This is a genomic window from Paraburkholderia sp. A1RI_3L (assembly GCF_048957895.1).
GTDB classification, from domain to species: Bacteria; Pseudomonadota; Gammaproteobacteria; order Burkholderiales; family Burkholderiaceae; genus Paraburkholderia; species Paraburkholderia kururiensis.
Genome location: NZ_JARCHA010000015.1, coordinates 1 through 56,890, shown reverse-complemented (window position 1 = coordinate 56,890; position 56,890 = coordinate 1). Strand labels below are relative to the sequence as shown.

General features: G+C 65.5%; 50 protein-coding genes (1 of these 50 cut by a window edge). 8 read left to right on the top strand and 42 right to left on the bottom strand.

Annotated elements, in window-relative coordinates; translation table 11 throughout:
- The 10 genes from tssJ to PXJ20_RS28300 form a co-directional block, all read right to left on the bottom strand.
- A protein-coding gene (tssJ, locus tag PXJ20_RS28345; protein WP_421029213.1) for a type VI secretion system lipoprotein TssJ crosses the window boundary here: on the bottom strand, positions 1 to 118 show its 5' portion. Its footprint begins 398 nt before the window's first position; the window shows 118 of its 516 coding nt (coding positions 1-118); its start codon is at positions 116 to 118; the stop codon falls past the left edge of the window.
- On the bottom strand, positions 118 to 1,989 hold the full coding sequence (gene tssF / locus PXJ20_RS28340) for a type VI secretion system baseplate subunit TssF (protein WP_421029212.1): 1,872 nt from the start codon (positions 1,987 to 1,989) through the stop codon (positions 118 to 120). The genes tssJ and tssF overlap by 1 nt, the downstream gene beginning before the upstream one ends.
- The gene (locus PXJ20_RS28335) at positions 1,986 to 5,669 is read right to left on the bottom strand and encodes an ImcF-related family protein (protein WP_421029211.1); all 3,684 of its coding nucleotides are present in this window, start codon (positions 5,667 to 5,669) and stop codon (positions 1,986 to 1,988) included. The genes tssF and PXJ20_RS28335 overlap by 4 nt, the downstream gene beginning before the upstream one ends.
- Positions 5,635 to 6,951 carry a hypothetical protein gene (locus PXJ20_RS28330; protein WP_421029210.1) on the bottom strand — a complete coding sequence of 439 codons (1,317 nt, stop codon included), beginning with the start codon at positions 6,949 to 6,951 and terminating at the stop codon, positions 5,635 to 5,637. Before PXJ20_RS28330 ends, PXJ20_RS28335 begins: the two co-directional genes overlap by 35 nt.
- Positions 6,951 to 7,211, bottom strand: a complete 261-nt coding sequence (locus PXJ20_RS28325; RefSeq protein ID WP_421030908.1) for a PAAR domain-containing protein — start codon at positions 7,209 to 7,211, stop codon at positions 6,951 to 6,953. Before PXJ20_RS28325 ends, PXJ20_RS28330 begins: the two co-directional genes overlap by 1 nt.
- A 119-nt stretch (positions 7,212 to 7,330) precedes the next feature.
- Positions 7,331 to 7,981, bottom strand: coding sequence for a hypothetical protein (locus PXJ20_RS28320; RefSeq protein ID WP_413213756.1), 651 nt, complete (start codon positions 7,979 to 7,981; stop codon positions 7,331 to 7,333).
- Positions 7,982 to 8,069: 88 nt separating this feature from the next.
- Positions 8,070 to 10,388, bottom strand: a complete 2,319-nt coding sequence (locus PXJ20_RS28315) for a hypothetical protein (RefSeq protein ID WP_421029209.1) — start codon at positions 10,386 to 10,388, stop codon at positions 8,070 to 8,072.
- A gap of 6 nt (positions 10,389 to 10,394) precedes the next feature.
- Positions 10,395 to 12,767: a DUF2345 domain-containing protein gene (locus tag PXJ20_RS28310; RefSeq protein ID WP_421029208.1), complete on the bottom strand. Its 2,373-nt coding sequence runs from the start codon at positions 12,765 to 12,767 to the stop codon at positions 10,395 to 10,397.
- A 407-nt stretch (positions 12,768 to 13,174) separates the two neighbouring features.
- A complete protein-coding gene (locus PXJ20_RS28305) occupies positions 13,175 to 14,767 on the bottom strand; it encodes an ABC-F family ATPase (RefSeq protein WP_017775968.1) in 1,593 nt (530 codons plus the stop codon).
- A gap of 431 nt (positions 14,768 to 15,198) precedes the next feature.
- Positions 15,199 to 16,221, bottom strand: coding sequence for an NAD(P)-dependent oxidoreductase (locus tag PXJ20_RS28300; RefSeq protein WP_421029207.1), 1,023 nt, complete (start codon positions 16,219 to 16,221; stop codon positions 15,199 to 15,201).
- A gap of 344 nt (positions 16,222 to 16,565) precedes the next feature.
- Here PXJ20_RS28300 and PXJ20_RS28295 point away from each other — a divergent pair, with 344 nt between their 5' ends.
- The gene (locus PXJ20_RS28295) at positions 16,566 to 16,775 is read left to right on the top strand and encodes a dodecin (RefSeq protein ID WP_017775970.1); all 210 of its coding nucleotides are present in this window, start codon (positions 16,566 to 16,568) and stop codon (positions 16,773 to 16,775) included.
- 272 nt (positions 16,776 to 17,047) lie between these two features.
- On the opposite strand, the gene PXJ20_RS28290 is transcribed toward PXJ20_RS28295, so the two are convergent.
- The 4 genes from PXJ20_RS28290 to PXJ20_RS28275 form a co-directional block, all read right to left on the bottom strand.
- Positions 17,048 to 18,136, bottom strand: a complete 1,089-nt coding sequence (locus PXJ20_RS28290; protein ID WP_017775972.1) for a BMP family ABC transporter substrate-binding protein — start codon at positions 18,134 to 18,136, stop codon at positions 17,048 to 17,050.
- A gap of 84 nt (positions 18,137 to 18,220) precedes the next feature.
- Positions 18,221 to 19,150: an ABC transporter permease gene (locus PXJ20_RS28285; RefSeq protein ID WP_421029206.1), complete on the bottom strand. Its 930-nt coding sequence runs from the start codon at positions 19,148 to 19,150 to the stop codon at positions 18,221 to 18,223.
- Positions 19,151 to 19,243: 93 nt separating this feature from the next.
- Positions 19,244 to 20,353 carry an ABC transporter permease gene (locus PXJ20_RS28280; protein ID WP_026121692.1) on the bottom strand — a complete coding sequence of 370 codons (1,110 nt, stop codon included), beginning with the start codon at positions 20,351 to 20,353 and terminating at the stop codon, positions 19,244 to 19,246.
- 94 nt (positions 20,354 to 20,447) lie between these two features.
- Positions 20,448 to 22,043 carry an ABC transporter ATP-binding protein gene (locus PXJ20_RS28275; RefSeq protein ID WP_421029205.1) on the bottom strand — a complete coding sequence of 532 codons (1,596 nt, stop codon included), beginning with the start codon at positions 22,041 to 22,043 and terminating at the stop codon, positions 20,448 to 20,450.
- 279 nt (positions 22,044 to 22,322) lie between these two features.
- On the opposite strand from PXJ20_RS28275, the gene PXJ20_RS28270 reads away from it, so the two are divergent.
- Positions 22,323 to 23,255: a LysR substrate-binding domain-containing protein gene (locus PXJ20_RS28270; RefSeq protein ID WP_017775976.1), complete on the top strand. Its 933-nt coding sequence runs from the start codon at positions 22,323 to 22,325 to the stop codon at positions 23,253 to 23,255.
- Between the two features lie 126 nt (positions 23,256 to 23,381).
- Here the strand turns inward: PXJ20_RS28270 and PXJ20_RS28265 are convergent, their stop codons facing one another.
- Complete coding sequence (locus tag PXJ20_RS28265) at positions 23,382 to 24,905, bottom strand: 8-oxoguanine deaminase (RefSeq protein WP_421029204.1); 1,524 nt, start codon at positions 24,903 to 24,905, stop codon at positions 23,382 to 23,384.
- A 542-nt stretch (positions 24,906 to 25,447) separates the two neighbouring features.
- Between PXJ20_RS28265 and uraH the strand changes: the two genes are divergently transcribed.
- Together uraH and PXJ20_RS28255 are read left to right on the top strand one after the other, a co-directional pair.
- Positions 25,448 to 25,801 carry a hydroxyisourate hydrolase gene (gene uraH / locus PXJ20_RS28260; RefSeq protein WP_421029203.1) on the top strand — a complete coding sequence of 118 codons (354 nt, stop codon included), beginning with the start codon at positions 25,448 to 25,450 and terminating at the stop codon, positions 25,799 to 25,801.
- Positions 25,802 to 25,954: 153 nt separating this feature from the next.
- The gene (locus tag PXJ20_RS28255; protein WP_421029202.1) at positions 25,955 to 27,148 is read left to right on the top strand and encodes a urate hydroxylase PuuD; all 1,194 of its coding nucleotides are present in this window, start codon (positions 25,955 to 25,957) and stop codon (positions 27,146 to 27,148) included.
- A 467-nt stretch (positions 27,149 to 27,615) separates the two neighbouring features.
- On the opposite strand, the gene PXJ20_RS28250 is transcribed toward PXJ20_RS28255, so the two are convergent.
- From PXJ20_RS28250 to PXJ20_RS28225, 6 genes are all read right to left on the bottom strand, one after another.
- Positions 27,616 to 28,128: an ureidoglycolate lyase gene (locus PXJ20_RS28250; RefSeq protein ID WP_421029201.1), complete on the bottom strand. Its 513-nt coding sequence runs from the start codon at positions 28,126 to 28,128 to the stop codon at positions 27,616 to 27,618.
- 11 nt (positions 28,129 to 28,139) lie between these two features.
- Positions 28,140 to 29,150: an allantoicase gene (gene alc, locus PXJ20_RS28245; protein ID WP_421029200.1), complete on the bottom strand. Its 1,011-nt coding sequence runs from the start codon at positions 29,148 to 29,150 to the stop codon at positions 28,140 to 28,142.
- A gap of 68 nt (positions 29,151 to 29,218) precedes the next feature.
- The gene (uraD, locus tag PXJ20_RS28240) at positions 29,219 to 29,755 is read right to left on the bottom strand and encodes a 2-oxo-4-hydroxy-4-carboxy-5-ureidoimidazoline decarboxylase (protein ID WP_199540107.1); all 537 of its coding nucleotides are present in this window, start codon (positions 29,753 to 29,755) and stop codon (positions 29,219 to 29,221) included.
- Positions 29,752 to 30,702: an allantoinase PuuE gene (puuE, locus tag PXJ20_RS28235; protein WP_277597927.1), complete on the bottom strand. Its 951-nt coding sequence runs from the start codon at positions 30,700 to 30,702 to the stop codon at positions 29,752 to 29,754. Before puuE ends, uraD begins: the two co-directional genes overlap by 4 nt.
- Positions 30,703 to 31,067: 365 nt before the next feature.
- A complete protein-coding gene (locus PXJ20_RS28230) occupies positions 31,068 to 31,853 on the bottom strand; it encodes an aspartate/glutamate racemase family protein (RefSeq protein WP_421029199.1) in 786 nt (261 codons plus the stop codon).
- A gap of 22 nt (positions 31,854 to 31,875) precedes the next feature.
- Positions 31,876 to 33,378 (bottom strand): NCS1 family nucleobase:cation symporter-1, encoded by a 1,503-nt coding sequence (locus PXJ20_RS28225; protein WP_017777668.1) that lies wholly within the window; start codon positions 33,376 to 33,378, stop codon positions 31,876 to 31,878.
- Positions 33,379 to 34,140: 762 nt separating this feature from the next.
- On the opposite strand from PXJ20_RS28225, the gene PXJ20_RS28220 reads away from it, so the two are divergent.
- Positions 34,141 to 34,398 (top strand): DUF3079 domain-containing protein, encoded by a 258-nt coding sequence (locus tag PXJ20_RS28220; RefSeq protein ID WP_421029198.1) that lies wholly within the window; start codon positions 34,141 to 34,143, stop codon positions 34,396 to 34,398.
- A gap of 146 nt (positions 34,399 to 34,544) precedes the next feature.
- On the opposite strand, the gene ldcA is transcribed toward PXJ20_RS28220, so the two are convergent.
- From ldcA to PXJ20_RS28195, 5 genes are all read right to left on the bottom strand, one after another.
- Positions 34,545 to 35,474: a muramoyltetrapeptide carboxypeptidase gene (ldcA, locus tag PXJ20_RS28215; RefSeq protein ID WP_421030907.1), complete on the bottom strand. Its 930-nt coding sequence runs from the start codon at positions 35,472 to 35,474 to the stop codon at positions 34,545 to 34,547.
- Positions 35,475 to 35,513: 39 nt separating this feature from the next.
- The gene (tadA, locus tag PXJ20_RS28210; protein WP_421029197.1) at positions 35,514 to 36,203 is read right to left on the bottom strand and encodes a tRNA adenosine(34) deaminase TadA; all 690 of its coding nucleotides are present in this window, start codon (positions 36,201 to 36,203) and stop codon (positions 35,514 to 35,516) included.
- The gene (locus PXJ20_RS28205) at positions 36,200 to 36,667 is read right to left on the bottom strand and encodes a DnaJ family domain-containing protein (protein WP_421029196.1); all 468 of its coding nucleotides are present in this window, start codon (positions 36,665 to 36,667) and stop codon (positions 36,200 to 36,202) included. Before PXJ20_RS28205 ends, tadA begins: the two co-directional genes overlap by 4 nt.
- A gap of 135 nt (positions 36,668 to 36,802) precedes the next feature.
- Positions 36,803 to 37,456: a 2'-5' RNA ligase family protein gene (locus PXJ20_RS28200; protein ID WP_421029195.1), complete on the bottom strand. Its 654-nt coding sequence runs from the start codon at positions 37,454 to 37,456 to the stop codon at positions 36,803 to 36,805.
- Entirely contained in the window at positions 37,453 to 38,349 is an 897-nt protein-coding gene (locus PXJ20_RS28195; RefSeq protein ID WP_421029194.1) for a helix-turn-helix transcriptional regulator, read from the bottom strand. The genes PXJ20_RS28200 and PXJ20_RS28195 overlap by 4 nt, the downstream gene beginning before the upstream one ends.
- Positions 38,350 to 38,442: 93 nt before the next feature.
- On the opposite strand from PXJ20_RS28195, the gene PXJ20_RS28190 reads away from it, so the two are divergent.
- Positions 38,443 to 39,330 carry an SDR family oxidoreductase gene (locus PXJ20_RS28190; protein WP_421029192.1) on the top strand — a complete coding sequence of 296 codons (888 nt, stop codon included), beginning with the start codon at positions 38,443 to 38,445 and terminating at the stop codon, positions 39,328 to 39,330.
- A gap of 152 nt (positions 39,331 to 39,482) precedes the next feature.
- Here the strand turns inward: PXJ20_RS28190 and PXJ20_RS28185 are convergent, their stop codons facing one another.
- Positions 39,483 to 41,021: an amino acid permease gene (locus PXJ20_RS28185; RefSeq protein ID WP_017777660.1), complete on the bottom strand. Its 1,539-nt coding sequence runs from the start codon at positions 41,019 to 41,021 to the stop codon at positions 39,483 to 39,485.
- Between the two features lie 113 nt (positions 41,022 to 41,134).
- Positions 41,135 to 41,944, bottom strand: coding sequence for an SDR family NAD(P)-dependent oxidoreductase (locus tag PXJ20_RS28180; RefSeq protein ID WP_017777659.1), 810 nt, complete (start codon positions 41,942 to 41,944; stop codon positions 41,135 to 41,137).
- 358 nt (positions 41,945 to 42,302) lie between these two features.
- On the opposite strand from PXJ20_RS28180, the gene PXJ20_RS28175 reads away from it, so the two are divergent.
- Complete coding sequence (locus PXJ20_RS28175; protein WP_421029190.1) at positions 42,303 to 43,289, top strand: helix-turn-helix domain-containing protein; 987 nt, start codon at positions 42,303 to 42,305, stop codon at positions 43,287 to 43,289.
- A 91-nt stretch (positions 43,290 to 43,380) separates the two neighbouring features.
- Here PXJ20_RS28175 and PXJ20_RS28170 read toward each other — a convergent pair whose 3' ends face one another.
- Both PXJ20_RS28170 and PXJ20_RS28165 read right to left on the bottom strand, forming a co-directional pair.
- Positions 43,381 to 43,965 carry a pyridoxamine 5'-phosphate oxidase family protein gene (locus PXJ20_RS28170; RefSeq protein WP_421029189.1) on the bottom strand — a complete coding sequence of 195 codons (585 nt, stop codon included), beginning with the start codon at positions 43,963 to 43,965 and terminating at the stop codon, positions 43,381 to 43,383.
- Between the two features lie 206 nt (positions 43,966 to 44,171).
- Complete coding sequence (locus PXJ20_RS28165) at positions 44,172 to 45,440, bottom strand: YbfB/YjiJ family MFS transporter (RefSeq protein WP_421029188.1); 1,269 nt, start codon at positions 45,438 to 45,440, stop codon at positions 44,172 to 44,174.
- A gap of 122 nt (positions 45,441 to 45,562) precedes the next feature.
- On the opposite strand from PXJ20_RS28165, the gene PXJ20_RS28160 reads away from it, so the two are divergent.
- Positions 45,563 to 46,477, top strand: a complete 915-nt coding sequence (locus tag PXJ20_RS28160; RefSeq protein ID WP_421029187.1) for a LysR substrate-binding domain-containing protein — start codon at positions 45,563 to 45,565, stop codon at positions 46,475 to 46,477.
- 123 nt (positions 46,478 to 46,600) lie between these two features.
- Here PXJ20_RS28160 and PXJ20_RS28155 read toward each other — a convergent pair whose 3' ends face one another.
- The 12 genes from PXJ20_RS28155 to PXJ20_RS28100 form a co-directional block, all read right to left on the bottom strand.
- Entirely contained in the window at positions 46,601 to 46,810 is a 210-nt protein-coding gene (locus PXJ20_RS28155) for a hypothetical protein (protein WP_421029186.1), read from the bottom strand.
- Positions 46,811 to 47,580: 770 nt separating this feature from the next.
- On the bottom strand, positions 47,581 to 48,147 hold the full coding sequence (locus PXJ20_RS28150) for a recombinase family protein (RefSeq protein WP_421030906.1): 567 nt from the start codon (positions 48,145 to 48,147) through the stop codon (positions 47,581 to 47,583).
- Positions 48,148 to 49,382: 1,235 nt separating this feature from the next.
- A complete protein-coding gene (locus tag PXJ20_RS28145) occupies positions 49,383 to 49,850 on the bottom strand; it encodes a hypothetical protein (RefSeq protein ID WP_421029185.1) in 468 nt (155 codons plus the stop codon).
- A 114-nt stretch (positions 49,851 to 49,964) separates the two neighbouring features.
- Entirely contained in the window at positions 49,965 to 50,651 is a 687-nt protein-coding gene (locus tag PXJ20_RS28140; RefSeq protein WP_421057458.1) for a DUF2968 domain-containing protein, read from the bottom strand.
- Positions 50,648 to 51,442 (bottom strand): glycosyl transferase, encoded by a 795-nt coding sequence (locus PXJ20_RS28135; protein ID WP_421029184.1) that lies wholly within the window; start codon positions 51,440 to 51,442, stop codon positions 50,648 to 50,650. The genes PXJ20_RS28140 and PXJ20_RS28135 overlap by 4 nt, the downstream gene beginning before the upstream one ends.
- Before the next feature lie 11 nt (positions 51,443 to 51,453).
- Positions 51,454 to 51,771 carry a hypothetical protein gene (locus tag PXJ20_RS28130; RefSeq protein ID WP_421029183.1) on the bottom strand — a complete coding sequence of 106 codons (318 nt, stop codon included), beginning with the start codon at positions 51,769 to 51,771 and terminating at the stop codon, positions 51,454 to 51,456.
- 40 nt (positions 51,772 to 51,811) lie between these two features.
- On the bottom strand, positions 51,812 to 53,548 hold the full coding sequence (locus PXJ20_RS28125; RefSeq protein ID WP_421029182.1) for a tetratricopeptide repeat protein: 1,737 nt from the start codon (positions 53,546 to 53,548) through the stop codon (positions 51,812 to 51,814).
- Positions 53,532 to 53,936: a hypothetical protein gene (locus PXJ20_RS28120; RefSeq protein ID WP_413214421.1), complete on the bottom strand. Its 405-nt coding sequence runs from the start codon at positions 53,934 to 53,936 to the stop codon at positions 53,532 to 53,534. Before PXJ20_RS28120 ends, PXJ20_RS28125 begins: the two co-directional genes overlap by 17 nt.
- Positions 53,937 to 54,081: 145 nt before the next feature.
- Positions 54,082 to 54,219 (bottom strand): hypothetical protein, encoded by a 138-nt coding sequence (locus PXJ20_RS28115; RefSeq protein ID WP_421029181.1) that lies wholly within the window; start codon positions 54,217 to 54,219, stop codon positions 54,082 to 54,084.
- A gap of 36 nt (positions 54,220 to 54,255) precedes the next feature.
- Entirely contained in the window at positions 54,256 to 54,420 is a 165-nt protein-coding gene (locus PXJ20_RS28110) for a hypothetical protein (protein WP_160167503.1), read from the bottom strand.
- A gap of 15 nt (positions 54,421 to 54,435) precedes the next feature.
- Complete coding sequence (locus PXJ20_RS28105; protein ID WP_421029180.1) at positions 54,436 to 56,619, bottom strand: OmpA family protein; 2,184 nt, start codon at positions 56,617 to 56,619, stop codon at positions 54,436 to 54,438.
- A gap of 52 nt (positions 56,620 to 56,671) precedes the next feature.
- Positions 56,672 to 56,890: hypothetical protein (locus PXJ20_RS28100; RefSeq protein WP_421057457.1), on the bottom strand; the 219-nt coding region annotated here is incomplete at its 5' end.

Sequence of the window (56,890 nt, the reverse complement as noted above, 5' to 3'; positions counted from 1 at the left end):
CGAACACCACGCGTGTGACGCTCACGGCGCCCTCCTTCACCGACTGCCACGTCCCGCATGCGGAAACCGTCAGCGCCAAGATCACGCCGGGTGTGTATCGCCTGATTGAAGTTGTCATCAGAATGCGGCTCCCTTCCAGTCGGTGCCCGGCCAGAGCGTTTCCTCGCCATCGACCGTCAGCACCAGTTGCACGGAATGCTGCAGGCTCGCGTAGCGCCCGAGGAAATGGGCCAGCACGTCGCCGAACAGCACGACATCGCCCGGTCCGTCGAAACCACCCGCATCGAGTTCGACATGGACGCGCACGACCGGCAACACGTCCCTGCGCCGGGTGGTCTGCTCGTGAGAGAAACGCACCGACCGGATCGCATCGATACGCCGCGAGATCGTGTCGTCGGACGCCCAGTCGTAGAGTTCGAGCACCTCGCGCAGCACCGGAGCGCCCTCCACGAGCATCCGGTTGAATTCGTTCGCGCCGTTCGCGGTGTAGTGGCCCAGCACGCGCCAGTCATAGCCCGGGTAGTCGCGCGGCGGGTACTGCGGCAGGCTGGGCGCGGTCAGGTTGCGTACCGATGCGATGCCGGTAAAACCGGTGACGGTCTCCGTGATCGTCACCTGCGCGAGCGCGAGGCGCGGCAGGCGGCCGTTGTTTGCGAGCGCGCGCACCATCACGTGGTGGTCGGGTTGGGGATGGTCCTCATCGCCGTGTGCGTCGCCATACGTCCCCGCCCACAGCTGACCAGCCAGCGTCACCCACAGCTCGCGTCCCACCGCGCCGTGGCGCGTCGCGGTATGGAAGTACCGCTCGGGGTTGTCGTAGCGCAGCATCCAGCCGCGATGCCGGAAGCTCGTGAATGGCGTGTAGGCATGCCGGGCGCTGCCCTCCGGGTCGGCGGCGGTCACCGTGAGCAGGTCGTAGGGCTCGACGTGATCCTCCAGTGCCGGATGCACGCGCACGCGGTGTTCGGTGTCGTGCCAGCCGGCGGGATGCAGCGGCAACGCGTCCACCTCGAACAGGTTGATTACCGGCGTGCAGAAGAGCCGGAAGCTGTCGCGGCCCACCGGCTGGTCGCCGGGCATGCGACCGTCCAGTTCGAACTCGAAGGTCAGGCGCGTTTCGTTCGCCGGCACCATTGCACTGTCGAAGCCGCACAGGTCGACGAAGTGGAATTTCTGCGGGAACACGAAATACTCGAGCAGTGTCTGTTCGCGATCGAGTGCCTCGTTGCGCGCGGCGTCCATGACTGGCCACAGCCGCGTGGGCGGACCGAAGCCTGACGGCTCGAAACGCACACCGTCGAGTGGCTGAAGCTCGCCGTCACGCACGGACGGCAAGCGCAGGCCGACCGACGCAACCTGGCGAGTAAGCGCCACATACAGTGCCGCGGCGGCCGCGCGCTGGCCATGCAGGTACAAGCGGATGCGCGACAGGTCCACATGTTCGCGCTGGTCCCCGAACCAGAGGCCCAGCGTGAGGCGGATGACCGTGCGCCCGTCCGCACGGACCGCCACGGTTGAGTCGTCGACTGAGAGCGGCAGCAGGTCGACCGCCTGCGTCGTGCGGAACGGGCAGCGCACCGCATCGGGGCCGACGGGCGCCGAGCGCACCACGGCTCCGGCAGGAATGCTCGCCGTCATCGAACCGCCGCGCTGCAGGGGCAAACATTCGATGATGGACAGCGACGGAACCGGGCGCGCCATGTGCCCGTAGAGGTTGTCGAGCAGCCCTTCGGTGACTTCCGGCATCCCGTCGTCGAGCTTCATGCGCAGCCGTGCCACGAGCAGCGCGAAGCCTTCACTGACCGCCCGGACCGGTCCACCCTCCTCGCCACGCGCCGGGCCTGGCTGCATGCCCAGGCGCCGCGCGGCGTCGGGCTGGGCGCGTGCGAATTCGCGGCCGGCCTCGCGCAGATAGCGCATCTCGGCATCGAAATAGCGCAGCAGCGGACTCGCTTCTTCCTGCTGGAACAGTTTCCACGGTGCGCTCACGGCTGCAGCTCCGGTGGTAACGGCGGCAGCGATGGCAAACCGCCGATCACGCCCGCGCGGCCCGTCACGAAGATGCGCTCCGGCATCCGGAAGCCGCGCAGCCTGAGCAGTTCCAGCGGCCCGGCTCCCGCCTGTACGCGCAGCAGGTAGCGCAGCGGTGGCGGTGCATCGGGGTTCGTGACAGCACTGGCGATACGGGCGGCACTCGCAGCCGAAGCGGTTTTTGCATCATCGCCGCCTGCCGCGCTGTTCCAGGCCAGTTCGTAGCGCGTATCGTCGAGTGCCCTCACCTGGGCTTTCTCCAGCATGCGCAGGAAGGCCCAATCGCCGGTGCTGTCGAAGGCGATACGCACCCCTGCGTTCAGCGTCTGCCACGTCAGCGACGCCTGGCCGTGCAGGCCGTCTCCCGGCCAGGCAAACGGCGTCCATGCTTCCTGCTGGTTGAAGTAGGCGACGCGGTGGCCGTCGACGGAAAGCTCCGTGCGCGTCACGCCCGGCGTGGACTGCGGCATGAGCGCGAAGCGGTAGCTGGCCTCGCCCTGCGCATAGAGACGTGCCCCCATCGGACCGGTCAGGCGCAGCATGGCGAGAAACTTCGGATCGAACTGCAGCGACTGCGGCGCGAGTTCGTTCGGCACCCACTGGTCGCCCTGCCGCTTCAGCACACCCGACAGCTCGACCTGGATGAAGCGGTTGACGAGCCCCGTATCGGGCCGTACGTAACGGCCAAATTCCGCAAACGAGGCATCCGCCGCCGTCGGCGAGAACGGATAGCGCGAGGCGAACGTCGAGGCGAACGGGGCCGCGACACCCGCGCGCCATGCCTCGTTCAGGCTCGCGGCCGCGGGCTGCAAAACGGCCTCCCATGCCGCGTCGAGCGGCTGCACGAACATCGTCTGCCCGAACCCCGCCCACTGCGCGCCGAGACTCGCGGCGGTCAGCGCCGCGTCGTCGCGCGCCTGCGTGAGATCGGAGAGCTTGCCCTGGAACACGGCCTGTGCGAGCGAACGCGCCATCGCCTGTGCGTCCGGACTCGACTGGATCTGCTGCAGCTTCAGGCGCACGGTCGTGTCGGCGGTCAGCACGCGCGGGAGGCTCACGCCGCTGAACGCGGCGGCATTCGTGCCATTGGCCGCCTGGCTATTCCCCGCGGCTGGCGGCGCCGCGTTTGCCGCGTTTGCCGCGCCCATCAGCGCGAGCAGCGGACCGAACGTGCGGTCCAGCGGATTCACCACGGGCGCCTGCGTCGCGTTGCTGTCGCCGCCGTCGAACAGACCCTGCGCCCTGCGCACGAGCGTATCGGTGAGGGCCTGCGAGGGACGGCCCGCCTCGCCCTGATACTGCACCGACTTCATGACCGCCAGCAGCGGCGAGGTCTGTGCGTCGGTCAGGCGCGTGAGCTGGTCGATCACCGCAGAGAAGCTGTTGGCGGGCAGCCACTGGAAGCTGTTGAGCATGCCTGCCCATGCGGTCGTGTAGTCGGTGAAATAGCGCTCGCGCAGCCGCTTTTTCAGGGCGACCGCGCCCTGTCTTGCTTCCGCTTCGGCCTGCGCCGCCCCGACCGCGCCTTCCACGGTGGTGGCATTGACGCGCGCGATCGGCTGTTCGCCGGTCAGTACCCAGTCGCCTTCGACATGCTGGCCTTTCACGGCGTCGTCGATGGCCTTTTCGACCACGCCTTCCCAGGCCGCGCGCGTGAAGACGCCCGGCACCGTCTGCGTGGTCGTGAAGAGGCCGTGTGCGTCGGCGCCGGCCAGCAGCGTGGCGAGCGACACATCTGCGTACCGGCCGCGCGCATCGCCGAGCACGCGCTGGTAGAGCGCGTCGTCGCTGGCCGCGAGGCCGATCTGGTTCACGAGCGTCGAGCGCATCTGCGTGACGAGCGGCGCCGACGCGTTGAGCCGCCACTCCGGATGCACCCTGAGGTGAGCGGACCAGAAGCCCGTGAGCTGCTGCGAGACGTCGAGCCATTCGCCCGCGCGCATGCCGGCAACGGCGGACCAGACCTCAAGCATCTGCGCCTTGAGGAACGGCGCGTCGGTACGGGCCGGCGTGGCGAGCATGAGATAGGCCTTGAGGCGGTTGTAGGCGCGCTGTTGCGCGTCGTGGCTCTGCTGCTCGTCGGCACGGACCTGCGAGAGCTGGGCGAGCTGCCCTTCGAACGCCTGCGCGACCGGCTGGCGCAGGTTGCGGATGGCGACGGTCTGGTAGGGCTGCCACAGCGCGGCCAGAAGGTCGTCGTTGCGCGAAAGGCCCGCACGCAGGTACCACGGCGTGCCGTGCTGCTGGCGGTATTCGAGTGTCGCGATGCGGTTCTGGAGGGCGAGCTGTGCACGCAGCGCCTGGGGCGTGCCGGGGGTGGCCGCAAGTGCGGCCTCCGCAGCCGTCTGGGCGTCATGCACCAGCGCCCGGTTGCCGAGACAGGACACCATGAGCAGCACCGTCCACACAACGGCGGCGGCCAGCACGCATGTCGCGAGGACGTTGGGCCAGTACAGCCCGGTGCGGCGGCCGTGGTAGGCCGGCATCGAGGCGGCAATCTGTTTCCACACCGGGACCAGCGCCCGGGGCTGGAGCGGCGTGACGAGGCTCACGGGCGCGGGCTGGGCTGCCGGGGGCGTCCCGGTTCCCTGTCCGGTCGGATTCTCGCGATCAACGACCGGTACCGGCACGGGCGACGTGCCTTCAAAAACAGGCGCGAACACGACACCTGCCAGCGGTGCGCGCAGCCAGTTCGATGAGGCCAGTGCCCCGAGGCTCGCGGCGATGTGCCCTGCGTGGTCGCCGACATACTTCGAGACCTCCAGCGTCCACCTCATCCAGAGCGGCGCGCCTGCCTGCGACACGCCGATGTCGGCCGTCCTGCGTTGCACCTGGCCCAGCAACGCAGGCGCGCGGCCAGCCGACGCCTGTGCCTGCCTACGTGAACCGCCGGGCAGAAACGTACCCACTGGCTCGAACTGTTCAGGCGGGTGGCCCTGCGCCTCGACCGGATGCAGGAACGTGACGGGCGCGGCCCAGCGCAGCGCCGTGGCGATGGCCGACAGCCTGCGCGGCAGTTCGGTGTCCGGATCATTAGCGTGCGCGACATGCACGATGCCATCGACCGGCCGGTGCCAGCGCAGCCGCCGGATCTGGTCCAGCCACTTCGCCGGGTCGATGCCGTCCGGTGAGGCGTGCACGAGAACCGTTTCGCCTACCTGCATGACGGCCGCCTGCTTCAGGCCTGGCGCGACCTGTTCGACACGTTCGTCTGTACCGTTCACCAGCAGCCAGCGCAGGCGGCCGCGCCAGAACCAGCCGTGCGAGACGCGCAGTTCCTCGTACAGGCGTTGCAGACGTGCGTCGCGCCTGAGTGGCTTCGCGGCCTTCGTGTAATCGCCGGTCTCTCTCTCGAAAAGCCGTCCCGCGAAACCGTACGTCCCGGTCGCAAACAGTACGAGATGAATCACGACGACGATAGCGAAGATGGCAAGGATGGCAATGATCGCCTTCAGCTTCGGCTCGCCGGCGGCCACACCCACCATGTCGCCACGCACCGAGACGATGCCGATCGCAAGCAGGGCGACAACGAGAGCCGCAACGGGCAGGCCCCAGATCGCGAGGCGGCCCCGTGACGCCGGTTGCTCCATTGACGCTGCCGCCTCAAGCGGTTGCAGGGAAAGCCTGGGGTCTGTCATCGGTAATCCGGTTGTTATCGGTTGTTGCAGGCATGACGCGCAGGACTACGGACTGCAGGCCGTCGACGATCAGTTGCGGGCCATCGGCCGCACCGGCCTCGACAGCGGCGGCAACCGCCAGCCAGCCGTTCGCGTCGCCCATGTCGCCCACCACGCGATCGGGCCGAAGTTGCGCGTCGTCTTTCGCAATCGCGTCCATATGGGCAGCACTGAGCGCCCTGTCGCAGCCTTCGACGGGCCGGGTGATCCATGCGCGCACGAGCAAGTTGCAAGCTGCCTTGCCCCAGACGGCAGCATTGGAGAAGCCGTATTCAGCCTCGCCTTCAATTGCCCGGACAGGACGATGCAGCAGCGCCACAACCGTCACGGCCTCCGGCAGTCTGAAGTAGCCCGGCGAGAGCAGCACCACGATACAGCCCTCGGTGCTGCCCTCGGGCGGCCCCTTCTCATGCCAAGCCGTCGCCACCACGAGCAGCGGCCTCGCCTCCTTCGCATCGAGCCAGGCATCGGCGACCATCAGCCCGTCCATAGCCGGCGATGCCTGCACAGCGAGCGGCGGCAGGCCCCCGATGCGCAGGGCATCGATGACCCGCGCGACATCCGCCTGCTCGCTGCCGGGGACACTCAGCACGCGGACCTGCGGCCACCATTGCCGCTCGTAGCACGCGAGCGCACGCAGGCTAACTGCAAGCGGCTCCAGCGCCCTGACGATCTTGAGCGTGAGCAGAGAAACCTGCGCCGGCGCAGTTGGATCAGCGGTCTCTTCTTCTCCTGCAAAGCGGTCGATAACGACTGGCTCGTCAACCCGCCAGTCCGCCTCCTCGAAGCGGACATGTTCGACAGGTTTCGAGCCAGCGCGCGGCACCTGTGAAGCGGGCAATCGCACTTTGCTGGCCATGGCTTCGGCGAGCGTCTGTTCAGGTGCTCCGCCGAGGGGCAGGCAGTACCCGATGCCCAGTACCTGGAGGGGCTTCTGCGCGGCGCGCAGCCGCTCTGCCAGCCACCGTTTACGAAACTCATTACGCCAGTGGGCGCGGTACCAGAGTGCCTCAAAGCCGGCCCGCTCGACGGCAAACAGGAACACGAATGCGCCATTAGGAAAACCAGCAAAACAGAGCCAGAACCAGGCGCCGCGCGCCGGCTCTGCCTTCGGCCAAAGCACCATCGCAATGGCAACGCCCGATACGTTGCAGGCAAGCCAGATGCAAAACCACCACGGCCAGAACCTGGGTCGGCGTGGATAGGCGCTCGGGCGCCCGGCGGGAGAAAGATCGACCGGCATTACTCGACGTTGAAGTTCATCAATGACGAAAGCAGCCTGCATCCGCACGCACAGCGATAGTGGTGAAAGGCGACGACCCTGCCGTCCCGGTCGGGAAATTTCTCGTAACCCTCGGCAATCGTAGTGGGTCCGTGCTGCTCGCAGATCGCCTCGTCACCCTTGCGGGCGAGCGGGCGGCCCATCACCTCGAACCACGGGGAGCCCTCTGTGACTTCGCCACCGTTTTCCAGCTTGTCGCCCTTGCGGATGGGGGATTTCATCATTGCACCTGTATCGCCGTTTTTAAGTGTGACCAGAAAAAAGATGATTTTTTCGTGAGACACGATTTGGATTACTTAAATCATCAATTCAATGACTGAAAATTAGAAATTCATATTCCTCACTTCAACTTAGGCGCCACAGGATATTTTCTTGCAAGCGCCTTTCTAATCGACTCAGCGTCTTTATATTGCGCATGTGTAGCGCGACCATCGCGAAAGCCACATTCGCATTGCTCCACAAAGGGGGCGCTGGCATCGCTCTGCAATCCCACAAAAACAGCACCTTTTTGAGCGCTTCCAGTTAACTTGTAAATATAACCATCGAAATATTCGCCACCATAATCGTAGTGATTGAGCGGCGTTCGCACTAGAATGACGATTTCTTTATCTTTGGCGTCGTGATCCGCATTCGCAAAAAAGACAGTAGCAACTTCTGGAACACCATCTTCTTTTGTGTAACGATCAAATATTTCATCGTGCCAAATATGGTTTCCGTCTGAAAAAATTAAATGCGCATCTAATATATAAGGTTTACTATCTTTTGCATAACCCGGCACATCTGACGTGTTCATCACAAAGTAAATGTATGCCCCTTGCATCGCGGATCCAGCGTCGATGATCGGCGGCTGCAATTTTTGACTCTCATCGGTACGAGCACTTACCGCTGCCTGAACCGCTGCAGGAATATCTGCTGCATAAGCCCGCGGAAAAATCAGCAGAAAAAATGACGCTAACAATAAATGAAATGCAGAAATCCACCGAATATTCATAAAACCGAGCCTTTAATAAATTCAACTGAGATATGTCCTCACTGAGAATACTGTCTGCAGACGCTGCATGTGGGACCGGGAAAGTAGATTACACCCCTTCCTCCGTTTGACGTTCCAATGTGTCATCCGTCGGCATTCTTGGCGTATCGCCAAGAATGAAATAGGCGTAACGAAAGAACTGCTGCCGCGCAGGTAACCCGCCTGCACCACCCACTAAAACAAAGCATCCTTGGACATCTGTGTTGCTAGAGCCATGGTCGGCCTTTCTGTTGATACGAGTCTTAACCCAGAAGTAGCCGGCAGAATCTGCCGCCGTTTCTGCGTCAGATTGCAATAGCGTGGGGTTCGGATCAGTCGTAAAATTCTTGGCACGGTAAGTGCTGTATTCACCGTAACTGTTTCGCCACGTAAGGTGAATCAGCCCGCGGCCGCAGAAACGAGGACCGTCGCCAGACTGTACATTCCCACCTGCCGCGGCTTTCGCGTGAACCTCACCGGGACGCTGAGCTATGTATGTAGCGCGATCACGGTGTTTCAGAAAGCCAAGATTCTTAAGCCAATTGTATTTGTTATCAAAATCATAAGCAGCGTCACTAGCGGTATAGTTCTCATACATTTTCCGAAAGTAATCTGCATTTCCATTTTCTCTTGTCGAGCATAAAGCCCCTGTCTCCTTAAAAATCTGACCCAAAAAATGAGCTTTCCGAAGATTACTGTTAAATCCGTATTTTTGAAACATATGATTGAGCGCTAGCCACATGTGCTTCGGCGATTGCCCACGAGAATCGTCGTTGCCATCAACAAATCGCTTCTTGCTTTCGACCCACGATATGTGGCCGCCAGCATCAGATATCGATTTCCGAGGTAGCAATTGAATCTGCTCCTGAAGGCTTAACCACGCACACTTCCTGAAATACCGGATAAACGCGAGCGGATGGAAGAACCAGAGCTTCTGGCCGGCAGGCAACCCCGTCACGTCCCAGAACTGAAGTTCCTTGAGGTACTTCAGAAAATCCTCGTAGCCCTTCTGGTTGCCGTGATAGAACCCGCCCTCGTCGAGCAGCTTCGCGAAGCGCGTCTCGTTGTGCCTGCTATCCCACTCGCCCGGTGCGTTGCAGATGAATCCGCGCAGGGCCTGACGTACCTCGTCATGGCCCTTCACATAGTACGAAAGCGCGTCTGCCTTCTGGACTTCGGTTGCGTCCTTCACTACTGCGGGCTGCTCGTTGGCCGCAGCGTCCCTGACGAGCCTCTTCAACATCTCGACATCGCACAACCCGTCACTATCGAAGGGCGTATTGCCGTCGCTGATCTTCTGCCAGCCCATGAAAGACGGGAAATCCGCGTCAGAAAGTTTCCTGACCTCTTCCTTGCTGATATCGATGTAACCCTGCTTCCCCGTGTCGTAGGGTATCTGCACCCACGTCGCACGGGCTGCCTCCGGGAGGGTCGCAGGCGTGGACAGAATGCGCCCGAAGCGCAGCATCTCGTAGCCGTCGCTCGGGCAGGCTTCGTAGAGCGCCGTTGCACGATGGTACAGATCGTATTCGTAGTCCTTTTCCTCGACCGGCTCTGGCGTCAGAAGTGTGCGCGAGCCGTCCGCCGCAACGCTCCAGACATTGGTGTACTTCGCTCCCTTGCTGAAGTACATCTCCACGACAAGGGGCAGGGCGTTCGTGCCTGCGAGGCCGGCCTTGAAAGCGATGCCGTGGAGTTTGCCGTGCGCGTCCGTTCCCTGAGGCAATGCGTAAAACTGCTGCCCTGCTGGAATGGTGAGACAGGTATGCCCCCAGCAGTCCGACGTTGTCGCCGTTCCCGGCGAGGCCACTCCGAGTTGCGTGTGCCCGAAATACGCATCGAAATCGCCCTGCGTCATGAATATCTCGAAGTGCAGGTAGGTGACGCCCTGATAGCGGCCGAGAAAACCCAGCACATCCTTGCGCCGCACCTTCTCGCCATTCCCCTTCGCCGCAGGCGTGACCTTGCCCCGGGTATCCGGCCCGGACGACTTTTGCAGGAACGCCGGTAGCCGGGCTCCGTCGTGTCCGAACGTGTGGTATTCAGCCAGCGGCAGCAGGTGCATGTAGAGCGAATAGAACGTCAGCGTGCGTCCGTCACCGGTTTCGGTCGAGTGCCTGAGCAGCACGAAACCCGCATTGCCGTTGCCGTCATCCATCGCGTGCTGGCAGACGCGGTATGCCACCACCTCGCCGTCGGCGATGGCATGGACCGGACCGTGCACGTCCGGCGCAAGATGGGTGCCGCAATGCCAGCTCCGGTCGGCTGCGACCGGATAAATGCCGTGCGCCAGTTCGAATTTGTCGACGGCATCCATCATCGGGTCCGGCTTCGAGCCGTCGGTGGACGTCAGGCCCGATGCGGGCAGAAAGGGTGGGCTGATGATCATGACGTGTCAGTTCGTATGGGGAGGACGGTCGTTGACCTTGAGGTCGCTTTTCGGCAGGACGGGCAACTGCGCGGGCACGTTATCGGGACCAACAAACGTGAACGACGCCGCCTTGACCGTGAACGCACCGGGGCAGTGGAACGTCATGTTGCCGCCCTCGATCACGAGCGAAGCGCCGCCGCTGTTGAGCGTGATCTTCGATTTCGCCGCCACCTGCACGTCCGCGTCCTCGCTGGCAATGCGTAGCTGCTTCTGCGCGAAGAGGTCCATGCCGTCGGTAAGCGCGGCTGCCGTGAACCTGCCTTTCGCTGCGGTCAGATTGATACCCAGCTTGTGGGCGCACAGCGAGATCAGGTCGCCCGCTGCCATGCGCAGACGCCTGACGACACTCACGTCCATGTCCCTGCCCGCCGTGACGATCACGCTTTCGCCCGCCGAGTGCTGCGCCGATTTCGGCGTCACGAACGCCAGGCCGCCCGGTGCGCTCGCGAGCAGCCCCGCGTCGCGAAGCTGGTTCAGTCCGTCAAGCAACGCCGTCTGCGTGGCACGGTCGGCCGCATCGGCGCCGGCCTGCCTGGTCGCCATCGCCAGATCCGTCACGCGCTGCAGCGCCGCCTTGAGCTGGGCGATGGCAGCCGGCATCTCCAGGTGCGGCGTATCCGCCCCGGCGGCCGCGTCCGCCGTGAGGAACAGACCCTTCGCCGCGCGCACCGTGCCCCAGCCTTTGGTCGTGATCTCGAAGCCTTCGCCACGCGGAAGCTTTTTGCTGCTGAGCAGATACCCCTGGTTGAACGCCGCCTGGCTGTACACCGTTGCAATGCGCGCGCTCTCCTTGCCGCGCAGGTCGTTGAACACGATCTCCGCGCCGAGCAGCGGCGAGCGCCAGATGGCATAGCTGAACAGGGCATCGTCGCCGCGCACCACGTCTGGATGCGAGTAGTCGTGCAGCGCGCCGCTGATGTGCAGCCGGTCCACGTCCCCGTGAGCCGCTTCGAGCATGACCTCCGTGCCGGGCAGTAGCGGCGAGTGGAAACCGCCCTGGTACGACGACGAGGGACGCAGCAGTCGCAGGTGCAGCAGCCTGGTGCGGGCATTCGCCGGTCCCCGCAGGAACTTCGGCAGAACCGGATAGCGGCCATACTCGTCGAGAAACGCGTAGGGGGCAGAGTCCAGGGTTGTCACGACACCGACCACCGGGCCGTTCAGGAATCGCCAGTCCCGCTCGTAGTCGAAGCGCGGACGGTAGGCCAGATGCCCAGGCATCGCCTTGAAGCGGGTATAGGCAGGGTCTGTGCGGCTGCCCTTCATCCTGAACGACGTCACCACGAAACCGTACCCGGCGCCCGGCATCTTCGTGTTGGTCAGCCTGATCACCACGCCCGGTGCGATGCCTTTCGCGTCGCTCGCGCCGGCGAACGTCACCTGACGCGCGATCTGCTCGTCGCGCCGCGTCTGCGCGAGCGCTTCGCCCTGCTGCCGGGTGAGATGAAACTCCGCACTGCGGCTGATCCGGCCGAACACCGACCGGTCGTCGTCTGCGGAAGAGATGTTCGCCGTGGCCTGCAGCGGGTCCTCCGGCGTGCGGTAGTTGCGCTCCCACAGCTCGATCGTGGCCGGTACCAGCGTGCGCTGCCCGTGGACCTCCTGGGCCGCCTCGTGCCAGTTGCTGTGCAGGCCCGAACCCGCCAGCAACGGCAAGTTGATCGAACGGATATAGGCGCGCGGATTGTCCGCGAACACGAGAATGTCGAGCAGCCCGTTCTCGCCGCGCTCCTGCCGGTAGAACCAGAAGATCCCCTTGCGCTTCGCGTGACGTGCGATGAAAGCCCACACCGACTCCTCGTACATCACCACCTGCTGCATCTTTTCCTGGGGACCGTCCAGGTGGAACTCGACATCGAAGGCGTCGATGTTCTGGCCGTCGACCAGCTTCGTGCGGACCAGTTCCTCGAACGTGACATCCTGAAGCACATCGGAGTACACCATGCGCTTGCCGAGCGCCGCAAAGCGCGGCTCGATGCGCAGTTCGTAGGCCGCCTCGTCGCGGCTCGTGCGGATGCGCTTCCAGCGCGTCACCACGCCGTTGAAGGTAGCCGCGGCATGATCGACTGGCGTGGCCCAGGTGGCCGACGGCACTGCTGCGCGCTCGTCGATCTGCAGGCCCGCGCGCCGGCCAACGTAGTCGCTGCCGTCGATATCGAGCCGCGGCGACGTGACCGTCACACTGACCACGTAGTCCTTGCAGAAGCCGCCGCGCACCTTGAAGTCGAGCACATCGAGATCGTGCTCCTGAGCGCCGATCCACAGCCTGAGATGCTGGGTCAGCCGCGCGCTGGGGTGAAGCAGCGCATCGGTAAAACGCTTTGCGGGAGTATTCATTCCGCGCATCCTCGTCCGGTTTAAAAGAGCGATGCGAAGCAGATTAATTCGCACGCTATTAAGCCGGATAACCGTATCAGAAGCGGACTGAGATATTGTCACTAATGGTCAATAAGCGCCGCCGGTATTTAAAGACGCGTAGCGATTTCTGGCGCAGCCGTGCTCGATGCATAAAAGAAATGCATTCTTCTGTGATGGAGCAGTTGCCCGGCCCCGACGTGGCGCCTCATGTCGGCCTCAAGCCGCCTCGCGCCGATGCGCGACGTCAGCCACGGCGTGGCAGCGCATATCGGCCTATCGGCGCGCAACAAGATCGCGCCTGAAATAAAAATGGGCACGCAAAGCGTGCCCATTTTTATTGGTAGAAGTTGGCGCGATGGCCTGGCATTTCGCCGGCGCCGTAACGCTTACTGCACACCCTGACTCGCGAGAAAATCCTCGTAATTGCCGCCGAAGTCGTTCAGCTTGCCGTCCGTGCGCACTTCGATAATGCGGTTCGCAAGGCCGCTCACGAATTCGCGGTCGTGCGAGACGAAAATCAGCGTGCCTTCGTACTGCTCCAGCGCGATCTGAAGCGACTCGATGGACTCCATGTCCATGTGGTTGGTCGGCTCGTCCATCAGCAACACGTTGTGACGGCCCAGCATGAGCTTGCCCCAGATCATGCGACCCTTCTCGCCGCCCGAGAGCACCTTCACGGACTTGCGGATGTCGTCGGCATTGAAGAGCAGCCGGCCCAGCGTGCCGCGCACGGCCTGGTCGTCGTCGCCTTCCTTGCGGTACTGGTCGATCCACTCCATGAGCGTGACGTCGTCCGGAAACTCCTCGTAGGTGTCCTGCGGCATGTAGCCCACGTTCGCGTTCTCGGCCCACTTGATGGAGCCGCCGTCGAGCGCCAGATTGCCCTGCAGCGCGCGCAGCAGCGTGGTCTTGCCCGCGCCGTTCTCGCCGATGATCGCGATGCGCTCGCCCGGCTGCACGCTCAGACTGAAGTTCTGGAAGATCGTGCGGTCGTACTTCTTGGTGATGCTTTCGGCCACCACGACGATGTTGTGCAGCTTCTTTTCGAACTCGAAGCGGATGAACGGGTTCTGCCGCGACGACGGCTTGAATTCCTCGATCTTGATCTTGTCGATCATCTTCAGGCGGCTCGTGGCCTGGCGTGCCTTCGACTTGTTGGCCGAGAAGCGGCGCACGAAGTCCTGCAGTTCGGCCACGCGTTCCTTGGCCTTCGCGTTCGCGGCGACCTGGCGTTCGCGCGCCTGGGCCGAGGCCAGCATGTAGTCGTCGTAGTTGCCCGGATAGATCTTGAGCGTGCCGTAGTCCATGTCCGCCATATGCGTGCAGACCTGGTTCAGGAAGTGCCGGTCGTGGGAGATGATGATCATCGTCGAGTTGTACTCGTTGAGGATGTCTTCCAGCCAGCGGATCGAATTGATGTCGAGGTTGTTGGTCGGTTCGTCGAGCAGCAGCACGTCGGGCTTCGAGAACAGCGCCTGGGCGAGCAGCACGCGCAGCTTCCAGCCAGGCGCCACGTTGCTCATCGGGCCGTTGTGCAGGTCGCCGGCAATACCGATGCCGAGCAGCAGTTCGCCCGCGCGCGCTTCGGCGGTGTAGCCGTCGTATTCGGCGAACTTCGCTTCGAGCTCGGCGGCGTGCATGTAGTCGTCGTCGGTGGCTTCGGGGTTCGCGTAGATCGCGTCGCGCTCGGTCATGGCGGCCCACATTTCGGTGTGGCCCATCATCACGACGTCGAGCACGCGCACGTCTTCGTACGCGAACTGGTCCTGGCGCAGCTTGCCGAGGCGCACGTTCGGCTCGAGCATGACGGTGCCGGAAGACGGCTCGAGGTCACCGCCCAGGATCTTCATGAAGGTCGACTTGCCGCAACCGTTCGCGCCGATCAGGCCATAGCGGTTGCCTTCGCCGAATTTGACCGAGATGTTCTCGAACAAGGGCTTCGGCCCGAATTGCATGGTGATGTTGGCGGTAGACAGCACGGCGTGTCCTTTGGTCCTGTGGTGCTCAGAAAATGCCCTGGGAGGGATGCCCCGGGAGGTGCTAGATGGGGTGTTACAGCAGGGTGATCGACGGATTGATCACGCGTTCGTCACGGGTCTATCACGGCTCTACCGCCGTCCCCGGCCCGTTTCAAAGGGCAAACGAGGCAGATCGACGAAAAACCCGTGATTTTAGCAGGTTATGGGGTCGTGAGGGTGCCGTGGGCGGCGCGCCCGGTTTTCCTGGGGGCGGATGTTCGCGCGATTCGCCGACCCGATTCGCCGACCCAATTCCCGCCCTTGATCCCCACCCTTGATTCCCGCCCTCGATTCACGGGGCCGGATGGGCTTCCGGCTGCGTCGCGGCCCGCCCCTTTTAGCGGCGGTGCCGCAGCCTCATTGTGGCCCCGTGGCCCGCCCCCTGCCCGCCCTCACATGGTACGCGGCGTCTGCAGCACGTCGATGAATGCCGAAAGATCCGCGTCTGCCAGCCCCATCGCCGCACCCAGCCTCAGAAGCTGCTGCACCGTCCCCGAGACCGGCATCGGCGTGCCTGTGGCCGCCGCTGCGGCGGCGATCGTCTCCACGTCCTTCTGGAAGGTTTTCAGCGCGCCGATGGGCGCGAGGTCGCGTTGCGTCATGCGCGGCACGAAGGTCTGGAGCAGCGCCGAGTCGGCCCAGCCGCCCGCAAGCGCTTCGGCAAGCTTCGCGGCCTCGATGCCGCTGCGCTGCGCGAGGCTCACGGCTTCCGCAATCGCAGCCACCGTGGCGGTCACGATGGCCTGATTGCACAGCTTCGTGGTCTGCCCCGCGCCGCTGCCGCCCATGCGCGTGATGCGCGCCGCGTAGGCCGCGACGAGCGGCATCACAGCCGCGACGTCGGCCTCGTCGCCGCCCGCCATCACGGCGAGCGTGGCGGCCTGGGCGCCCGCCACGCCGCCTGACACGGGTGCATCCACCCAGCCCACGCCCGCCTCTCTCGCGCGTTCGGCAAACGTGCGGGTGGCGGCGGGCGGAATGCTCGAATGGTCGACGATCAGGCGTACGCGTGAGGCTGCTGACCCATGCGCCCGCAGGGCGCTTCCACTTTGTCCCAGCAGAGCGCTTCCACCCTGCCCCGGCAGGGCTTCCCCGCCTTGCGCCGGCAAAGCCGCGCCCCGGCCGCCCCGCGAACCCGTGTGGTCAGCAACGGGCACCAGTCCCAAGGAACCGAGCACGCCTTGCTCGCCGAATACGACCGCCTCCACGGCTGCCGCGTCCGCGACGCAGAGCAGCACGACTTCGGCGCACGATGCCAGTTCGCGCGGCGTGGCGACCACCTGCGCGCCCTCAGGCGCAAGCGCCTCGGCCTTTTCGCGCGTGCGGTTCCAGACGTGCACCGCGTGCCCCGCACGCAGCAGATGACGGATCATGGGCGCGCCCATCAGCCCCGGGCCGCAAAAACCGATGTCCACGTTCGAAGTCCTCCTCAAGTCGATCCCGTATCAGCGGGCGACCATCATACCGGCGCGACATCGCGGTCGCACTCGGTGTGCGGCCGTGTCTCGCCGCGTCTCCCCGCGTCTCCCCGCGTCTCGCCGTGTGCTCGTGGTGCGCAGTCTTGCTGCTCCGCCTGCCGCCCTGCCAGCTCGTCCCGCGACACCGTTCGAGGTCCGCCGTGTCGAGCCGGCCCGGGCATGCGTCCTGCGCCAGCCTCAACACGCAACACACGGACGCGCAAGGCGCAAGCACGAAGGCACGCCTCACCGCCGTTCCCCGTTGCCTATACTCGTTTCGAACCGACCGCGAGGAGCACACCATGGACGATCACGTCTACAAGCAGATCGAGCTGACCGGCTCGTCGACCACGTCGAGCGACGACGCCGTGCGCCGCGCCATCGAGCGCGCATCGAAAACGCTGCGCAACCTGCACTGGTTCGAAGTGACGGACACGCGCGGGCACATCGAGGGCGACCGCATCGTGCACTGGCAGGTGACGATCAAAGTGGGTCTGCGGATCGAGGAATGAACGGCAGGAATGGTACGAATGGCGAAAGAGAAAACGGCGCGGCTGGCAGGCAGCACGCCGTTTGAAGCGTTCGCAAACGCCGAGGGAAGCGGCCATCCAAGGCTGGCCGATGGAAAGATGCCAGCCTGAGCGACCCGGCCGCGTCGCCGGCCTGATTTTGCGGGTCCGCGCCCGGCTAAAAAGGGGCGCCTTGGGCCTGTCCGGTCAGTCGCTGCTCACGGCTCCGCTGCCGAGCTCCCCGGCCCGCAGCAGAGTCCGCGCCTTACGTCGATTTACTTCGGCAACGCCCCATCCACACCCTCGACATACCAGTTGAGCCGCTGCAGGTCCGCGTCGCCGAGCGTCTTGCCCGCCGGCACCTTCACCGCGCCCGACTGGTCCTTGATCGGGCCCGTGAACACGTCCCACTTGCCGCTTGCCAGCTGGGCGCGCTTCGCGTCCACGTCCTTGATGGCATTGGCCGGAATCGCGCCCGTGTTCAGGTCTTCGAAGTTGACGGCCTTCTGCGGAATGCCCCACCAGACCGGATCGTTCTTCCACTTGCCGTCCAGCACCTGCTGGATCGCCGCCGTGTAGTAGACGCCCCAGTGGCCCACCACCGAGCCCAGGTGCGCGTCAGGCCCGAACTTCTTCATGTCCGAGTCCCAGCCGAACGCGTGGACCTTTTTTTCCTCGGCCGTGGCGAGCGTCGCACTCGAATCGGTGTTTTGGAGCAGCACGTCGGCGCCTTGTCCGATCAGCGTTTCGGCGGCCTGCTTTTCCTTGCCCGGATCGAACCAGCTGTTGATCCAGATGACCTTCGTGTGGATCTTCGGATTCACCGACCGCGCGCCGAGCGTGTACGCGTTGATGTTGCGCACCACTTCGGGAATGGGCACCGAGGCGACGAAGCCGAGCGTGTTGGTCTTCGTCACGTAGCCCGCGGCCACGCCGGCCAGATAGGCGCCCTGGTACATGCGCACGTCGTAGGTGCCGAAGTTCGGCGCCTTCTTGTAGCCCGTGGCGTGCAGGAACACCGTGTCGGGGAAGTCCTTCGCGACCTTCAGCTCGAAGTCCTGATAGCCGAAGCTCGAACCGATGATGACCTTGTTGCCCTTCGAAGCGAGGTCGCGGAACACGCGCTCGGAATCGGCCGACTCCGGCACATTCTCCACGCGCGTCACCTTGATCTTGCTGCCGAACTTCGCTTCGGCTTCCTTGGACCCCTGGTCGTGCGCGAAGGTCCAGCCCGCGTCGCCTGGGTTGCCGAGATAGACGAAGGCGACGCCGGGCACGTCGGCAGCCTGCGCCGGTGCCTGCAGCCCCACGGCGCCGACGAGCGCCGCAGCCGATGCGAATGCGGTCAGCAGTGTTCTTTTCATCTTGTTTCTCCTGTTGTGTAGCTGTCGTTCAGATTCAAAACGGTGAAAGCGGTCAAAACCGTGCAAGCGGTATCGCCGCGCGCCTCATCCCGCCGCAAAAAAGGGCTTGCCGAGCGAGGCCGGCGCGTTGAGGCGAATCGTGGTCGGGTTGCGCGAAATCAGCACGAGCACGACGATGGTCGCCACGTAAGGCAGCATCGCGAGGAACTGCGTGGGCACCGCCACGCCAACGCCCTGCGCGTAGAACTGCAGCCCGTTCACGGCGCCGAAGAGCAGCGCGCCCACGAGCAGCCGCCCGGGTCGCCACGTCGCGAACACCACGAGGGCGAGCGCGATCCAGCCACGGCCGGCCGTCAACTGCTCCTGCCACAAGTGCAGTTGCACGATCGAGTAGTAGCCGCCCGCGAGCCCCGCCATCGCACCGCCGAAGAGCGTTGCGCCGTAGCGCACGCCGATCACGGGAAAGCCGACCGAATGCGCGACCTGCGGCGACTCGCCCACCGAGCGCAGCACGAGCCCCGCGCGCGTGCGATAGAGGAACCAGGCGACGAGCGGGAACATCAGGAACGCCAGGTATTCGAGCGGACGCAGGCTGAAGAACGCCGCGCCCAGCACGGGAATCTTCGCGAGGCCCGGAATGGGCCAGGCAGCAATGGTCGCACTCACCGCAGCCGACGTGTAGGGCTTGCCGACGTAGGCTGAGAGCCCGATACCGAAGATGGTCAGCGAAAGCCCCGTGGCCACCTGGTTGGCGAGCATCGTGAGCGTGAGGAAGCCGAACAGCAGCGCCATCGCCATGCCCGCGCCAACGGCGGCGAGCACGCCGAGCCAGGGCTCGCCTGTCACCGTGGTCACGGCGTAGCCGCTCACGGCGCCCATCAGCATCATGCCCTCCACGCCGAGGTTGAGCACCCCGGACTTTTCGGTGACGAGTTCGCCGATGCCCGCGAACATGAGCGGGATGGCGGCGAGGACGGCGCTGGAAACGAGTGCGCTGGCTTGTGGAATGTCCATGACGAATCGCGTAGCAAAAGCGGGTTACGGAAGCGGGTTACGAAAGCGTGTTGGGGTTATCGGGCGATGCCGCGTTGCACATTGCTGCCGGCTTCACTGCGCGTGCGTCACCGCATGGCGCCGCCGCACCACGCGGTAGTTGACGAACAGGTCTGCGCCTAGCAGGCAGAACAGCAGCAGGCCCTGGAACACGCCCGAGAGCGCCTGCGGCAACTGCATCGAGGTCTGCACTGCCTCGCCGCCCAGGTACAGCAGCGCCATCAGAAGACTCGCGAGCACGATGCCGAGCGGATGCAGGCGGCCCACGAACACCACGATGATCGCGGTGAAGCCGTAGCCCGGCGACCACGTGGCCTGCAACTGGCCGATGGGCCCGGCGATCTCGCCCATGCCCGCAAGGCCCGCCAGGCCGCCGCTCGCGAGCAGCGTGGTCCAGATCGCCTTCTTGTCGGAAAAGCCCGCGTAGCGCGCCGCGAGGGGCGCGAGCCCGCCCACGTCCATGCGGTAGCCGGCAAAGCTCTTGCGCATGAAGAGCCAGACGAGCGGAATGGCCGCCAGCGTGACGAAAATCGATGCGTTCAGGCGCGTGCCGCGCAGCCATTTGATGTGCCAGTCGCCGCCGAAGGTGGGGTACAGCGCGTCGCCGCTGAACATCTCCGAGAGCGGGAAGTTCATGCCTTGCGGGTCGCGCCAGGGGCCGCTCACCAGATACACGAGCAGTTGCGTCGCGACATAGGTGAGCATGAGGCTCGTGAGAATCTCGTTGGTGTTGAAGCGGGTCTTGAGGAACGCGGGAATCGCGGCCCACAGCATGCCGCCTGCAATGCCCGCGAGCATCATCGTGGGCAGGATCCACCAGCCGCTCGACTGATCGAAGTAGATCGCCACGCCGCTCGCCGCGATGCCGCCCAGCAGCATCTGCCCTTCCGCGCCGATGTTCCAGACGTTCGCGCGATAGCCGAGGGCGAGCCCGAGGCCGATCAGACACAGCGGCGACGCCTTGAGCAGCAGTTCGCACCAGCCGTTCACGGACGAGATGGGCTCGATGAAGAAGGCGCGCATCGCTTCGCCGGGATCGCGGCCCACGAGGCCGAAAATCAGAAAGCCGATGGCGAGCGTGAGCAGCGCCGCGACGAGCGGCACCGCGAGCTGCATGGCGCGCGACGGCGTGGTACGGGCTTCGAGTCGGTAGGCAAACGTCATGGTGCGTGTGGTGAGGCGTGGTTCTGTGTTGTTGTCGATGCCCGCATGCTGCGGCGGATGGCGCGCAGCCTGCGAGGCGGGGTGCGCCGCGCCGTCACGCGTGCGCCGGTTCGCCCGAGCCGCCCGGCACCGCGTTCGCGCGCTCGCCGAAGAGCCCGGCCATCCAGCGGCCAATCTCTTCCGCGTTGGTGTCGCCCGTGCGGCGCACCGGCGACAGGCGCCCCCGCGCGAGCACCGCGATGCGGTCGCAGATGTCGAACAGTTCTTCGAGTTCCTCCGAGATCACGAGGATCGCCACGCCGCTTGCCGAGAGATCGAGCAACTGCTGTCGAATGAACGACGCCGCGCCGACGTCGACGCCCCAGGTGGGCTGCGCGACCACCAGCACCTTCGGCGCCTGCAAGATCTCGCGGCCCACGATGAACTTCTGCAGATTGCCGCCCGAGAGACTTTGCGCGAGCGCGTCCGGGCCGCCGCAGCGCACGTCGAACGAATCGATGCAGCGCTTCGCGAAGTCGCGCATGGCACCCGTGCTGATCCAGCCTGAGCGCACCATCTTCTGGCGGTGCGCCGTGAGGAGCGCGTTCTGCGCGAGCGACATCGCCGGCACGGCGCCGCGTCCCAGCCGCTCTTCGGGCACGAAGGCGAAACCGAGCGCGCGCCGTGCACCGGCTGAAAGCTTGCCGGCAGCCTTGCCGCAGATCGTCACGGCGTTCGCGTCCGCGCCGCGGCGTTCGCCCGAGAGCGCCGCGAGCAACTCCGCCTGGCCGTTGCCCGACACGCCGGCAATGCCGAGAATCTCGCCCGCGTGCACGGCGAACGACACGTCTTCAAGCGAGGTGCCGAACGGGTCGTCACTGGCCGCCGTCAGGTGCTTCACGTCGAGCAGCACGTCGCCTGGCGTATGCGCGCGGCGCGTGTAGTCGGGCAGCGAGTGGCCCACCATCAATTGCGCGAGTGACGCGTGCGTTTCCTCGCGCGGTTTCACGTGCCCCGTTACGCGGCCGCCGCGCATCACCGTGGCCGTATCGCAGAGCTCCTGGATTTCGTCGAGCTTGTGGCTGATGTAGAGAATGCTGCAGCCCTCGGCCGCAAGGCGCCTGAGGGTTTCGAAAAGCTTGCGAACAGCCTGCGGCGTGAGCACGGAAGTGGGCTCGTCCATGATGAGCAGGCGCGGGTTCTGCAGCAGGCAGCGCACGATCTCCACGCGTTGCCGCTCGCCGACGGTGAGGCTGTGCACGTGGCGCTGCGGATCGATGTCTAGCCCGTATTGCGCCGACACCTCACGAATGCGACGCGCGAGCGCCTTGAGATCGAACGGCTCGTCGAGCGAAAGCGCAATGTTCTCGCCCACCGTCAGTGTTTCGAACAGCGAAAAATGCTGGAACACCATGCCGATGCCGAGGCGCCGCGCCGCGGCCGGGCTCGCGATCTCGACGCTCTCGCCTTCCCAGCGGATCTCGCCCGCATCCGGGCGCACAGCGCCGTAGATGATCTTCATGAGCGTGCTCTTGCCGGCGCCGTTCTCGCCGAGCACGGCGTGAATCTCGCCGGGCGCCACCGTGAGCGTCACGTCGTCGTTGGCGAGCACCGCGGGGTATTGCTTCGTGATGCCCGTGAGCGCAAGCCTGGGCGGGGTGGCCGTGACGGTGGCCGCGCCTGCGGGGCCGCGTGAAGATGAATCGCTCATGTGTTTCCGTATTACGTAGTGCCTACGAGGCGAACCGGGCTGCAAACTGGCTGCAAACCCGGGCTGCAAACCGCGCGGCCGGCTGGACCACCGGCCGCGCGGCACGCGAAATGACGATACTTGTTCACAGTGCCAGAGTCGAGCCTTCAAAAATGCCGGGAGACCGCGCCAGTCGTGCCTTTGCGGGTAACTCTCCCTTGACGGCCTTTTCTGTCCATACTAAAAACGATATACCCACCCCACCGTTCGATCAGCCAGCCCATATAGTCCGGAGAGTCCATGAGTCAGCAACGCGAGGCGATCGACACGTACCTGTTGCGCGTCCTGCACACCCTCTTGATGGAGCGCAGCGTCACGCGCGCGGCCGTCAAGCTCAACCAGTCCCAACCCGCCATCAGCGCCGCGCTGCGCCGCCTGCGCGACATCACGGGCGACCCGCTGCTCGTGCGCGGCAAGTCCGGCATGGTGCCCACCGAGTACGGTCTGCGCCTGCTCGAACCCGTGCAGAACGCGCTGCGCGAAATCGAGCGCATCCGCTTCCAGCAGCACACGTTCGACCCGGCCACGTCGATTCGCTGCTACCGGATCGGCTGCCCCGACTACCTCAACGTCCTGTTCGTGCCCACGGTGATCGAGCGCTTCCGGCTGGCCGCGCCCAACGCGACGCTCGAATTCCACTCGCTCGGCCCGGCGTTCGACTACGAACTCGCGCTGGAAGACGGCAAGCTCGACATCGTGGTGGGCAACTGGCCCGAGCCGCCCGAGCAGCTGCACCTCTCCAACCTGTTCGTCGACCAGATCGTGTGCCTCATGAGCAACACGCACCCGTTCGCGCGGCGCGGCACGCTCACGCTCGACCAGTACCTCAACGCGCCGCATCTCGCGCCTACGCCGTATTCCGTGGGCCAGCGAGGCGCGATCGACGTGCATCTGGCCCGCGAGCGGCTGAAGCGCCACGTGGTCGTCACGCTGCCGTACTTCAATCTCGCGCCCTACGTGCTCGTCAAGTCGGACCTGATCTTCACCACCACGCGGCTCTTCGCGGACCACTACGCGAAATTCCTGCCGCTCACCGTGGTGCCGGCGCCGCTCGACTTCCCCCCCATGCAGTACTACCAGCTCTGGCACGAGCGCTGCCATTACTCCGACGAAGTGCGTTGGCTGCGCGGGCTTGTTGCCGAAGCTACGCGCGCGTTGATCGAGAAGGCTTGAGCGGGGCGGCCGGCGTTCTCTCGCCGGTTTCTGCTGCGCTTTCTCTGCGCTTCGTCTGCTTCGTCTCGACTGTCTGCTTCCTCTCGTCTGCCTGCTTTCGCCGGCCTTCTTTCGCTGGCTTCCCTTCTACCCAGCCGCAGCCGCCAGTTCGGCGGCCAGCCGGTTGTGCCGCTCGATCACGGGCCCCAGCTCCACCGTCTGCAGCACGCCGTCCTTCACGACGATGCGTCCGTCGATCACGCTCAGCGCCACCTGCGACGGCGCGCAGAACACAAGCGCCGCCACCGGGTCGTGCAGCGCGCCGGCAAAGAGCGGCTGGCGCAGGTCGAACGCCACGAAGTCGGCAGCCATGCCGGGTGCGAGCGCGCCGATGTCGTCGCGGCCCAGCACGCGCGCCCCGCCCAGCGTCGCGATGTCGAGCGCCTCGCGGGCTGTCATCGCGTCCGGCCCGAAGCCGACGCGCGCGAGCAGCAGCGCCTGGCGCGCCTCGGCCACCATCTGCGCGCCGTCGTTGGAGGCGGAACCGTCCACGCCCAGCCCGACCGGCACGCCCGCGCGACGCATCCTGCCGACCGGCGCGATGCCCGACGCGAGCCGCATGTTCGAGCACGGGCAATGCGCGACGCCCGTGCCCGTGCGCGCAAAGAGCGCAATGCCCGCGTCGTCGAGCTGCACACAGTGCGCATGCCAGACGTCGTGGCCCACCCAGCCGAGGTCTTCCGCGTACTCGGCCGGCGTCATGCCGAATTTTTCGCGGCTGTAGGCCACGTCGTTCACGTTCTCGGCCAGATGCGTATGCAGCGAGACGCCGTAGTGCCGCGCGAGCTTCGCGGACTCGCGCATCAGATCGCGGCTCACCGAGAACGGCGAGCACGGCGCCACGACCACGCGCAGCATCGCGTAGCGCCCGTCGTCGTGATACGTCTCGATCAGGCGCTGCGTGTCGGCGAGAATCGCGTCTTCGCGCTCCACTACCGCGTCGGGCGGCAGACCGCCGTCTTTCTGCCCCACGCTCATGCTGCCGCGGCTCGCATGAAAGCGCATGCCGATCCGTTGGGCCGCGGCGATGCTGTCGTCGAGCCGGCTGCCGTTCGGGTAGAGATAGAGGTGGTCGCTCGACGTGGTGCAGCCCGAGAGCAGCAGTTCGGCCATCGCCGTGAGCGTGGACACCTCGATCATCTCCGGGCTCAGGTTGGCCCAGACGCGGTACAGGCTCGTGAGCCAGCCGAACAGCTCGGCGTTCTGCGCAGCCGGCACGGCGCGCGTTAGGCTCTGATACATGTGGTGATGCGTGTTGACGAGCCCTGGAATCACGATGTGTCCGCGCAGGTCCAGCACCTCGTCGGCATCCGCGGGCAACTCGCTCGTGGGCCCCACCGCGACGATGCGGTTGCCTTCGACGTAGAGGCCGCCGTCGCGTATCTCGCGCCTTGCGCCATCCATCGTGACGAGCATGTCCGCGTGTTTGACGAGCAGCGTGCGGGCGGCGCGCGGCGCGCCCTTGCCTGCCGGCAATGCAGTCAAAGGCGCGGCGTGTTCGCCTGCCGTGTTCGTGTGCGCGGCCTGTATCCGCTGTTCGGCCTGTCCTGCCGGTTCTGCCGGTCCTGCCTGCCCCTCTTGCGTCCTGCGCCCGTCCTGCTGCATTGCCATTCGCGTCTCTCCCGTCCGTGTGCGCCCGCCGTTCATTTCATGTGGCGCGGCGCCTGAAAGGCTGTCCGAACGCAATGCCCGGCACGCACCGTGCCGACGCGTTCCGCTCTGAACGCCGCTGGCCCGGTTACCCGGCGTGCCGCCGTCTTCGGGACGCGCAGCCGTGCTGCGCATGGCATAACCTTCGACGGCCAAAATTGCCCTGGCAATGCGCGCCGCTGCGATACCCGCCCTCAGCGTGGCGATATAACGGCCAATTTTGGTGCCGGTACGATCGGCAGCAGGGGGCGATCCGTGCCGCTTTCCTGCTCTGCCGCGCGGCGCACGGGCGCGGCCCACATGCTGCTGGCATTATCTTTCCTATCGCTCGCCCGCAGAGCCGGCGATCGTTCATAGAATCACCCTCACGGCGCTCGCATCGATCCGCCGACGGGTATGTAGCCACTGACGTGGAGCCTCGATCCGCCGCCAGTAGTTCTGGATCGGATCGGGCTGCCGCCGAAACCTCGCACACAGGTCGAACCGACACAAGGAAACTGCGAATGGGCAAGCTCACTACCCACGTGCTCGACACCGCCAACGGCCGTCCCGGCGCGGGCGTCAAGGTCGAACTCTTCGCGCTCGCGGGCGACACGCGCCGCGCGCTGAAAACCACCACCACCAATCACGACGGGCGCTGCGACGAACCGCTCCTCGAAGGTGCCGCGCTCGTGACGGGCGAGTACGAACTCGTCTTTCACGCGGGCGACTATTTCGCCGCCATGGGCGCGCAACTGCCGCAGCCGCGCTTCGTCGATCGCGTCGTGCTGCGCTTCGGCATTGCCGATGCCAACGCGCATTACCACGTGCCGCTGCTCGTCTCGCCGTGGTCGTACAGCACGTATCGGGGCAGCTGACGCCGTCACGCAGGCGCCGCTTCCGTGCGCGCGCCGCAACACGCGTTCATCGATCAACCCGCACCACCGGAACCGAAAGCCTGCACGCGCGGCTAAGCCGCCTCGTGGCATGAGCCGTTCCGGCATAGAAAGAATCAGGAGTGGAGGCGTTTCATGGAAGGCTTTATCACCGACTGGCTGAACCTCGCGATCCGCTGGCTTCATGTGGTGGTCGCGATTGCCTGGATCGGCGAGTCGTTTTACTTCGTCGCGCTCGACAACAGCCTCAAGCCGCCGAAAGACCCGCAGCAACGCCAGCGCGGCGTGTTCGGCGAACTCTGGCACGTGCATGGCGGCGGCTTCTACAACATGCAGAAGTACACGGTCGCGCCGCCCGAAATGCCCGAAGACCTGCACTGGTCGAAGTGGCCGTCGTACACCACGTGGATGTCGGGCTTCGCGCTCTTCACGGTGCTCTACCTCAGCGCGCCGAACACCTACCTCATCGACAAGAACGTGCTCGACATGGGCCCCGTGGTGGCCATCGCGTCGGCGCTCGGCTTCCTGATGGCCGGCTGGATCGTCTACGACTCGCTGTGCCGCGTGCTCGGCAACCGCGACAAGGTGCTGGGCGTGTGCGTGGGGCTCTACGTGCTGGCCGCTGCATGGCTCGCCTGCCATGTGTTCGCGGGGCGCGCCGCGTATCTGATCGTGGGCGCGATGCTCGCCACCATCATGTCCGCGAACGTGTTCTTCGTGATCATTCCCGGGCAACGCAAGATGGTGGACGCCATGCTCAAAGGCGACACGCCGAACCCTGTCTACGGCAAGCGCGGCAAGCAACGATCGGTGCACAACACGTACTTCACGCTGCCCGTGGTGTTCGCGATGCTCTCGAACCACTACGCGATGACCTACACGCACGCCTACAACTGGGCCGTGCTCGCCGTCATCATGCTGGCCGGCGCGCTGATCCGTCAGTTCTTCGTGATGCGCCACCGCGGCCAGGTGCTCTGGTATCTGCCGGTGGGCGGCGTCGCGCTGCTGGCGGCTGCGCTTGCATGGACGTTGCCGCGCCCAGTGGTCCCGCAGGCCGAAGCGGCCAACGCGCCGAAGGTGCACCTCGCCGACATCGCCCCGATCCTGCAACAGCGCTGCGTGGCGTGCCATTCGGCACACCCGACGCTCATGGGCAGCGCCCCGGCCGGCGTGATGTTCGACACGCCCGCGGAGATTTCGCAGAACGCGCAGCGGCTGTACCAGCAGGCGGTGACCTTGAAGGCGATGCCGCTCGGCAACGTCACGCACATGACCGACGAAGAACGGATGAAGATCGCAGCGTGGTTCCAGGGCGGCGCGGTGCAGTAACCAGGCGGGAGATGGGCTGTGGCTGTGGCTGTGGCTGTGGCTGTGGCTGTGGCTGTGGCTGTGGCTGTGGCTGTGGCTGGCGCAGTCCAGTGCTGCCACGGTCGGACGGCCCGGCAATCGTGCGATGGTGCGCGATTACCGGGCTTTTTTGATTGCGGGCGCGGGTTCATGGCCACGATGGCGTGGGCAATGGCTCAGGCCCGCCGCCCATCATCCATCGCCGATCGCTCGCCGAGCTTGCGATGCTCGTGGTGTGCGACGTTGTCGCGAGAGATGTGTAGAGCAATCGCGAACGCGTCTTCGCGTGCCGCACAGGCAAGGTCCGCATGGACATCGCCCGCTAACCAGACATCGTTCCTCAACGTCCAGATACGACAAAGCCCGAGGCCGATACAGCCGCGGGCCCTTCTTCCATCCGCGAAAGCAGCGCTATCGCCTGTTGCCGCCGGGTCCGACGCAGCGATCGCTCAACGAACCACTGCCCTCAGCGCCTCTTCCGTCAGCCACAGCGATTCCTCGAGATCCTGCTCGTTCAGATTGAGTCCGTCGCCGCCGCGATCGACGACGATGAAATCGCTCACCTCACCGAGCGCGATCAGCGGATGGTGCCAGACGCCCTTCGCGTAGTTCACGCCCTGCCAGCCGCTCGTCACGAAGGCGCGAATACCCTGCGGATCCAGCACGCCCGCCGGCGCCACGACGACGAGATACGGCCGGTCATTGAGCGGCACGAACGCCTGCGAGCCGAGCGGATGACGCTCCAGCATCGTCACCTCGAAGGGCAACTGGCGCGGCTGGCCGCGAAAGAGATTGACGAGCGGGCGACCGCCCTCGTCCGCCACGTCGATCTTCGCGAGGTCGTGATAGCGGATCGTGGTGCCCAGGTTGATGGGAACCTGCTTCGCGCCCTCGAGTTCGATCACGTCGCCGAAGGGCGCGAACACGGCGCGCGTGAGGGGCTCGATCGCGAGTGTCTTCATCGTTGCTGTACTCATGCCAGCGTGCCCCAGAGGCGCAGACGCGAAACGCCGCCGTCCGGAATGATGTTGAAGCGCACGTGCGTCACGGGGCCGAGCGCCGCCAGCTCCGCTTCGAAATAGTGCTGCGCGTCCATCTGCAATTTCTGTTCGCCGAGCAGCACCGGCCAGAACATCGCCTGGGTGATGAGCGAGCTGTCGGTGCCGCCCGTCACGCGCGCGGCCTGGATCGAGCAGCGGTCCGGATAGTTGCCCTTGAAGTGCGCCGTATCCACTTCGACCTTGCGGATCACGCCGGGCTGCGCGAGCGCGATGATGGCCCAGTCGTTGCCCGGTTCGCGGCGGCGGCGCGTCTCCCAGCCGTCGCCCATGTTGACGCCGCGGCCCGGCATCAAGAGGTTCGAGGCCGCGCCGAAATGCTGGTTGTTCGCGGCCACCACGTAGGCGCCGTTTTCCATGGCGGCGAGGTCGAACAGTTCGCTGCGGCTCGCGCCCGCCCAGTCCACCTGCGGCTGTCCATAGACGCGCAGCCGCGCAATGCCGCCGTCGGGATAGATGTTGACGCGCAGGTGCGTGAAAGCGCCCGTGTTCGTCACGTCGACGTAGTGGTGGCTGTTGCCCTGAAGGGTGGTGGACGGCACGATCTCGGTCCACTGCGTAGCGGCGCCTGGCGCCCCGTCGGCCACACAAGCGGCCTCGATGGATGCCGCGGGTGGGAAGTTGCCGGTGAAGTGGCTCGTATCGATGTCGAGGCCCTTGATGACGCCCGGCCGCGCGAGCTTCACGATGCACCAGTCGTAGCCTGCCGTGCGCTTTCGGCGCGTCTCCCAGCCGTCCATCCATTTGCCGTGCTCGTCGTACTTGCCCGGAATGAAGACGGCCGGCTCGGGATTCAGCATGCGGTCCTTCGGCGCGAAGAAGTCGTCGCTCGCCTCCAGCGCCGCTGCGCCGAGGCGCGGGTCCGCGAGATTGACGTAGCGGCGCGTGAAATCGGGCGCGTTGGGATCGAGAGTCGGGAGTGCCATCGTTGTCTTCCTTGGGTGTGTCTGTGTCGGGAAATGCCGTCTGTGACGACGGTCGGATGTGTGTGGTGTCAGGCGCGCGACGCCGGCTCGTCGATGAGTTCGTCGAGCCTGAAGCGCGCAATGCGGTATATCTGGTCGAGGCTCGCGCGCAGTTCGTCGGCGCGGCTGTTGTTCACGCGCGCTTCGAAGTTCGCGATGATGCCGTGGCGGTCGTAGCCGCGCACGGCCAGGATAAACGGGAAGCCGAATTTTTCGCGGTAGGTGCGGTTCAACTGCTGAAGCCGGTCGAACTCTTCCTGCGTGCATTGGTCGAGTCCGGCGCCGCTCTGCTCGCGCGTGGATTCGGCCGTCAGTTCGCCGCGCACCGCGGCCTTGCCCGCCAGTTCCGGGTGCGCGTTGACGAGCGCGAGTTGCTTCGCCTCGCCCGCCGCTTCCACGGCCTTCGACATCGCGCGGTGCAGCGCCTCGATGCTCGCGAACGGTCGCTCGCCCGCTACGGCCTCGGGCACCCACGGCGAATGCTCGAAGATGCCCGAGAGCGCGGTGACGAACGCGCGGACAGGCAACGCATTGATCTGGTCGAGGGTATGGCGCATGGCCTTCATGCCGCGGCTCCGCGGCCCGTCTGCGCATACGGATGCCGTTCGCGCCAGTGGCGCGCGATGTCGACGCGGCGCGTCACCCACACGCGGTCGTGCTGCTCGATGTGATCGAGAAAGCGCTGCAACGCGCGAAAACGCCCCGGGCGACCGAGCAGCCGGCAATGCATGCCTACCGACAGCATCTTCGGCGCTTCATCGCCCTCTTCGTAGAGCACGTCGAAGGCATCTCGCAGGTAGGTGAAGAAATGGTCGGCGGTGTTGAAGCCCTGCGGCGTGGCGAAGCGCATGTCGTTGGTGTCGAGCGTGTACGGCACGATGAGTTGCGGCACCTTCGCGCCGCCCGTCACGTCCACCTCCATCCAGAACGGCAGGTCGTCGCCGTAATAGTCGGAGTCGTAGAGAAAGCCGCCGTATTCGGCAACGAGCCGGTGCGTGTTCGGGCTGTCACGTCCGGTGTACCAGCCGAGCGGCCGCACGCCCGTGACGCGCTCGATGGCCTGCATGCCGAGCCGCATGTGTTCCGCTTCGCGCTCGGGCGCCATGTCCTGATAGTGAATCCAGCGATAGCCGTGACATGCAATCTCGTGGCCCAGCTCGACGAACGCCTTCGCGACCTCGGGGTTGCGCTCCATCGCCATGCCCACGCCGAACACCGTGAGGGGCAGACCGCGCTTTTCGAACTCGCGCAGAATGCGCCACACGCCGGCGCGCGAGCCGTATTCGTAGATCGACTCCATGCTCATGTGGCGCGACGGATACGCTGCTGCGCCCACAATCTCGGAAAGAAACTGCTCGGACGCCGGGTCGCCGTGCAGCACGCAGTTCTCGCCGCCCTCTTCGTAGTTCAGTACGAACTGCACCGCAACGCGCGCGCGGCCGGGCCAGTCGGCCTGCACGGGATAACGGCCATAGCCGGCCAGATCGCGGGGATAGTGAGAGTCGAGTGTCATGATGGAAGGCAAGTGTCGAAACGGAAGAAGGCGGTGCGCGGCGGGACGTAATGCCTATGCGGGGCCCGTGCGATGCGTGGATATCGGCCGCCTTCAGGACCGGACCAGTGTAGCGAAAACAGTCCGGGGCGCCCATACAGCGGGCGAGATAGTACCCGTCAGCAGCGATGTATGTGCAGTGCGCAAAAAACCGGCGTGGCCTAGGGGTGTGCCCGGTCTGCCTCTGCCATGCATCGCATCGCGCTCTCGCGCTGTGCTCGCGGCGTGCTCGCGGTGTGCATCACGTACGCTCGTTGCGCGCCATCGCCAGCCTCTCATGGCCACCGCCATGCCCCCCGCTGTCAGCCGAACTGTCAGCCCAACTCTCAGCCGAACCGGTACGCCGTCTTCGGCGCCTCCATGTCGGGCACGCCGTCGTCGCCGGGGCTGAAGCGTTCGAGTTCGCCGTCGTAACGCTTCGGCAGCGGCCGTGCAAAGTCGCCGCGCTTGGCCGTGGCGAGCCGCAACGCGACGAGCGCTTCGGCCCATTTCACCGCTGCTGTTACGCCTTCCACCACCGGCACGCCCACAGCGTCTTCCACGTAGGCGCACAACTCGGCCATGCCGGCACAACCGAGCACGATGGACTCGGCGCCGTCTTCGTCGATTGCGCGGCGGCATTCGTCCACGATCAACTCGCGTGCCGCCGAGCCGGGACGGTCCAGATCGAGCACGGCGACGTCGGTTGCGCGCACGTTGCGGCAAAAGCGCCGCATGCCGTAGCGCTCGGCCAGATGCCAGGCCATCGAACGCGTGCGCGCCAGCGTCGTCACCACGGAGAAACCCGGGGCCAGCACGCTCGCCGCGTGCATCGCGGCCTCGGCAATGCCGATCACCGGACCACGCGCCAGTTCGCGCGCGGCATACAGGCCTGGGTCGCCAAAGCAGGCGATCACGTAGGCGTCGAAGCCCTCGCGTTCGCCTGCGGCCACCTCGGCGAGCAGGCCTGGCGTGGCCATGGCCTCGTCGTAATAGCCTTCGATGGAAGGCGGCCCCATGGTCGGACTGACCGCCACGACCTCGGTGCCCGCCGCGGCGACCTCGCGCGCGCAGCGGCCCATCGCATCGGTCATGCGCTGTGTGGTGTTCGGATTGATGAGCTTGATGCGCATGGTGACTCCCAAGGTTGAACGATCAGCGTGCGGCCGCCAGCGCCCGATAGAAAACCGCGCCGAGCGCCGCGCCGATGAACCAGGAAAAATTCGCGAGGTTATCGAGATGCGGCACGAGCACGCAGGCCACCGCGATCAGCGCCGCGGGCAGCAGCGCGGCCACCGCCCGATAGTTGACGCCATTGCGATACCAGTACGCGCCGGTGGGCGACACGGTGTAGAGATCGCCCGTTTCGATCTTCTGGCGCTTGACGAGATAGAAGTCCGTTACGAGCACGCCATAGAGCGGCCCGATGAAGCTGCCCAGCACGTCGAGCGTGTAGTGGATCACGGCCGGGTTGTTGAAGAGATTCCACGGCGTGATGAAGACGGAGGCCACCGCTGCCAGCATGCCGCCCGCGCGCCAGCTGATGAGGCGCGGCGCGACGTTCGAGAAGTCGAAGGCCGGCGACACGAAGTTCGCGACGATGTTGATGCCGATGGTCGCGATGGTGAACGTGAGCGCGCCCAGCACGACGGCCGTGGGCTGATCGATGCGGCCTACTGTTTCGACGGGGTCGGTAATCAGTTGGCCGAACACGGGCAGCGTGGCCGACGTGGTCACCACCGTCACGAGCGAGAACGCGAGGAAGTTGACGGGCAGCCCCCAGAAGTTGCCGCGCTTCACGCTGCGAAAGCTCCTGCCGTAGCGCGAGAAGTCGCCGAAGTTCAGCATCGGCCCCGAGAAATACGACACCACGAGCGAGATGGCCGTCACCATGACGGGCAGCACCTCCATGCCGTGATACTTCACGCCGCCCAGGTTGATGCCGATGTTGTTCCAGCCCGCGCGCCACACCATGTAGCCGGCGAGCACGAACATCACCACGTAGACGGCGGGGCCGGCGAAGTCGATGAACTTCTTGATGGTCTCCATGCCGTTCCAGAACACCAGCGCCTGCAAGACCCAGAGCGTCATGAAGCCTGCCCAGCCGAGCGCGGAAAGACCTGCGAAGCCATGCCGATGCACGTCGGCATACGGCATCAGTTGCGGGAAGAACTTGAGCACGACGATGACGAGCGCGCTCGACGCGAGATAGGTCTGGATGCCGTACCACGCCACCGCGATGAGCCCGCGGATCACCGCCGGAATGTTCGCCCCGAGCACGCCGAACGTCGCGCGGCACGCCACGGGATACGGCACACCATGCATCTGGCTGGGCCGTGCGATGAGGTTGCACAGTACGTTCACGATGCCGATGCCCACGAGCAGCGCAATCAGCACCTGCCAGCTCGTGAGGCCGAGCGCGAAGAGGCTGCCCGCGAACACATAGCCGCCCACGCTGTGCACGTCCGACATCCAGAACGCGAAGATGTTGTAAGCGCCCCAGGTCTGGTGACGCAATGGCGCGAGGTCGTGGTTGTAGAGACGCTCGCTGTAGCCTGCGGGCACCAATACGTCGCCGCCCTCGCCTGCGTCGGACGCCGTGGCGTCGTCGTAAGCGGATGTTGCCGGCGCGCTTTGCGCCGCACTGAACTGAGCCATGACTCCTCCTCCGTGAGATGGAAACGCCGGTCGCTCTGCTACTCGCCTTGTGTCATGCCTTGCATGACGTCTTGCGTCATCGGCGGGCAGGCGGCGTTGTGCTGCATCCCTCATGCCAGTTGCCGGTGGGGTTGCTGGCGGGTTGCCGGCGGGCTGCCAGATGAGCGCCAGCGGAACGGCATGGGGCGCCACGGTGGTCTGCGTACTTTCCGTACGGCGTTTGTGTCGACGCGGCGAGACCGTGGCGCTCGCCTCGACGTTGGTACTGGCCGGGATTCGTTTCAGTGCGCGGCGCACCACGTGCAGGCACGCCGGCGCCAACGGTGAAGCCTGCGGCGGTGTGTCCTCTCGTGCAGGCGCCGTTATGGTTGGTATCTTAGGATGGACATAAAGATTGTCAACAATTTTTGGGTGGGGTTTTCGAGGAGATGGCCTGGCATGGTTTGGCCGCAGGGAGCGGGAACCAGTACCATTTCCTGGCTTGATTGCCGCAAGACGGGCTCCATGAGCGGTGCACGATGGTTCCGTGGAGCGCCCCGCTTCGACCCAACGTCCTCAGATGCCCCTATTTTTTGTCAACAAAATCGGAGCCGGTTGTGCCCAGCGGGCCGACAAGCCAGGCAACATCGGCGCAGTGGTGGCAGTTCACCTCCGGCGAAGGCCGGCGCCCGTCTCTGCGTCATTCAGACTCAGTTCTCGTCCCTGACCGGGCCGGATAATGATGTTTTGCGTTATCGCGATGGAATCGCCCGGAGAACACGCATGGCCAAGGTATTTCCGCTGCACCCGCTGCGTCCGGAGCGAATCTGCTGGGGCTGCGATCACTACTGTCAGGCGAGCGACATGCGTTGTGGCAACGGACAAAGCCGCACCCAGCATCCGGCCGAATTGCTCGGCGACGACTGGTACGAGCACGGCGATTGGGGACTCGATGTAAGCCCTGGCGACAAGTGCGTGAAATCCAGCAGCGGCAGTACCACGAACCAGGCGCGTAATCCTGCGCCGGACGTACCGCGGTAAATCCACCCCGCAGCCGCCCGCGCGAGACGGCTTGGCTTCGTTGTCGTGACGAACCTGAAAAAGCGACCTGAAAAAAAGCGGGCCCTCCTGAACCGGGCCCGCTCCGCCTGCGCTTCTCCGGGGTGCGCCGCCCCCCGCCGCCCCTCTTATCCCAGGTGCGGATAACCGCTCACCGCCAGCCTGAACCCCTCGGCATCGGCATCGAGCCTCGCCGTTGCGCCCACGGGCAGTGTGACCATGTCGGCGATGTGGCCGAACGGCAAGCCCGTCATAACCGGAATGCGCACCACGGCGCGCACCTGCTCGATCATGGCCGCAAGGTCGTAGCCATTGTCGTAGTCGAATGCTTTGCCGCCCGAGAAATCGCCCAGCACGAGCGCCTGCTGGCGCGCCAGGATGCCCGCCAGGTGCAGCTGATAGATCATCCGTTCGACGCGAAACGGCTGCTCGTTGACGTCTTCCAGAAACAGAATGCCGCCTTCCACGGGCGGCATGTACGGCGTGCCCACCAGCGACGACATCACCGCCAGGTTGCCGCCCCACAGCGTGCCCGTGACGCTCGCAGACTGCACCTGCGGCGCCGCGACTTCGAGCGTGAAAGACGGCTTCGACAGCGCCTGCCAGAAATGCTCCATCGTGAACGGGCTCAGTTCTTCGGCGCCGAAGTCGCTCGCGAGCATCGGGCCGCCGAATGTGACCAGCCCGGCGCGCGCCAGCAGCGCAAGCTGGATCGCCGTGAAATCGCTATGACCGACGAGCGCGACCGGCTGGCCGCGCAGCCGCCGCTGCAAGCCTTCGTAGTCGAGCCCGTGCAGGATGCGCACCGCGCCGTAACCGCCGCGCACGGCGAGCACGATGTCGGGCAGCGGCTGCGAGGTGTCGGCAAGGCGGTTCAGTTCCGCGGCGCGCTCGCCGTCGGTGCCCGCGAAGCGCTGATAGCGCCGCGCGAGCGCCTCCATTCCCTCTACGCGATGCCCCTGCGCGCGCAGCCGCTCGACGGCCCGCGTAATAGCGTCGGGGTCGTGCGGGTAGCCCGAGGGGGCGATCAGCGAAATGGTGCGGGCCTGAGCGGTCATGGCAGTCATGGCAGGAAGCAGTCCGATCTTCGTCGTTGTTCAGGAGGGCAAATCGGTGCGGGACGTCTGAGCGGCGCCCGCCGCCCGCGCCTCGCGGCTTGCGCGCCGCCGCTCGGCAAAGAACGTGCGCAGCGCTTCGCCACATGCGTGCCCGAGCACTCCGCCTGTCACCGTGGTGTGGTGGTTGAGCTGCGTATTGGCAAAGGCATCGACGACGCTGCCGCACGCGCCCGTCTTCGGGTCCCGTGCGCCGAACACCACGCGCGCGATCCGCGCGTGCATGATGGCGCCGGCGCACATCAGACACGGCTCCAGCGTCACGTACAGTTCGCAGCCCGGCAGGCGGTAGTTCCGTTGCGATTCGGCGGCGGCCCGCAGCGCGACCATTTCCGCGTGCGCGGAGGGATCGTGCGTGCCGATGGGATGGTTGAAGCCTGTCGCGATCACTTCGTCGCCGCGAACCAGCACGGCGCCGACCGGCACCTCGCCGGCCGCCCGCGCTTCTTCGGCAGCGGCGAGCGCGAGCGTCATGAAGTGGAGATCGCGTTCGGAGACAGGTTCGGGATTGCCCGTGAAAGGATTCGTGGGCGTGGATAGCGCCGGTTCATCCGGCGTGTTGCTTGCACCGGCGCACGCACCGGCACATGCGCGAGGCGTATTCGAAGAAGCGCACGCGCCGAGCCCCTCTGACGTATCGGCCGAGCGGGACGCGTCGGGCACGACGCTCACAGCGGTCTCGCTTCCAGGGTCTCGCCGCCGTCACGGCGGTCTTCAAGCGCACGGTCGGCGCGCGCCTGTTCCGTGCTCGCGGCATCGCCGTCTGCCACGACGCGCTCGGACAGCCGCTCGGCAATGCGCCGGCAATACTCGCGCGGCAGGACCATGGGGCCGCCGCGCAGCGATTCGAGCGCCATGTCCAGAGCCAGCATTCTCGCCTCAAGCCGGCACCGCGCGGCGCGATCGCTCACCGCGTCCAGTTCGTCGCGCAGATCGCGCAGTGCGCGCAGCTGTTCGACGGCGGGCGGAACGAAACCGGCGTTCTTGAGAATGCGGTTCGCGACACGCACTTCCTCGGGCACGAGCAGGTCGTCGTCGAACGCCTGCGGCTGGCCGGTTCCCGGCAAATCGTCGAACTCGCCGCGCGCGGCTGCGGCGGCAATACGTTGTTCGACGAGAGCATCAAGCAATTTCATCTGCGATCCACGGCGTTGCGGCCCGGGCATTTTATCAGGCTGTTCACAAAACATTCACGGCGCATGGCGGCTCTTCGTCGAAGGTTCCTTCGGCTCGCCGGCACACCCGCCGACACGGCCGCTCGGGCCGAGTCCTTACTGCGCGAGCCTCCACCGGCCCAGCACCACATGCCGGCGCTGGCCGATCAGGCTGTGCACGAGCAAAAACTCGCTCACCGTCCAGGCAATGGGCGGTTCAACAGGGAAGTCGCTCGCGCCGTCGTCGCCGCGCGCGAGCGTCAGGTGAGGCGTATAACCGGACGCCGATCCGACCCGAAAACCCACGTCCCTGAGCGCGGTGCCCAGCGCCTCATGCAGCAAGGCGCAGCCGATCACGCCCTCGCCGCCCGTCAGCACGAACGGATGCCGCGACTGCTCCGGCGAGAAGCGGGTCGCCGCGTCGAACGAGACGTTGAACTGCCGCATCGACACCGCGGTCGCGGCGGCACTCGCACGCGCGACGACGTCGTTCGGCACGCCCGCGTAGACGCCCAGCTCATGCAAGGTGACGTGCAGCAGCGGCACGGGAACCGGCACGCCCGCAAGCCCGCGCTGGCCGTGCCCAGTGAATAGCCGCTGCACCAGCGCAGCAACGCGCGCGGCGGCCTGCGCGTCGGGACGTAGCAGGAACAGCAGGCGGTCCGTGGGGGCCGGCATGGGCGCCTCGAAACCGGGCAAGGCGAACTGCCCCGGCATCGGCAAGCGCGAGCCCAGCGACCGGGCGCGGGCGGGCGGACGGCGCACCGTCATGCCGACACCGACACCGGGACCGAAACCGGGACCGGGACCGAAGCCGGCGTCGCCGCCGGCGCGGCGATCAACGCGCGGATGCGCTCGGCGTCGTCGGGCGTGGCGGGGTTGTAGACCATCATCGTGAGATCGGGATGGCCGTCCACGGCGAACGACGAGAACTCGAGCGAGAGCAGACCGGCCACGGGATGCCGCAGTTGCTTCGAGCCCTCGCCGTGCGTGCGCACGTCTTTCTCGCGCCACATGGCCACGAATTCGGGGCTCGATGCGCTCAACTCGGCGACCAGCGCCTCGACGTTCGCGCTTTTGTTGGCATTTGCGCCCGCCCGGCAGACGCCCGCGCGAAACGTCGCAAGAAGAAAGCGCGCCACGCCCTCCCAGTCGAGTTGCGCTTCGCGCACCCGCGGGTTGCCGAAGAAGAGCCGCAAGACGTTGCGCTGGTGGGCCGCAAGCGACGCGTAATCCGTCAGCACCGATGCCGCCGCGCGATTCCACGCGACGATGTCCCACGTCGGCGTCTTGACGACGGCCGGGCTGAGTTCGAACGCATCGAGTACGCGCTGCAGCCGCGGCGTCACGCCGCTTGCTTCGTAGCGCACCGCGGGCGGGCGGCCCTGGGCCAGCAAAAACAGGTGTTCGCGCTCCACCGGCGTGAGCAGCAGCGCGCTGGCGAGGCGCTCGAGCACCTCCGCGGAAGGCGCGCCGCCGCGCCCCTGCTCCAGCCACGTGTACCAGGTCGCACTGACGTTGGCGCGCAGCGCGACTTCCTCGCGGCGCAAGCCGGGCGTGCGGCGGCGGGTGCCCGAAAAGCCCAGCGCCGCAGGGTCGAGCCGTGCGCGGCGGTCCTTCAGGTAGTCGCCCAGCAGATTGGGGAATGCGTTCTGCGTGCTCATGCTGTTAGTCCGTATACCTGTAAAACGCCACGACTTCACCACGTGACGCGAACGCGCGAGAGTGCCTGCGTACCCCAACCAGGAGAATTGGCTATGCGCGTGTTTGTTACCGGCGCGACCGGATTTGTCGGCTCCGCTATTGTGCGGGAATTGCGGGATGCGGGACACGACGTGCTCGGGCTTGCCCGTTCGGAGGCCGGCGCGGCGTCGCTCGTCGCGGCCGGCGCCCAGGTCCACCGCGGCTCGCTGGAAGATCTGGACGCTCTGCGCCGTGGCGCGGCGGCCGCAGACGGCGTCATTCACACGGCGTTCAACCACGATTTCTCGCGGTTCGTCGAAAACTGCGAGCTGGACCGCCGCGCCATCGAGGCGATCGGCGATGCGCTCGCGGGCTCGAACCGGCCGCTCCTCGTCACCTCCGGTCTCGCGATGCTTGCACACGGCCGCGCCGCCACCGAGGACGACGTGCCGCCGCCCCGCTCCGAAAACTACCCGCGCGTGTCCGAAGCCACCGCGAGTGCGTTCGTGGCGCGTGGCGTTCGCGCCTCGGCGGTCCGTCTGGCGCCTTCCACGCACGGCGCGGGCGATCACGGGTTCGTGCCGCGCCTCATCGCGATTGCACGCGAAAAAGGCATCTCAGCCTACGTGGGCGAAGGGCTCAACCGCTGGGCCGCGACGCACCGCTTCGACGCCGCGCGGGTGTTCCGGCTCGCGCTGGAACGGGGCGCCGCAGACGGCCCGTTTCACGCCGTCGCCGAGGAAGGCGTGCGGTTCAAGGACATCGCAGAAGTGATCGGGCGGCGGCTCGGGATACCGGTTGTTTCGCTGTCGCCGGCAGAAGCCGCTGAGCATTTCGGCTGGTTCGGGCGGTTTGCGGGCGCGGACATGTTGGCGTCGAGCGAACGCACGCGCCGTGTGCTGGGCTGGACGCCGACCCAGCCGGGGCTGATCGACGATATGGAAGCGACGTACTTCGGCTAGGGGCACAGGCCCTTAACTCACGGCATGGCGCCTGCACTAGCGGTCAGCGCCGGGTTCCCGGCGCCCCGCTCGCAAGCCGCCGCGCCTCAAAAACAAACCGGGCCGGGCATCGAACCCGGCCCGGCCCCAACCCCACCACCACCGAGCTTCGCTCAAGCTTCGTCCAGTTGCCCCTCGATGCCTTCGAGCGCGCGTTCGCGCTCTTTCGTGAGGCCGCCGATGGGCGGTCCGCTGAAGCTCTTGCGCACGCCGCCCACGTACCAGATGGCGAGCAGCACCACGAGCAGCGCGACCATCACGTAGATCACTTTCTCATTGGGCGGCTGGATGCCGACATACGCGAGCACGAGCGCACCGAACACGGCGGCCACGGCGAACGGTTTCGAGAGCCAGCCCAGCTGGAACGGGCCCTTTTCGGTCCACGTGCGGCCTTCGGCCAGGATGCCCGCCGCTGTCGGCATCGCGTACGAGACGAACAGGAACACCGCGCTGCCGGCGCTCAGCACCGTGAACGCGTCGCCGTACAGCGTGACGAGAATCGCGAGCGCGGCCGACACCCAGATCGCCGTGCCCGGCGTGCGATGCGCGGCGTTCACCTTGCGCAGCCACTTCGAGCCGGGCAGGCCGCCGTCGCGGGCGAACGCGAACATCATCCGCGAAGTCGAGGTCACCGCGGCCAGACCGCAGACGTAGTTAATGAAGAACATCAGCAGTTCGATCACGATGCGCAGCGGCCCCGGAATCGGCGCAAGGATGGCCTGGAAGAAGCCGGTGCCCTGCTTCACCGCGGCGCCAATGTCGGGCATCACGAGAACGAACGCACAGACCATCACGTAGCCGAACGTGGTGGACCAGAACACCGACCCGATGATGCCGCGCGGCACGTTGCGCGCGGCCTCGTGCGTTTCTTCGGAGGTGTGCGCGGAGGCGTCGAAACCCGTGATCGTGTACGCCGTGAGCAACAGGCCCGAAAGGAACGCGAGCGCCATCGTCTGCTTCGGCCAGGCGCCGCCGTCCACGCCGGTGAAGTTGGTGAAGGTGTAGAGGCGCGAGAGGTCCACCTTCACCGGCGAAAACGCCAGCAGCGAAATCACCAGCACCACCGTCACGACGAAGATCAGGTATCCCGACAAATCGGTGATGCGGCTCGTGATGCGGATGCCGCGATGATTGAGAAACGCCTGCGAAGCCGTGATGACAGTAAGAAAGATCGTTTGCGACCACCAGCCGAGCGAATCCGGATTCACGCCGAACATGGGTGCGATCAGCGTGCGGAAAAACGGATCGTAGGTGCCGTAGTTGATGGCGGCGACCACGAACACGAGGCCGAGCAGATTGAGCCACGCGGTGAGCCAGCCCCACGTCTTGCCGCCGAGAATCGAGCTCCAGTGGTAGAGGCCGCCCGCCGTCGGGAACGACGATGCGATCTGCGCCATGGCCGCGGCCACGACGAGCGCGAACACCGAACCGAGCGGCCAGCCGAGCCCGATCGATGCGCCGCCCGCCGCCGACAATCCCATCTGGAACGACGTAATGCCGCCCGACAGAATGCAGATCAGCGAAAACGAGACCGCGAAATTGGAGAACGCGCCCATGCGGCGCGACAGCTCCTGCGCGTAGCCCATCTTGTGCAGGAGCCTGACGTCGTTGTCGACCGGCTCAGCCGGTTGCACGGCCGGGTTGATATCCATGATCGATCCTTTGTTCGAGATTTAGGGCAGTGCAACTGCAATGGGAACAGCCTTGAATTGATGCTTCTTTGTTGCCGCTGATGCTTCGTTGCCGCGCGAACGGTCGAGACCGTTCAGGCCGCGGTAAAACAGTTGTCGACGTAGAGGTGCGCGCCGTTGATGAATGACGCGTCGTCGCTCGCGAGGAAGAGCGCCGCCTGCGCCACCTCCTCCGGCGCGCAGAGCCGCCCCTGCTGCACCGAGAGCGCGGCCTCGCTTGCGTCGAAGCCGTATTTCGTGAGCGCACTCATTTCGCGGCGGCCGTGCGGCGTGTCGATGAAGCCGGGGTTGACCGCGTTGCAGCGTATGCCGCGATCCCGATACTCGACTGCAATGGCCCGCGCGAACATCGCGCAGGCGCCTTTCGTGGTGCAGTACAGCACTTCGAGCGGCGTGGCCGCGACCGACGAAATCGACGCCGTGCAGACGATCGAACCGCCGCCGTTCACGAGCATGTGCGGCAGCACCGCGCGCGTCATCATGAACATGCTCTTCACGTTGACGTCCATGAGCCAGTCGTAGTCGTCGTCGGTGGTGTCGAGGAACGGCTTCACCACGATGCTGCCCGCGTGGTTGAACAGCACGTCGATGCGGCCGAAGCGCCGCGCGATGCCGGCCACCGCCGCGTCCACGGCAGCGCGCTTTGCGACGTCCGCTGTGAACAGTTCGGCCACACCGCCCGCGGCCCGGATCTGCGCGACCACTTCTTCGCCCGCATCGGCATTGATGTCGACAAGCGCGACCTGGGCGCCCTCGCGGGCAAAGAGCCGCGACGCCGCGCCACCCGCGCCCGTTGCCCCGCCCGAAACGATGGCGATCTTGCCCGCCAGCCTGCCCGGGCGCATTGCGGCGCCCTCCGTGTGTTCGCCTGCCGCTACGCTCATGCAATGCCTCCTGTTGCTCCATTGGGTTCCGTTGGGCACAACGCTGGGGTCACGATAAGCAGCCCAAATCGTAGCCACTATCCAAAATTGGCAAAAAAAACATTGCGCCCCGGGCCTGTGGCCGAGGCATGACGGACCGGCGCCGTGCGGCGCGACACGGGTGCGTAACGCTCCATAACGCCACCCATAACACCACCCATAACGCCACGCATCCGGCGTTTCACCCATACAGCGCGCATTTTTTTCACTTACACTGGGCCGGCCGGATACCTGTCGCCGCCCGCTTCCGGGGTCGGCACCAGTTTCCCTGCGGTCCTCGTAGTGCTCCGCAGTTCCCCTACCCGCGCCGGAGAACGCCATGCAGACGTGCGCCTCGACCCGCGCCACTGTCGACATCCGCCGCTGCCGCAATGTCGACGAACAGGCGCTGCTGCTCGACGCCTGGAACCAGACCTACTGCCAGATCTCGCGCGGACCGTTCGACGGCTCCGTGAGTTCGTTCGTCGCGGGCGGCGTGCGCGTGCTCGTCGAGCGCCTGAACCGCACGGTGTATCAGCGCGGGGCGGTCGCACCGGGGCGCATCGCGATCGGCGTGCCGTTCCAGCTGGAAGGACACGCGCTGCTGTGCGGCCAGCCGAGTCACCGCGACGGCCTGCACGTGTTCTCGGGCGACGGCGGCTTCGAGTTCCTCTCGCCGGACCGGCATGTGGTCGTGAATCTGGAGATCGAGCCGAACGCGATGGCGAGCCTCCTCGCACGCGAACAGATCGGGGCGCTCAAGGCGCGACTCGGCACGCATGCCACGGTGCTGAACATCGATCCCCTGCACTTGCAGACGTATCGCGCCACGCTGAAGACGATGCTCGATGCGGTCACCGCGCAGCCCGCGCTGCTGGACGACGGGGGCGCGGTGGATTCGTTCGAGCGGCACGCCATCTTCGGGCTCGCCGAGATGCTCGCGGCAACACCGGACGACGCCCCCGCGCGAAGCGCTTCTCCCGCCGCGGCGCGAATCTCCCGGCACTGGCAACTGGTGCGCGCGGTGCGCAACGTCGTGGAGGAATCGCCAGACTGCCCGTTGTCCGTCGCGGAACTCTGCGCGCGCTTTCACGCGAGCCGCCGCACGCTGCAATACGCGTTCGAGGAAACGCTGGGCGTGAATCCCTCCGCCTACATCCGCGCGGTGCGCCTCGGACGCGTGCGGCGCGAGCTGCGCGGCGCCCGATCCGTGACCGAGGTCGCAACGCGCTGGGGCTTCTGGCACTTCGGGAATTTTTCGGGCGAGTATCGCGAGCAGTTCGGCGAATTGCCGTCGGAGACGTTCAAGCGGGAGAACCGGTGCTGACGGCGTGGCGCCTACAACCGGCGAGGCGCTTCGACACGGCTTCTGAACGCGATACCGACGCAGACCGTCAGCCTTGTTCGAACGCGACGGCTCAGGGCGCAATCCAGCTGTGAATCCAACGGTCGCCCTGACGCACATAGCGCGCCCGCAGCGGGCGATCCGCTGAAAGATCGAGCCAATCCAGACGCGCGGGGCGAACCTCGACGACGCAGAAATGCTTGAGGCCCTCGCCGGGCCCCGGAACACCGTGTGCATCGTGGGCCGTGCCGAGCGCATCGTCTGCGTGGCTCATGGGCGTTCCGGGCGCGAGCCGCGTCCGGTAGGCGACCAGGTCGTGGTCGGGACTGGCGCGCCACGCATCGAGTTGCGCTTGCCCGTCGCGAACGATCCGGGTTTCACCGAACACCCGGATCTGCCGGCTCTGAACGGGATCCACGCCGACGAGCGCGATGCGCGGCTCCCGGCTCAGTTCGGCAATCTTCGGCGAGCGCAGGTCCGTGTGGAACGTGAGCACGTTCTTCTGCTCACTCACGCCCCGAAGCAGCACGGTACGCACATTCGGGAAACCGTCGAGGCCGATCGTCGCGGCCTGCATCACCTTGAACGGCTGATCTTCTTCGCGTACAGCGGCAGCGAGGTCATCCCAGATTCGGGCGTAAATCTGTTCGAGCGTCATCGGGCGGGCTCCTGGCGGGTTCCTGGCGGGGTCCTGGCGGGGTCCTGACAGACCGGCCCCGGCGTTCACACAGAACCGGGCGTCAGAAAGAGAAAGCACACCGGATGCCCGCGAAGTTCTGCCTGCCCCGCTGCGGCTTTGGCAGACAGGCTCCAAGGCTCGGCTCAGAACGTTGGCTGTCTCGCAACACAAACCCTCCGCCCGCATCAAGCCGCCGCACGACGCCCGAGCATAGCCATCGCGACGAACCCCGCCGCGCCCGCGACGAGGGCCGCTGCCGCGACCCCCAGCGCCGGCGTGAACGATCCGAAGCGCGCGGTCAGCGGCGCTGCGACGAGCGGCCCAAGAATCTGCCCGACGCCGTACGACGCGGTCGCATAGCCCATCAGCCCGGTCGCACGCGCGCCGTGCAGGCGCCGGGCATCGCGCATGGCGAACAGCGTGATCGCGGTAAACGGCAGTCCGAGCAAGGCGCTGCCCACCGAAAAGCCCGCCGCGTTCGGCCACACGATGCCGGCCGCGATGCCGAGTGCCTGCGTCGCGCAGCCGGCGGCAAGCAGCAGCCGGTTGTCCCAGTGCGCGGGCAGCCGCGCGGCGGCAAGCGCACCGACGATCAACGCCGCGCCGAACATGGGCCAGAACAGGTCGGGCCACGGCGAGCCGGCCGGCAGGGCGGCGCGCGCGATCACGGGCAGGAACGTCGCCGTGATGATGTAGCCGAAGCCCGGCATTCCGTACAACACGACCAGCCCGATCGCATCGGCGCGATGGCGCCGCGGGTCCGCGGCGGGCGCGGCGGCAGTGGTCACCGCATGCGACGTGGCGCCGAACGCCGGCGTGCCCGCGACACTCGGCTTTGCATCGGACACAGGCGCGCTCCCGAACGTGCGCCAGATCGCGGTCGACAGCACGGCCGACAGCGCGGCAAATCCCAGCCAGCCGGGCGCTGCGCGATGGCCGTCCAGTGCGCGGCCGATCAACCCCGTGAGCACGATGCCGACACCCGGCCCCGCATAGATGACGCCGCCCCATTCGGGCGCGTGCAGTTCGGCAAGGCGCCGCAGTCCCCATTGCGACACGAACACGAAGGTCCACGCGCTGACCACGCCCGCAACGAAGCGCACCACGAGCCACACCGCCAGCAGATGTCCGACGCCCATCGCGGCGGTAAGCAGAACCGTCGCCGCGAGCCCGAAGCGCATCATCCGTGCGGGCGCCAAGCGCAGCGCCGCGCAACTGACCGCCCCCGCGAAATAGCCCGCGTAGTTCGCCGACGCAAGCCAGCTGCCGGCCTTCAGGCCGACAGCCCCGTCGGCCAGCATCAGCGGCAGCAGCGGCGTGAACGCAAAGCGCCCCACACCGAGCGCCACCGCGAGCCCGACCATGCAGGCGAGCGCGGCGGCGCCGGCGCGGCGGTCGGTCTCGTCGGAGGAAAGCGCGCGGGCGGCGGCGGGCGGAGCATCGGAACGGGCCATGGTGCGAGCGGCCGCGCGGGAGGCGCCGGCCGGAACAGAGAGGGGAACGCGTCGATCGTAGCTTGACCCGGCATTCTCGAAAAATGAATAATCGAGAATCCATCCATCGCATGGAGAGAACAATGGATCTGGCGGCACTGGCGATTTTCCGGGCGGTCGTGCGCGAGAACGGCGTGACGCGTGCCGCGGCGAAACTCAACCGCGTGCAGTCGAACGTGACGACGCGCATCAAGCAACTCGAGGAGGACCTGGGCGCGGCGCTCTTCGTGCGCGACGGGCGCCGGCTCGTGCTGACGCCCGCCGGCCACACGCTGCTGCCGTATGCGGAGCGTCTGCTCGCACTCGCCGACGAAGCGCGCGACGCCGTGCGCGAAGACACGCCGCGCGGGCGGCTGCGGCTCGGCACGATGGAAAGCACGGCCGCAAGCCGCCTGCCGGCCGTGCTCGCGCGCTATCACCACGCGTGGCCGGAGGTGTCGCTCGAACTCGTGACCGGCACGACCGGCTGGCTGGTCGACAAGGTGCGCGACTTCGAGATCGACGCCGCGCTGTTCGCGCGGCCGCCCGCGCCGGACACGCTGCCCGATACGTTCGAGACGGTGCCGATCTTCCGCGAGAACCTCGTGCTGCTCACGCCGCGCGGCCATCCGCCGGTTCGCACGCCGCGCGACGTGATCCCGTCGACGCTGATCGCGTTCGAGCGCGGCTGCACGTACCGCAAATACGTCGAGCAATGGTATGCGGCGTATGGGATGAAGCCCGCGCGTGTGCTGGAACTCGGCTCGTACCACGCGATCGTCGCGTGCGTCGCGGCCGGTGCGGGGATCGCGGTGGCGCCGCGCTCGGTGCTCGATCTTCAGCCGGAGACGGAGAACGTCGTACAGCACGCGATTACCGGGTTCGGCGAGATCGATACGCTGCTCGCGTGGCGGCAAGGGTATGCGTCGTCCGCGCTTGCCGCGCTGCGCGACGCACTCGCCGAGGCCGCCCGGCAACCGGATGGCGCCGCGAAGCCGGCCGCTGCTGTGCCGGCGTGAGGTGTTCGCGCATGAGGGCGCCGGTGCGCTGCGTCTGCTCCGCCTGCTTCAACGCATAGGTAATCTGTTCCTCGGTGAACTTGCGCTTCTTCACAGCATGACCTCCTGGTCTTGATGACAACGTCATGCCGGAATTTTCCACTTCCAAATGGGATAGTTTTGTGGGTCAGGGTCAAACGACGCCGACAGCCAATCCAGAATGATCATATCTACGGGATTAACGCTGGCAATGTCCCGGACGTCTTTCGGATTTTTCGCGCACACCACACGAAAATTATATTCAGCTAGAAATTTTTCGAGCGCACCCGCGTTTTTTACGTTTTCATCAAGCATCAATATATTTTATTATAAACGCCCACTCTTTACCGATTCGATTAATATTTCATTTCAACTTAAACCCACCAACTTAACCAAATAAAAACTCAGGCATGGCACAACGGACGCACCCTCAGCGGTCCGTACCATCTGAAAAGGTGCAGCGTGGCAACCGCTACAGGCGAACGTGAATCTCAGACAGGACAACCACCCGGCAGGCGATAAGGTCGCACCTGGCGATCTCCGTCGAGTATCTTGCGGTCCGCTATGCTGCGGATTGTGACAGGCATCGATCGCCAACCAGGTTCAGGCAAATTATATACATGTATTCAGACAGAAATCTTAAAAAATTGGAATCCATGCTGCATTTTTTACGCCGACCATGCTTGCCCCCAATACCGCCAATTATCGAGCAATTCTGGAAAAACAGTAAGATCTGCGGCTCACCCGATCAGCTGAAGCGCAATAAATAGAACTTATCTTTCACTCACTCGGCACACGCCAAAACAATGACACGTCAGCGATATATGCGACCAGCATCGAAATCGGCAAATACTCATTACGTATTGCCCTTGCACATGTTGAAGCCCAGAGAACAGACGATCCAATCCACTATATCGGACTACATCAACCACTTGCATCACGAAGGCATCGAGCCGCGGCGCCATGACCGGAGCGTGGGACAAGTGCGCGATGCATGCGGTGGTGTCAGCGCAGTTAGGGGTCCCTCCGATTTCCCTCTGCACCGCACTCCCCGGCAGCACTCCTTGAGGCTTTGGAACCCGCCCTCAATCTGGCTTTCTCAAGTGACGTTTTAGCGTGCGCTGGTGAACATTGAACGCCTCGGCAACCACGTCGGGCGAATGGTTCTCGAGGAGCACACGTGCCTGCTCGCGTTGCGTGGCACTCATTCCTGACGGGCGCCCAATGCTGCTACCCCGTTGGCGCGCAGCCTCCATTCCTGCCCGCGTCCGTTCGCTGATCAGCCCGCGTTCGAATTCCGCAAGCGCGGCAAGCATATGGAACGTAAAGCGGCCGGTTGTCGAACCTGTGTCGATGTATTCACTTAGAGAGAGCAGCCGCACCCTTTGTTGCTCAAGGTCTACCACGATGCTGGCAAGGTGCTGCAGCGAGCGCCCCAATCTGTCCAATCGCCAGACCACCAGCGTTCCCCCGCCCGCGACCGCTTCGAATGCCTGGCGCAAGCCTGGCCGATCGAATCGGGCTCCTGATATCCCTTTGTCGAAGAAAACGGCACTGCAACCATGCTCTTTTAATGCCGTCAGCTGCATGTCCAGATGCTGCTCCTCAGTGGAAACACGAGCATATCCAACCTTGATTCGCTTGTATGGCATAGCTAAGTCAATGAATCGTAACGATAAATACAGGTTGAATCCTATTGATGCGCCTTTCTTCCATTTTCTTACAGCATTGGCAATACAAAACGCCCGCGATCCCAGACAGGACAGGCTTCCAACAGACATATCATGGATATGAAGTTTATTTAAAAAATTAAGTCAATGCATCAAATTTTCATAGCTTTTTCAAGCTCCACTATCTTTTTACATTTCCATCAAGTCTGGCCACAAGCCTCTCGTATGGCGGCAATGCACTCGACGCCAGCTTCTCGCGAGAATGGGCGGCATAGACCGTCGATCACCGCCCGGCGCGGCCTTGCAAACCAAATATCGATAGAGCGCATGGCTGCCTGGCACAATGGAGCAGCACGCCGCCATCTGCGCGTGCCATGTCCTTGACCACACAATGAGGCGCGAGAAACAGGGATATACAGGGATATCGATTCAACCAGTTCGACCGGCTGGACTCGATGATCGAGTCAGCACGATAGCGGGCTTCCCAGGCGGGGCGGCGTTGGCGCAGATCTGATTCGCTCTCTGCCGGTTGCAGATGGACCGGACGAAAGCAGACGCGCTCATCGCAAGAATGGGTTGTTGCGGGCTGTCGGTTGTGGCGGCGCCAATAGCCGACGTCAATCACACTGGCTCTCATATTGCAAGGCGACTGCCATAGAAAGGAAAGCAAACCATTTGCGCCCGCGAAGACTGCGGCGCAAACGTATCCGGGTATCTATGTGCCGTAATGGCACGCCCTCGTGAGGCCAGTCAGCAGCCTCTATTGCAAAAAGATGGCCAATTCAGAAAGCCGTGGTCGGCGTACCTGCGGGCGTATCCAATGAGCCTGCGGGTCACCCACTCGCCGGTGTGGCATCCATACGTGCCTGAAACACGCCTGGCGCCAACGGGTAAGATGCTTCGTGCCCCGAAATTTGTTGAATTAGTCTGGCAAACTTTTAACAACGCAGCAACCTATTTCTCATTCTTTTTTTGTGCAATTTTGTTGAATTTTGCGTAATTATGGTCACACATTAACAAATATCTTGAATACGCTTTTTTGGGTGCTATGTCTATATTGAGTTCTATCGGCCTATGGGTCCGGACAAACCGGCTGACGGTATAACGCAGGATTCGCATTTTGTATGCTCGGACAGAGGCGGCTGCCCGTGAGAAGAGAAGACCATCCTGCGCCTCGTGTCCCGACACAGCCCTCTGCCGCCCCCTCGTCGGGCAACCTATCCCGCAGGGATCGGCGATCCTCGATTGCCGGCCACGGCACGCGCGAGCCGTTCCCACGCCTCCCGGTAGAGAGGCAGTGGAATGCGCGAGAGCTGTGCATCATGCACCGCCAGGATATGCGCGACCGCGACCGCATCGGCATCGTGCAACCGCCACTCTCCGCTCCCGGCCGCACACAACGCACATTGCTCCAGCAGGCTTTCGGCCTTGTGATACGGCCGCGGCGCGGCACGTTTGCGCTCGAGCGTCTCGATGAGATAGGCGAGGCATACGGTCCGCACCAGACAGGCGATGGCGTCCGCACTCCCCCGTCCGGCACGCATGACTTCAAGTGCCGTGTGATGTTCGATCGACAGCGCCCGCACTTTTGTCGCCGACAGTTTCGGTGACGGAGGGTGCCTCGCAGGCGCATGCCCCGCACTGGCCCCGTCTTCGCCGAAGCGCGCGGCCGGATTCGTTGCCATGGTCACTCCTCATTGCCCGAGCGGTCCTCACGGGCTCCGGCTGCACGACGGATAAGCCGTTTGCGCATCCACAATCAGAACGATGCTCAGAACCATCCACTCCCGCTCGCGCCGCTAGCGTAAGTTGCGAGGCATCCCCTCGCCCACACATAGACGCAGTTGGACAATCTGCCGGAGCTGACGGTCCAGCTGCGTCTGCGTGGCAATGCGCTGTGCCTGCAACTGCGCCACTTCGCGCCGCAACGACTGCTGCCGGTTGTTCACCAGATGATTCAGCGCTCCACTGCACGCCAGGTCAGCGCGCAACCGCTCCGCCTCGGCGGTGGCCTTTTCGAGCAGCGCCGCGAGCTGCGCATTACGTGCGTCGAGCTGCATGCGTCGCAACTCGAGTTCGCACCAGCAGAGAACCTGTTCCTGAAAGTGGCCGAACGCCTGACCGGCGCTGGCGAGAACCGGGGTCTGAAAGGCACGGCGGATCGTACCGGCATGGTTGAGCACCACATAGAAGCCGAGCGACGCCGCATCGAAGAGCAGACTCACCTCGTACTCGAAGCTGCGAAAAACCTGCACGGACGTCAGGGCGTCCGCAGCGATGCGCGCGGCCACGTCTTCGAGATCGGCGGGTTTGGGTGCGCGATGGCTGCCGTGTTGCGGCGTGGCCTGAGCATCGTGCAGGGCGACAACGGCCGCGCCCGGGTGATCGTCGGCGGCGACGGCGTTGTCGAATCGCTGCGGTGTTGCTTCAGTGCTGGCGCCCGGTCCGCCGTAAAGCCGGGTAACGGTTTCACGAGACATATTCATGTCGTTCTCCAGTGAGAGGATGCTTCATGCCCGTCGGTTGTCCATTCGCGTTCCCGTGTCTGCACGGAAGACGTATCGGACCTGTTCGGCGTGACCGCCATGGGTGGGAAAGCCGCGTAGCAACGCAGGCCGGCGTAGTGACCGTTCATGACGACATCGAAGCCGGTGTTCATCACCGGTCGTCCAAGGGATAGCGGCTGCCAGGCGCCGGGCTTCAGCGGGAAGCATCGGTCGAGCGTGCGTTGCGCGCTCTTCGTGCTGATGGAATAGGTGCAGATGCCGTAGAACTCGAGGAGCGGCAATAGCACGACCGGCCCGCGGTCTGAACGAAAGTTGTCGATGGACTCGCGCAGCGCGTCCTGGTCGAACGTCATGACGCAAGGCACGCGGGCACCGAACAACGACAACCGCAGCACCGAATCGAAGTTATAACCCCATGCCACGAGATCGAACGGCTCGCATGGATAGAGCAAGTCCGCCACGGCGTGCTGAAAATCCGGCCGGAAGATCGCATCGTCCTCCGCGATCGTCACGATATCGTCGCCTGCCGCAACGGCTTGCCACAGCTGCCAGGTCGTCGCCGCGATGCCGTACGAGCCGGGCATATAGTCGAGCCCGTCTTCGAACAGATCGCGGCGATCGGGCAGCGCCACAGCGCGGCCGTCGATCACGTCGTGAAAGACGTAGTCGAGCCCGGCGTTGAGGCACACAAACGCCTGGCGCCGCGCATGTGCCGTGGGCAGCGAGATCACGTGCACACGACCAACGTCTGCGAGCGAACCGGGTGTCATGGCGGACCGCCTCATCCCGCCAGAAGCGAGATACCGAAGAAGAGGCCGAGCACGGCACCCACGAGCCGGCCCTGAAGACTCGCCTGCATCCGGGCAGCGTCGCGGACCCGCCCGGGCCAGCGTTTCGCGCTCGTCAACGCCGCGACGGGCGGAACAATCAGGGCCGCGGTCACGAGCGCCCCGCCGCCAATGACAGACATCCATCCTTCGGCGGGCAATCCCGTGAGACGCTCGATGAGATAACTGGCGACGGGAACGGAGGCCGCCCCGCAGACCAGCCCGAGCAGCGCGCCGCGCAACAGCGCATCGGTTTCGTAAGAGATGTCCATGTCGTTCGGATAGCGAAATAGAAGTCGAGTCAGGAAGCCGTCATGCCGGCACCTGTTGCAGGAGTGCCGCGCGCACGCGCTGGATGACGCCAGCCCAGTCGCCCGGCGTTTTCTGGCGGAACAGCTTCGCCGTGGGGTACCACGGCGAATCGTCGCGGTGATCGAGCCAGCGCCAGCAGCCGTCGAAGCGGCAGAGAATCCAGACCGGCCTGCCGAGCGCGCCGGCGACGTGGGCCACGGAGGTGTCCGCGGTAATGACGAGGTCGAGTGTGGAAATGATGGCCGCGGTATCGGCGAAGTCGCCCACCTGACCCATCGGATCGCGTGGCCGCAACCCGAGCGGAATGCCGGCCAACTGACTGCGTGCGGCGTCTGCCTTCTGAAGACTCACGAAGGTGACGCCGGCCACGTCCAGCAACGGCAGCAGCGCCCCGGCGTGGAGCGAGCGCCGGCGGTCGATTGCATGCGCGCCCGGCATGTCGGGACGCGGATCGCCTGCCCACACGAGACCCACGCTGAACCCGTCTGCCGAAATGCGGCGACGCCAGCGCGTCGACTGCGCATCCGGTACGCGCAGATAAGGCACCCGGGCCGGCACGGTGGCGAGCGTCGTGCCCATGCGCAACGGCAGACTCATCAGCAGGCAGGCGTAGTCGTGTGCGGCAAGCTGCGACGCTGCACTGTCGGGCACGCATTCGTCGACCCCTTCGAGCGTCTGCAACAGGCGGCACAGCGTGCGCTGGCAGACCAGCGTCAGCTTCGCTGCGCCCTTCGCCTTGAGCATCGGCAGATACCGCGCGAACTGCACGCAGTCGCCGAGCCCCTGCTCGGCCCACACCACCAGCGATTTGCCATCGAGCGGCTCGCCGCGCCATTCCGGAAACGGCAGCGCCGGCCGCACGTGACAGTGCGCGTCGTCGCCCCAGTACGGGGATTCGCCATACCGCGCCTCGTATAGCCTCCACCCTTCTTCATAGCGGCCCATCGCGAGCAGCACGAGGCTCAGGTTGAACGCGGTAGGCGTGCGCGCCGGTGCCGCCGCCAGCGCTTGCCTCAGATACTGTTCCGCTTCTGTGAGGCGCCCCGCGTCGTGAAGCAGGCGGCCCAGATTATTGAGCGCCTCCACCGAGCCCGGATCGAGTTCGAGCACGCGCCGGTAAAGCCCTTCGGCCTCAGCATGTCGCTGCTGGCGATGCAGCAGCGCGCCGAGTGCGCCGCAAGCGTCCTTCAGCTTCGGATCAAGACGCAACGCCTCGCGAAGGCAGACCTCGCCCTCGTCGGCGCGGCCGGTCGCCACAAGGAGCAGCCCCAGGCCGTGATGCGCCAACGCATCGTCCGGCCGGAGCGCCAGGGCATACCGGTAAGCGTGCTCCGCGTCTGCCGCACGATCCGTTTCCTGCAGCAAGCCGGCAAGGTAGACATGAGCCGCAGCGTGGCCGGGCACCGCTGCGATCACCTGTCTGTAGCAGTCCTCCGCCCCGGCGAACTGCCGGTTTGCGTGGAGCAGCAGGGCCAGGTTGTAGCGTGCGTCGACGTAGCCGGAATCGGGTTGCAGCGCGGCGCGGTAGCAGCGTTCCGCTTCACCCGCATCGCCGGCCCTTTCACGCAGCGCACCGAGATTGTTGAGCGCTTCCGGATGGCCAGGCGCCAGCCGCAGCACCATCCGGTACAGCCGTTCGGCGTCGGTGAACGCGCCGCGCCGGTGCGCTTCCACGGCGGCCTCGAAGAGCCGGTTCGTGACGCATGCCCGCCAGAGCGCGTCAGACGTGCGGGTCATCGCGCGATCCATCGTGAGCCTCATGTACGTAACGCGGTCTGAACTGGCTGCCCAGCCTGAAGGCTGACATGCGCCGTGCCGGCAGACGCGGGCGCGAACGCTGCAACGCGCCGAGCTGCACGAGTTCGTTGACGGCATCGGTCCAGCGTCTGGCCGTAAAGCCGCAGGCCGCGCGCAGGTCGAGATCGGGAATGGGGCGCTGCTGGCCGAAATCGAGCAGCGGCACGACCAGCAGCGCGACGAGGAAAGCGTCGTCGCTCAGCGCGTGCTCGACGAGCCGCGCAAGAAAGGTGCGTTGCACATTCGAGAGCGCGGCGTGCAGCGTCTTGACCGACACCGCGCCCGGTATCGCGAGGCAAGGTATGGGTACGAAGCCGTAATCGCTCATGGCTGCTCCGCTTCGTTTGCGGTATTCGTAAACGGCCGCCACACCCGCGCGTCATCGCGGGGCAGGTCACTCGCCACGACGCGTGCTGCCGTAGCCGGCACGGGAACAGTGATGTTGGTGCGCTTCATGCGAACGGGGCTCCGTGTCAGAACGAGGTGCCGGCCTGGCAGCCGCCGGCCGCCGCGCCATTGGTTGCGTTCATGCCGCAGCCGAGAAGCGAACAGCCGGAAAGCGCGAGGACGGCCACGACGGCGAGCAGGTGGAGCAAGCGGTGCGGGATCATGTCGGTGACTCCGTTCAGTAGCCCGTGGCGGGTGCATCAGCGGGGAAAGACGACGGCGATGAGAAGCCTGAGAAACATCCACGCGGCGAGCACCGATAGCGGGATGACGAGCAGCACCGCGGCAATCAGCCATCCCACGCGCGGCAACGCGTGCGGGTCTCGCCCTTCGTGGCGCGCTCTGGTTGCGGCTTCGCTTCGCATGCACACCTCCCACGCTCAGAGCGGCACAAACTCGATGCGCCGGTTCTCAAAACGTCCGGCGGCTGTCAGCGTGCCGGCCACTGCACGGTCCGCCCCGTAACCACGCGCGACCAGCGACGCCGCCGGTACACCCGCATTCACGAGAAAGCCGCGTATGGCATCGGCGCGCCGCTGTGTCAGGGGGAGCGGGCCATTGCCGTCGTCCGCGCGGTCTGCATGCGCGGCAATCGCGAGCCGCAGCACCTGATTGCGCGCGGCACAGGCCTTCATCAGCTGCGCGGACATCGACAGGTTCTCGGTGGCAGACGGCGGCAGTCTGTCGTCCCCCGCGGCGAAGTCGATGACCTGCCGGTTCAGCGCGGCGGCCGCCTGCTGTGCGTCGCACGCCGAGTCGGTCTGAAGCAGTGCCGACATGGCGTGCAAAAACGAATCGGTGGCATGGGAGACGGCTGCGGACCTGTCGAACACCTCTACGTCGAACGCCGGCCCGAGGGCCTGCTGCAGACGCTGCCGCCAGACCTCCGCGCTCTCCGGCGACAGGCCCCCGAGCATCACGCGATGGTCTTCGAGGGTGAGTTCCGCGCCGGGCACCGCCATATAGGACGACAGGGCGTCGAGCTGCGAGAGCCAGATGGACGCCCCCGCCCCTCCGGCGCCTGCCCCGCCGCTCTTGAGCGATGCCGAAAAATGCCCCTTGCCGAAGCGCGCGAGCAGTGGCCCGACCACGGCTTGACGCTGATCATCGCGGTCGAGCACGGCCTGCACGGCAGGCACGCCCGAAGCGTTCGTGCGCGCCGCAAGCCACGCGCTGGCCGCCGGCGCTCGGGCATCCGCGGCCTGCGCTTCGTTGGCCGGTACAGCGGCCGCGCCGCTCGCCGCAAGCTGCGTGAATGCACCAGCGACACCGGAGGCGCCGGTCGTGCCCGTGGCTTCGACCGATCCCGCAGTCGCGTGACCGGCTGATGGGGGCGTTGTGTCATCGGACGCGGCTGTTGCGTGAACCTGCCCCGCGACCGGCACCGAAGAAGCGGAGGTGGCCGATGTGGTCAATGTGGCCGATGTAGCGGGCGTTAGCACGGCCATCGCCTCGGCCCACGTATGGCGTTTCTCCCACAGGGCAAGCGCGACCAGCACCACGGCCAGCAGCACGAATAGCGGCCACAGCCTCGATCCCCGCGACGACGCCTGCCGCCTGGCTCCCGTTTCCTCTGCCTGTACGCCAGGATGCGACGCGGCCGCATAGGCAAGCGTCGCCATCGAACTGGTGTAGCGCACCTCGTTCGCATAGACCTTTCCGGCTGCGAAACGCGCGTGCTGCGGGACGTCGAAGCGCGTCGCCTGCTGCGCCGCAATGGCTTCGGCTTGCTGGCCGGCAGCGGGATCGCTGTCCATGTCGGTTCGCGCTGAATGGTGGTCGGGTGCCGCTGTCGTTTCCTCGCGTCCCGCCGTCGCGCCGGCAAGGCGTTGGGACACTTGTGCGTCGGACTCGTATGGACCATTCACGGGTAGGCGGAGCTCGTCCGTCGAGGTGTGCAACACCGCTGCATGGGCTTGCGCTGCATTGTCAGCAGGCCGGCGCAACACCTGCCGCGGGTGAAAATCCGCCGCGACGGCGGCGAGCCGCACCGCAACCGTATCGGCAAATGCACGGGCATGCGGGTACCCGAAGAGGGCCGCGACGCCCTCTTCCATGCTGCTCGCAACCGTCGGAAGCTGGCTTGCCAGCAAACCGGGCAGTTGTGAGACATCACCCTGCTCCAGCAGCACGTGATGCTTGATCACCCCCGCGAGCATCGCTGCCGTCATACCGCAGAGTGCGTTTGCCGGTTGCGTCGGCACACCGGTCTGCGCGGCGACGTGGTCGCTCAATGTGGCCACCGGCATGCCGATGGCGCGGTTGGCGAGCAGGTGGCCCTGCTGCTCGAGGTCTTTCAGGCCAGCCGTCGTTTCAACGCGCTGCGCGCATTCGCTGCCGATACGTGCATTGCTCTCGCGCGACATCAGCGCGTCGAATGCGGCGCGCGTGTCCTCGCGCCCGTCTGCGGCGCGGGCCGCGAGTGCCGCCGTCAGCATCGGAGCCGCCCGCCCGAATACGTGGGCGACGGCGTGTGCGGGCAGCCCCATGCGGGCCGCGATTCGCTGCAATACGGTGTCGTCGGCACATTGCTCCAGCGCCTCGCCAAGATTGATCCGTTTCAATGCATCCCCCGTCGTCCTGCTGGCCGCCGCATCGGCAGCCGTTCAATGTCCGTTACATCCGCTGGAGCGCCCCGCCGCTGTGCACACAGGCCGCCCGTCCACGTTCAGCCGACGGCGGCCGGCGCCGCGCGGTTTCCGTGCGCAGTTCACTGTCGTCGGTGAACCGCCAGTCGCCGCACTGGCCGCAGATGCGCACGCAGCCGGCGTAGATCTGGATCACGGCGTCGTCTCCCCATGCCTGCCGCAAACGCCGCAGCCACGCACGCTGTCT

Excerpts from the sequence above, each read along its gene's own strand:
- PXJ20_RS28270 (WP_017775976.1), top strand. The coding sequence starts at position 22,323 with ATGAGTCAGCAACGCGAGGCGATCGACACGTACCTGTTGCGCGTCCTG.
- PXJ20_RS28280 (WP_026121692.1), bottom strand. The coding sequence starts at position 20,353 with ATGACGTTTGCCTACCGACTCGAAGCCCGTACCACGCCGTCGCGCGCC.
- PXJ20_RS28185 (WP_017777660.1), bottom strand. The coding sequence starts at position 41,021 with ATGGATATCAACCCGGCCGTGCAACCGGCTGAGCCGGTCGACAACGAC.
- PXJ20_RS28150 (WP_421030906.1), bottom strand. The coding sequence starts at position 48,147 with ATGCCATACAAGCGAATCAAGGTTGGATATGCTCGTGTTTCCACTGAG.
- PXJ20_RS28110 (WP_160167503.1), bottom strand. The coding sequence starts at position 54,420 with ATGCGAAGCGAAGCCGCAACCAGAGCGCGCCACGAAGGGCGAGACCCG.
- PXJ20_RS28115 (WP_421029181.1), bottom strand. The coding sequence starts at position 54,219 with ATGATCCCGCACCGCTTGCTCCACCTGCTCGCCGTCGTGGCCGTCCTC.
- PXJ20_RS28250 (WP_421029201.1), bottom strand. The coding sequence starts at position 28,128 with ATGAAGACACTCGCGATCGAGCCCCTCACGCGCGCCGTGTTCGCGCCC.
- PXJ20_RS28165 (WP_421029188.1), bottom strand. The coding sequence starts at position 45,440 with ATGGCCCGTTCCGATGCTCCGCCCGCCGCCGCCCGCGCGCTTTCCTCC.
- PXJ20_RS28180 (WP_017777659.1), bottom strand. The coding sequence starts at position 41,944 with ATGAGCGTAGCGGCAGGCGAACACACGGAGGGCGCCGCAATGCGCCCG.
- PXJ20_RS28330 (WP_421029210.1), bottom strand. The coding sequence starts at position 6,951 with ATGCCGGTCGATCTTTCTCCCGCCGGGCGCCCGAGCGCCTATCCACGC.
- PXJ20_RS28310 (WP_421029208.1), bottom strand. The coding sequence starts at position 12,767 with ATGAATACTCCCGCAAAGCGTTTTACCGATGCGCTGCTTCACCCCAGC.
- PXJ20_RS28335 (WP_421029211.1), bottom strand. The coding sequence starts at position 5,669 with ATGACAGACCCCAGGCTTTCCCTGCAACCGCTTGAGGCGGCAGCGTCA.
- PXJ20_RS28140 (WP_421057458.1), bottom strand. The coding sequence starts at position 50,651 with ATGAATATGTCTCGTGAAACCGTTACCCGGCTTTACGGCGGACCGGGC.
- PXJ20_RS28195 (WP_421029194.1), bottom strand. The coding sequence starts at position 38,349 with ATGAGCACGCAGAACGCATTCCCCAATCTGCTGGGCGACTACCTGAAG.
- alc (WP_421029200.1), bottom strand. The coding sequence starts at position 29,150 with ATGGCACTCCCGACTCTCGATCCCAACGCGCCCGATTTCACGCGCCGC.
- PXJ20_RS28265 (WP_421029204.1), bottom strand. The coding sequence starts at position 24,905 with ATGGCAATGCAGCAGGACGGGCGCAGGACGCAAGAGGGGCAGGCAGGA.
- PXJ20_RS28135 (WP_421029184.1), bottom strand. The coding sequence starts at position 51,442 with ATGACACCCGGTTCGCTCGCAGACGTTGGTCGTGTGCACGTGATCTCG.
- PXJ20_RS28200 (WP_421029195.1), bottom strand. The coding sequence starts at position 37,456 with ATGACGGTGCGCCGTCCGCCCGCCCGCGCCCGGTCGCTGGGCTCGCGC.
- PXJ20_RS28255 (WP_421029202.1), top strand. The coding sequence starts at position 25,955 with ATGGAAGGCTTTATCACCGACTGGCTGAACCTCGCGATCCGCTGGCTT.
- PXJ20_RS28160 (WP_421029187.1), top strand. The coding sequence starts at position 45,563 with ATGGATCTGGCGGCACTGGCGATTTTCCGGGCGGTCGTGCGCGAGAAC.
- PXJ20_RS28325 (WP_421030908.1), bottom strand. The coding sequence starts at position 7,211 with ATGAAATCCCCCATCCGCAAGGGCGACAAGCTGGAAAACGGTGGCGAA.
- uraD (WP_199540107.1), bottom strand. The coding sequence starts at position 29,755 with ATGAAGGCCATGCGCCATACCCTCGACCAGATCAATGCGTTGCCTGTC.
- PXJ20_RS28295 (WP_017775970.1), top strand. The coding sequence starts at position 16,566 with ATGGACGATCACGTCTACAAGCAGATCGAGCTGACCGGCTCGTCGACC.
- PXJ20_RS28155 (WP_421029186.1), bottom strand. The coding sequence starts at position 46,810 with ATGCTTGATGAAAACGTAAAAAACGCGGGTGCGCTCGAAAAATTTCTA.
- PXJ20_RS28230 (WP_421029199.1), bottom strand. The coding sequence starts at position 31,853 with ATGCGCATCAAGCTCATCAATCCGAACACCACACAGCGCATGACCGAT.
- PXJ20_RS28120 (WP_413214421.1), bottom strand. The coding sequence starts at position 53,936 with ATGAGCGATTACGGCTTCGTACCCATACCTTGCCTCGCGATACCGGGC.
- PXJ20_RS28190 (WP_421029192.1), top strand. The coding sequence starts at position 38,443 with ATGCGCGTGTTTGTTACCGGCGCGACCGGATTTGTCGGCTCCGCTATT.
- PXJ20_RS28320 (WP_413213756.1), bottom strand. The coding sequence starts at position 7,981 with ATGAATATTCGGTGGATTTCTGCATTTCATTTATTGTTAGCGTCATTT.
- PXJ20_RS28145 (WP_421029185.1), bottom strand. The coding sequence starts at position 49,850 with ATGGCAACGAATCCGGCCGCGCGCTTCGGCGAAGACGGGGCCAGTGCG.
- PXJ20_RS28125 (WP_421029182.1), bottom strand. The coding sequence starts at position 53,548 with ATGACCCGCACGTCTGACGCGCTCTGGCGGGCATGCGTCACGAACCGG.
- PXJ20_RS28290 (WP_017775972.1), bottom strand. The coding sequence starts at position 18,136 with ATGAAAAGAACACTGCTGACCGCATTCGCATCGGCTGCGGCGCTCGTC.
- PXJ20_RS28225 (WP_017777668.1), bottom strand. The coding sequence starts at position 33,378 with ATGGCTCAGTTCAGTGCGGCGCAAAGCGCGCCGGCAACATCCGCTTAC.
- PXJ20_RS28285 (WP_421029206.1), bottom strand. The coding sequence starts at position 19,150 with ATGGACATTCCACAAGCCAGCGCACTCGTTTCCAGCGCCGTCCTCGCC.
- PXJ20_RS28205 (WP_421029196.1), bottom strand. The coding sequence starts at position 36,667 with ATGAAATTGCTTGATGCTCTCGTCGAACAACGTATTGCCGCCGCAGCC.
- ldcA (WP_421030907.1), bottom strand. The coding sequence starts at position 35,474 with ATGACCGCTCAGGCCCGCACCATTTCGCTGATCGCCCCCTCGGGCTAC.
- uraH (WP_421029203.1), top strand. The coding sequence starts at position 25,448 with ATGGGCAAGCTCACTACCCACGTGCTCGACACCGCCAACGGCCGTCCC.
- PXJ20_RS28315 (WP_421029209.1), bottom strand. The coding sequence starts at position 10,388 with ATGATCATCAGCCCACCCTTTCTGCCCGCATCGGGCCTGACGTCCACC.
- puuE (WP_277597927.1), bottom strand. The coding sequence starts at position 30,702 with ATGACACTCGACTCTCACTATCCCCGCGATCTGGCCGGCTATGGCCGT.
- PXJ20_RS28175 (WP_421029190.1), top strand. The coding sequence starts at position 42,303 with ATGCAGACGTGCGCCTCGACCCGCGCCACTGTCGACATCCGCCGCTGC.
- PXJ20_RS28275 (WP_421029205.1), bottom strand. The coding sequence starts at position 22,043 with ATGAGCGATTCATCTTCACGCGGCCCCGCAGGCGCGGCCACCGTCACG.
- PXJ20_RS28130 (WP_421029183.1), bottom strand. The coding sequence starts at position 51,771 with ATGGACATCTCTTACGAAACCGATGCGCTGTTGCGCGGCGCGCTGCTC.
- PXJ20_RS28170 (WP_421029189.1), bottom strand. The coding sequence starts at position 43,965 with ATGACGCTCGAACAGATTTACGCCCGAATCTGGGATGACCTCGCTGCC.
- PXJ20_RS28220 (WP_421029198.1), top strand. The coding sequence starts at position 34,141 with ATGGCCAAGGTATTTCCGCTGCACCCGCTGCGTCCGGAGCGAATCTGC.